Genomic DNA, 44,786 nt, shown 5'->3' with positions numbered 1-44,786 from the left:
TTACGCTTTCCTCTTTCAGAGTCAACCCTGAATTTCAGAAGTTTTCTCTTTCAACCCGGCGGCTTGTTTGCCGTTGTTCCGTGTCGATGGAGGCGCATTATAGGGAGCCGAACGGGAATGACAAGCGGAAAAATGCATTTTTATTTCAACCGCTCATCTTTTGTACTTAACGCCTATTTTTGCTGCTTTTTGATGGCTTCCGGCAGGTCTGCCAGGCTATTCAGCACCCAGTCTGCGGCATTTTCCGCTTCCGGCGTGACCGGCTTGCCGGTACGAACCAGGACTTTAGTCCCAATAGATGCGGCGGCGGCGGCCTGCATATCTTCCACTTTATCGCCAACCATATAAGAAGCAGCCATATCGATATGAAGATAGTCGCGTGCCGAGATCAGCATTCCCGGATGCGGCTTACGGCAATCACAGGTTTGACGAAACTCTTCAACCGTCCCCTGCGGGTGGTGCGGACAGTAATAGATACCGTCCAGATCGATACCGCGATCGGCCAGAGACCAGTCCATCCATTCGGTCAGCGTTTCAAACTGCGCTTCCGTGAACTTACCGCGCGCGATACCGGATTGATTGGTGACCACCACCAGGGCGAATCCCATCTCCTTTAGCTGACGCATCGCGTCAATGACGCCATCGATAAATTCAAAGTTGTCGATTTCGTGGACATAGCCATGATCGACATTAATCGTGCCGTCACGGTCGAGAAAAATTGCGGGTACTGACTTTGCCACCGGTTTGCTCCTGATAAAGGCTAGTCTGATTAGTATCGCATGTTTCTGGAGGCAAGAAAGTGCTCATTATACAGAGGCAGATTGATTTAGACGTCTGGATGCCTTAACATCCATTTCATTGACAGGCATCGCCTGGACACGGCAGAAGAAAATGCCACGGCAAACGGCTAAACGATAATAAATAACTGATGATTAAACTTTCGAATATCACCAAAGTGTTCCTGCAGGGGAATCGCACCATACAGGCTCTGAACAACGTCAGCCTGCATGTCCCTGCCGGACAAATTTATGGCGTGATCGGCGCATCCGGCGCCGGTAAAAGTACGCTGATTCGCTGCGTTAACCTACTGGAACGTCCGACCGAAGGCAGTGTCCAGGTTGACGGTCAGGAGCTGACCGCGCTGTCTGAAAAAGCGCTGACCCGCGCACGTCGCCAGATTGGCATGATTTTCCAGCACTTTAACCTGCTGGCCTCGCGCACCGTCTTCGGCAACGTGGCGCTCCCTCTGGAGCTGGATAATACCCCGCAGGCGGAAATTAAGCGCCGCGTGACCGAACTGCTGGATCTGGTCGGTCTTGCCGATAAGCATGATAGCTACCCGGCAAACCTTTCCGGCGGTCAGAAACAGCGTGTGGCTATTGCTCGCGCGCTGGCAAGCAACCCGAAGGTGCTGCTGTGTGACGAAGCCACCAGCGCCCTGGACCCGGCAACCACGCGCTCCATTCTGGAACTGCTGAAAGATATCAACCGTCGCCTGGGGCTGACTATTCTGCTGATTACCCACGAGATGGATGTCGTCAAACGTATCTGCGATTGCGTCGCGGTAATCAGCAATGGTCAGTTGATCGAGCAGGATACGGTGAGTGAAGTCTTCTCTCACCCGAAAACTCCGCTGGCCCAACAGTTTATTCAATCCACACTGCATCTGGATATTCCGGACGACTACCAGGCTCGCCTGAAGCCGACCGCGCTACCCGATAGCGTCCCTATGCTGCGCATGGAGTTCACCGGTCATTCCGTCGACGCTCCGCTGCTCTCTGAAACCGCCCGCCGCTTTAATGTGAATAACAACATTATTAGCGCGCAGATGGATTACGCCGGCGGCGTGAAGTTCGGCATTATGCTGACCGAGATGCACGGCACGCAGGAAGATACCCAGGCGGCCATCGCCTGGTTGCAGGAACACCATGTAAAAGTAGAGGTACTGGGATATGTCTGAGGCAATGATTTGGCTGCTGTTGCGCGGCGTATGGGAAACGCTGGCCATGACCTTCGTCTCCGGCTTTTTCGGTTTTGTCATCGGCCTGCCGGTGGGTGTGCTGCTGTACGTCACCCGCCCGGGACAGATTATTGCCAACGCCAAACTGTACCGGACGCTGTCCGCGCTGGTTAACATTTTCCGTTCCATCCCTTTCATTATCCTGCTGGTGTGGATGATTCCTTTCACCCGCGTGATTGTCGGTACGTCCATCGGGCTGCAGGCCGCCATTGTGCCGCTGACGGTTGGCGCGGCGCCGTTTATCGCCCGTATGGTGGAGAACGCGCTGCTGGAAATTCCGACCGGGCTTATCGAGGCATCCCGCGCGATGGGCGCCACGCCGATGCAGATCGTGCGTAAGGTACTACTGCCAGAAGCGCTGCCGGGTCTGGTAAATGCCGCAACCATCACCCTCATTACGCTGGTCGGCTATTCCGCGATGGGCGGAGCGGTGGGTGCCGGCGGTCTGGGGCAGATTGGCTATCAGTACGGCTATATCGGCTACAACGCTACGGTAATGAATACCGTGCTGGTATTACTGGTTATTCTGGTTTATTTAATCCAATTCTCTGGCGATCGTATCGTCCGGGCTGTAACTCACAAATAACATTATCTACACCCCCTCATTCGGGTCGTCTCCGCGCGGCCCAATGACTCGTGTACACACAGACTCTTACAGAAAGGAAATAACATGGCCTTTAATTTCAAAACCTTTGCGGCAGTCGGCGCATTAATCGGTTCTCTGGCTCTGGTGGGTTGTGGTCAGGATGAAAAAGATCCGAACCATATTAAAGTCGGCGTCATCGTTGGTGCCGAGCAGCAGGTTGCCGAAGTGGCACAAAAAGTGGCGAAAGAGAAATACGGTCTCGACGTTGAGCTGGTGACTTTCAACGATTATGTTCTGCCGAACGAAGCGTTGAGCAAAGGCGATATCGACGTTAACGCCTTCCAGCACAAACCGTACCTCGATCAGCAAATTAAAGACCGTGGCTACAAACTGGTGGCCGTGGGTAACTCCTTTGTCTATCCGATTGCCGGTTATTCCAAAAAAATCAAATCACTGGATGAGCTGCAGCCGGGCTCGCAGATTGCCATTCCTAACGATCCGACCAACCTCGGTCGTTCCCTGCTGCTGCTGCAACAGGTGGGCCTGATCAAACTGAAAGAAGGCGTTGGTCTGCTGCCAACCTCGCTGGATATCATTGAGAACCCGAAAAACCTGAAGATTGTTGAGCTGGAAGCACCGCAGCTGCCGCGTTCCCTCGACGATGCACAGATTGCGCTGGCGGTCATCAACACTACCTACGCCAGCCAGATCGGCCTGACCCCGGCCAAAGATGGTATTTTCGTAGAAGGTAAGGACTCTCCGTACGTGAACCTGATTGTTGCTCGCGAAGACAATAAAGATGCGGAGAATGTTAAGAAATTTGTTCAGGCTTACCAGAGCGATGAAGTTTACGAAGCCGCTAACAAAATCTTTAACGGCGGCGCAGTGAAAGGCTGGTAATCTCTTTTCACCGTAATATCATGCAGGACGGGCTTTATGCCCGTCTTGTCATTTATGCAAGCACCTGATTCAATAGCGCCCTGTTTGATCATTTATTGAGGAAATACTATGCGTGCTTTACCGGTCTGTTTGTTAGCACTCATGTTAAGCGGCTGTTCTATGCTAAGCAGATCTCCCGTCGAACCTGTACAAAGCACCGCAACCGCACCGGCCAAAACGGAGCCTGCCAAACCGAAAGCAGTACGTCCGGCGCCGGTAAGAATTTATACCGATGCCTCCGCACTGGTCGGGAAGCCATTCCGCGATCTCGGTGAAGTGACCGGCGAATCATGCCAGGCCAGCAATCAGGACTCGCCGCCCAATATCCCGACCGCCCGCAAGCGTCTGCAAATCAACGCAGCTAAAATGAAAGCTAACGCGGTCCTTCTGCACAGCTGTGAAGTCACCAGCGGCACACCAGGATGCTATCGCCAGGCCGTTTGCCTGGGTTCAGCGCTTAACGTCTCGGCGCAATGAGTGCTTTTCAGTTTGCGCAGATAGGCGTTATCCGCTCGCCATATAAAGAAAAATTTGCCGTCCCGCGCCAGCCAGGCCTGGTCAAACATGGCGGCGGCGAATTGCATCTGCTGCCGCCTTATAACCAGGCTGATGCCGTCCGCGGCCTGGAAGCATTCAGTCATCTGTGGGTGCTGTTTGTTTTCCATCAGACGATGGAAGGCGGCTGGCGCCCCACCGTGCGCCCTCCCCGCCTCGGCGGCAATGCGCGTATGGGCGTGTTCGCCACGCGTTCAACGTTTCGCCCGAATCCCATCGGGATGTCGCTGGTTGAACTGAAAGGCGTTCGCTGTCATCAAGATCAGGTCATCCTTCAACTTGGCAGTCTGGATTTGGTAGACGGTACGCCGGTCGTCGATATCAAACCTTACCTGCCGTTTGCCGAAGCGCTGCCGGATGCCAACGCCAGCTACGCCCAGCAGGCGCCGCAGGCGGAGATGGCGGTCAGCTTTACCCCTGAAACGCAGGCGCAGCTCCTCGCCCTGGAACAGCGCTATCCGCACCTTACAGCGTTCATCTGCGAGGTGCTGGCGCAGGATCCGCGGCCGGCCTATCGTAAAGAGGAAGAAGCGGGAAAAACTTATGCCGTCTGGCTGCTCGATTTTAACGTACGCTGGCGCGTGATTCCGTCCGGTTTTGAAGTCTTTTCCCTTGAACCGCGCTAATTTTATTTTCCTCTCTTTTGGCATCTTTGCCACACTGGTAAACTAAACCACTTTTTTTGTTTCAGGCTGGTCCCCCAGCCTGTTCCGATCGTCCAAATGGAACCGTAACAACATGCGTACTAGCCAATACCTGCTCTCCACTCAAAAGGAGACACCTGCCGACGCCGAAGTCATCAGCCATCAGTTGATGCTGCGCGCCGGGATGATCCGCAAGCTGGCCTCCGGGTTGTATACCTGGCTGCCGACCGGCCTGCGCGTCCTGAAAAAAGTCGAAAACATCGTGCGTGAAGAGATGAACAACGCCGGTGCCATCGAGGTGTCCATGCCGGTAGTTCAGCCAGCGGACCTGTGGCAGGAGAGCGGTCGCTGGGAGCAGTACGGTCCGGAACTGCTGCGTTTCGTTGACCGCGGCGAGCGTCCGTTTGTTCTCGGTCCAACGCATGAAGAGGTCATTACCGACCTGATCCGTAACGAGCTGAACTCTTACAAGCAGCTGCCGCTGAACTTCTTCCAGATTCAGACCAAGTTCCGTGACGAAGTTCGCCCGCGCTTTGGCGTAATGCGCTCTCGCGAGTTCCTGATGAAAGATGCCTACTCTTTCCATACCTCTCAGGAATCGCTGCAAGAGACCTACGATGCGATGTATGCTGCCTACAGCAAAATCTTCACTCGCATGGGTCTTGATTTCCGCGCGGTACAGGCTGACACCGGCTCAATCGGCGGTAGCGCGTCTCATGAGTTCCAGGTTCTGGCGCAGAGCGGCGAAGATGACGTGATCTTCTCTGACAGCTCTGACTTCGCGGCCAACATTGAGTTTGCTGAAGCAGTTGCGCCGAAAGCACCGCGCGCGGCGGCAACTCAGGAGATGACGCTGGTCGATACGCCGAATGCGAAAACTATCGCCGAGCTGGTCGAGCAGTTCAACCTGCCGGTTGAGAAGACCGTCAAAACCCTGCTGGTTAAAGCAGTTGAAGGCAGCAGCTACCCGCTGGTTGCCCTGCTGGTGCGCGGCGACCACGAGCTGAACGAAGTGAAAGCAGAAAAACTGGCGCAGGTTGCCAGCCCGCTGACCTTTGCTACTGAAGCAGAAATTCGCGCCATCGTTAACGCAGGTCCAGGTTCTCTGGGGCCGGTGAATATGCCGATTCCGGTGGTTATCGACCGTACCGTGGCGGCAATGAGCGATTTCGCTGCCGGCGCCAACATCGATGGTAAACACTACTTCGGCATTAACTGGGATCGCGATGTGGCGACCCCGGAAGTTGCCGATATCCGTAACGTTGTCGCCGGCGATCCGAGCCCGGATGGCCAGGGTACGCTGCTGATTAAACGTGGCATCGAAGTGGGTCACATCTTCCAGCTGGGGACCAAGTACTCACAGGCAATGAACGCCTCGGTGCAGGGTGAAGACGGCCGTAACCAGGTGCTGACTATGGGCTGCTACGGTATCGGGGTAACCCGCGTGGTGGCTGCAGCCATTGAGCAGAACCATGACGACCGCGGTATTATCTGGCCAGATGCGATCGCCCCTTTCCAGGTCGCTATCCTGCCGATGAACATGCACAAATCCTACCGCGTGCAGGAGCTGGCTGAGAAGCTGTATAGCGAGCTGCGCGCACAGGGTATCGAAGTGCTGATGGACGACCGTAAAGAGCGTCCGGGCGTGATGTTTGCCGACATGGAGCTGATTGGTATTCCGCATACCATCGTGCTCGGCGATCGCAACCTCGACAATGACGATATCGAATATAAATATCGTCGCAACGGCGAGAAGCAGCTGATCAAAACCGGCGATATTGTGAATTACCTGGTTAACGCTATTAAAGGCTGAGCCCACCGCTAAACGTAAAAAGGCCCCGCAGATGCGGGGCCTTTTTTATGTTGGCAACGAGGTTTTCCGCAGCGTTTGTTTGCCGCGTTCGCGAGAAAACGACTTACTGGTTACACTCTTTGCCCGGCACGAATTTACTATTTTTATCCGCCATCAGCGTTTTCACCATCTCCCCGCTATCGGGGTTGGCTTCCAGCGTAAAGTGCCCTTCTACCACCAGCAGCACCGGGCGCGTTTGCGTCCCGCGAGCGGCGGCATAATCGCGCTCAAGCTGGGCATTGTTAGCCACCGCGATCCGCTTACCGGTCGCGCAGTCGGTGAAGGTGGCCGCATCCGCCATATAGAAATACATCCCGCGCATGGTCATCGGCGTAGTCGGCAGACTGGCTTTGACCGATTTCAGGGTGTAGTTGAGCGTTGACTCAATGGGGTTACCTTCCCGGTCGAGCATTTCCAGGGTTTCCCCCTTCGCGCGATAGTAGGACTTCTCCCCTTTGCTGTCGGTCAGGACCAGCTTATCGGCGGTCCGCGCCCAGGTCCCGTACGAGGCGAACGATGACGGTTCACGGCTGACGCCCTGGTAACGTTCGTTCATAACCCAGCTGCCATCCTTTTCGAGGAACAGCGAGGTTTCAATCCCTTCACAATCGGCGCAGGGCAAAATGCCACGCCAGCTTTGCTGCATCGGCTTCAGTTCTTCCATCGGCGCCGGCTGTAACATCTCGACATCCGAACGATGGTTGCAGCCAAATAGCGCAAAGAGCGAACACGCTACGGCAACGGAGAGTACGATTTTCTTCACTGTTAATTCCTTATAATCCATTCCACCCGTTCGCCATGCCGCCTACTGACGAACTTTCCCCCGCAGCGCTTTGACAGAGGACTTTTGCGCCTTCGAGGCAAGACGACGCTCTTTTGACGCCCGGGTCGGCCGGGTCTCACGGCGACTTTTTTGCACTGCGGTTAATTCTTTTATTAACGCAACCAGACGGGAAATGGCCGCTTCGCGATTCATTTCCTGGCTGCGATATTCCTGAGCCTTAATGATAACCACACCCTCGGCAGAAATTAAGTGGTGACTGGCGGCCAGTAATCGTTCTTTATAATAATCAGGCAGACTGGATGCTTTTATGTCAAAGCGCAGATGGATGGCGGTAGACGCTTTATTCACGTGCTGACCGCCCGCGCCCTGCGCGCGTATCCCGGACAAGGTTATCTCTTCATCCGGAATAACCACGCTGCGGCTAATCGTAATCATGCCGACGGCTGCCACGCCGTTAAATGAATTTCCAGATTATTCTTAGCGTCAGATAGCCAGATGCCGCCGTCCTGTAAAGTGGCCTGTAGCACCATTGAACGATCGGCAAAAGCGCTGAGCCTGGCGAGCTGCGCATCATCCAGATACCAGACCGTCAGTTTGCTAAACTGCGCCATTTTGCTCTTGTTCTGCTGCCACCAGATTTCCGCTGCCCGGCTATTGTAGGCAAACAACACCACCTCCTGCGCCCGTGAACACGCTTTTTTAATCCGCCGCTCATCCGGCAAACCAAGCTCAATCCACAGGTCAACACCGAGATGATCGTTGAGTAGCCAGAGTTCTGCCTCATCCTCTGACGAGAGGCCGCGGGTAAACTGCAGACGTTCGTCGGCGTATTTGATCCACGCCAGCAGGCGTAGCATCATGCGCTCCTGGGTTTCCGACGGATGCTGAGCCAGCGTCAGGCTGGCATCCAGAAACTGGTTGCGATCGAGATCGGCAACGTTCACCGTAGCCTTATAAATTGTCGCTTTCAGCGCCATGAATACTCTCCTGAAATAAATGGCGTACATTGTAGCGAAACGGGCGACAAAAGGCTGCCGGCAATCGGCGGCTCTCTTTTCATCCTGCTGATATTGCTTAAATGACTATGGTATAGTCACCTTGCTAAACAGAGTGTATCTTCGTAGGCTTAAACTTGCATCCCACGGTTGAGTCAGAATACTGACAGGAGGGCATGTGGACCAATATTGTGAGTTAATACGCAAGCGGTATGCGGAAATAGCCAGCGGAGACCTAGGGTATATTCCAGATGCGCTGGGTTGCGTGTTGAAAGTATTGAATGAAATTGCGGCGGATGAGGCCCTTTCGGAGTCAGTCAGGGAAAAAGCCGCCTGTGCGGCAGCAAACTTACTGGTGAGCGATTATGTCAATGAATGATACTTATCAACCCATCAACTGTGATGATTATGACAACCTCGAACTTGCCTGCCAGCATCATCTGGTGCTTGTCCTGACGCTCAAAGATGGTGAGCAGCTGCAAGCGAAGGCAAGCGATCTTATCTCGCGCAAAAATATCGAGTATCTGGTGGTGGAACTGAGCGGAAACATTCGCGAACTACGCCTGGATAAAATCGCCAGCTTCAGCCACCCGGAAATCGGTACCGTGGTGGTCAGTGAGTCCTGAATAAAAACGGGTGGCTCAGCCGCCCGTTTTCCTCCATATCATCTCTACCCCTTCGCCTTCCCGCGCTTCCCCTTCGCAGGTTACGAACAGCGAATCCGCCGCCGCAATCAGCGTCTCACCGTAGAACAGTAGCGGTGTGGTATCGCGGCGCCAGGGGGCCACGCCCAGCTCCTGCCAGATTTTCTTCAGCTTGCGGCCACCGTGACGACCGACAATATGCAGATTCCCGCTGGCGCGAAAGCGCACCGTCACCGGCTCTTCACCACGCGGGGCGCGTAGCGGTCCGCCTGGTTGCAGCGCCAGTTCGCCAAGACCTTCAGGCAGCCGTAGCGGTTGTCGGTAGTCCGGCCACGGTAGCAGCGCATTCGTCTGGCCGGGTTGATACCTGACCCACCACAGCCGCTGCTGATAACGGCGCACGGAAAAATCGCCAAGACGCAGACAGGGAAAGGCATCCTCCCGCGCCAGCGCGACTTCGCGCCAGATTCGCTCCGTCATCTCGCGCGAGGGCATCGGCGCAGAATGCCTGGCCAGCCAGCGCCGCAGCAGCGCGGCGCGGCGCGGCGCGCTCATGGACGCCAGCGCGTCGATAGCTAACGAACCGTCATCCGCCACCAGTTTTGCCAAATCTTCCGCCAGCAGTTCATCCAGCAGCTGCTCCTGTTCACCGCACAGGCTGGCGCTACGCGCGACCGCTTCACTAAAGTGGGGCCAGCGCGCGTTAAGCTGCGGGACAACGCGCAGGCGGAGGAAGTTACGATCGTAGGTATCATCCTGATTACTCTCGTCCTCAATCCAGCTGAGCTGATGAGCCAGCGCCCACTGGTGCAGCGTCTCACGACGGGTATTCAGCAGAGGACGCAGCAGCCGGGTAGCGGCAAACCCGGAGGACGCCGCCATCGCCGCCAGCCCGGTTGGGCCGCTGCCGCGTTTGAGCGCCAACAGGAAGGTTTCACACTGATCGTCGAGGTGTTGAGCCGTCACCAGGGCTTCTCCCGGCCGCAGCGCCCCCCGGAAAGCCTGGTAGCGTGCCTGACGCGCATGCGCCTCCACGCCCAGGCCGTCATCCGCCAGGGTGACGCGCTCGACCACCAGCGGAACCTGCCAGTGCTGACAAACCTGCTGGCAGTGCGCAACCCAGCTATCGGCATTCGCGCTCAGGCCATGGTGAATATGGATGGCCCGCAGCTGCAGCGTCGGGTCCCGTTCACGCCAGCAGACCAGTTGATGTAAAAGCACCGTCGAATCCAGACCGCCGCTGAAGGCGACCAAAAACTGACGATAGGGGTGTAGGGTGTGCGCAATATCGGGCGTCATCATCTTGATAGTGTCGCTGGGGAGATAGCCCGGCACGTTACCGGGCCGGGCGCGATCTGGCAAGGGTTACTGCTGATAAATCTCCAGCGGCAGGCCGTCGGGATCGTTAAAAAAGGTGAAGCGTTTGCCGGTAAAAGGATCGATGCGAATTCCCTCACAGGCCACGCCATGCTTTTCCAGATGAGCCACCGCCGCGTCAATATCATCCACGCTAAAGGCCAGATGACGCAGCCCACAGGCTTCCGGACGGCTCGGACGAGCTGGAGGGAACGGGAAAGAGAACAGTTCAATAACATACTCGCCGTTCAATGCCAGATCGCCCTTCCACGAGTCGCGCTCTTCACGATAAAACTCACTCTGCAACGTAAAGCCCAGAATATCGCAGTAAAAGGCTTTGCTCTGCGCATAATTGGTCGCGATGATAGCAATATGGTGAACCCGTTTTAAACCCAGCATGTCTACTCCTCCAGTTAATGCCATCCAGGTTACTCGCGCCGCTTAGCGCGGTGCAAGCAGTGAGTCATTTTTTAAGACTCGTACCCGGTAGACGCCGTCGTCCCCGCGCTTCGCCCCGTGGATATCCGTTTCAAAGCCCGGATAATGGCGGCCAATCGAGCAGAGCATCAGCAGGAAATCGAGCACCGCCCGGCTCTCTTCGGTAATCATCTCTCCGGGCATCAACAGCGGTACGCCCGGCGGGTACGGCAGAATCATATTAGCCGAAATGCGCCCAACCAGATTTTCCAGCTCAATGGTTTCGACTTCACCTTTGATTTGCCGCTGCCAGGCCTGATGCGGCGTCATTTTCATTTCCGGCAGCACGTCAAACGCGCTCAGCATCAGCTGTGAAAGCTGGTGCTGACGGATCAGGCGATGGATCCCCTGCGCCAGATCCTGAATACGCATATTGCGATAAAAATCGGGATCTTCCGCGTAGAGATCCGGCAGCATGTTCTTCACTCGCAGGTTGAGATCGTAGGCGCGCTTAAACTCGGTTAAGCCGCGCAGCAGCCCCATCGCCCGGGTTTTATCGATGCCGATGCTGAACAGAAACAGCAGGTTGTAGGGACCCGTTTTTTCCACGACCACGCCGCGCTCATCGAGGAATTTCGCCACCAGCGCCGCCGGGATCCCCTCACCGTCCATATTGCCCTGTTCATCCATTCCCGGCGTCAGGATCGTCACCTTCACCGGGTCGAGGAACATATGATTATCGTCAGCGTCTTTGAAACCGTGCCAGTTCTCCCCCCCTGCCACCGGCCAGCACTGCACCTGCTCAATATCCTCCGGCTGCCAGATATCAAAGAACCAGCCGTCAGTCTCTTCACGCAGACGCTGGACCTCTTTGCGGAAATCCAGCGCTCGCTCAATGGAGCGTTGGATCAAACGCTTGCCAGAATTGCCGCGCAGCATGGCCGCCGCGGTTTCTATCGAAGCTACGATCGGATAGCTCGGCGACGTCGAGGTGTGCATCATAAACGCTTCATTAAAGGTCTCTTCGTCGTAGCTGCCTTTAATGTGGATCAGCGAGGCCTGCGACAGCGCGGCCAGCATTTTGTGCGTTGATTGTGTTTCGAAGACCACCTTACCCGGAATGCGATCGCCGCTCATCCCGCTTTTCCCCTGGTAGATCGGATGGAAATGAGTGTAAGGCACCCAGGCCGAATCAAAATGGATCGAGGGCACATCGAGCGTCTCTTTGATCCAGGTGGTGTTATACAGCAGCCCGTCGTAGGTGGAGTTGGTAATCACCGCATGTACCGGCCACCCGGCTCCGCTCGTGATATCGACCTTCTGCTGAATGCTGTCGCGGGTGAATTCCCGTTTCGGTATACCGCCCAGAATACCCAGCGCGTTACGCGTCGGTTTCAGCCACAGTGGAACGACATCGCTCATCATCAGCAGGTGCGCCAGTGACTTATGGCAGTTACGGTCAATCAGCAGCGTGCTGCCCGCCGGCGCCGAATACATGCCGACAATTTTGTTCGACGTCGAGGTGCCGTTCGTCACCATGTAGCTCTGCTCGGCACCAAAGGCGCGGGCGATATACTCTTCAGCCTCCAGGTGCGGCCCGGTATGATCGAGCAGCGACCCCAGCTCGGTGACCGAAATCGACACGTCGGCTTTTAGCGTATTGCCCCCGAAAAAGTCATAAAACAGGCAGCCAACCGGGCTTTTCTGGTACGCGCTGCCCCCCATATGCCCCGGCGTACAGAAGGTATATTTTCCCTCCTGCACATAGTTGAACAGGGCTTTGGTAAACGGCGGCGTAATGTTATCCAGGTATTCACGCGTGTACTGGGCGATTCGGGTGGCGATCTCTTCTGCCAGGCCAAGCGCGTATTCAAAGAACCACAGCGTCATACGCAGATCCTGACTGCTGACATCCATCGTCGAATGCGCGTTGATAAAGGCGTATAGCGGGAGATACTCATTCAGCTGATTGATATCGCTGCACAGATCGGCGTTGTACTCATCCCAGTCAAAGATGACCCCGCAGATCCGCGGATTATGTTCGATAAACTGCAGTAGGTCGGCGCTGTTTTGCGGCCAGATAGTCTGAAAGCCTTGCCGTTGCAGGGCCGCTTCCAGCTCTTTGATCGGTTCGTCTTTGTGGTAGACGCCGTGGGGCCCCATGATGGCGATGATATTCACGCTTTCCTCCTGGAATTGACCTGAGTCAGGCATCATAGCAATCGCGCTGGCGTATCGCACATAAAAAAGGGGCCGGAAAATCCGGCCCCAGGCAATATTGACGCGAGAAATAATCAGGCGTAGCCGTAGCTCATCAGACGCTGGTAGCGACGATTTAACAGCTCCTCTTCACTCAGGGTGTCGAGGTCAGCCAGATCCGCCAGCAGCTGCGCCTTCAGGCTTGCCGCAATGGCTTCCGGGTTGCGATGAGCGCCGCCCAGAGGTTCCGGGATAATTGAGTCAATCAGCTTCAGCTCTTTCAGACGTGGAGCAATGATCCCCATCGCTTCGGCCGCCAGCGGGGCTTTATCCGCGCTTTTCCACAGAATGGAGGCGCAGCCTTCCGGTGAAATGACCGAATAGGTGCTGTACTGCAGCATGTTGACCTTATCGCCAACGCCGATCGCCAGCGCGCCGCCGGAACCACCTTCCCCGATAACGGTACAGATGACCGGAACGCTCAGACGCGACATTTCGCGCAGGTTACGGGCAATCGCCTCAGACTGGCCGCGCTCTTCCGCACCCACGCCCGGGTACGCACCCGGGGTGTCGATAAAGGTGATGATCGGCATTTTGAAACGCTCAGCCATCTCCATCAGGCGCAGCGCCTTACGATAGCCTTCCGGCGCCGGCATCCCGAAGTTGCGGCGAATCTTCTCTTTCGTTTCGCGCCCTTTCTGGTGGCCGATAATCATCACCGGACGCCCGTCCAGACGCGCAATACCGCCAACAATGGCTTTATCGTCAGCGTAAGCGCGGTCGCCAGCCAGTTCGTCAAATTCGTCGAATGCCAGGCGAACATAATCCAGGGTGTACGGGCGACGTGGGTGGCGTGCCAGTTGAGCAACCTGCCATGCCCCCAGATCGGCGAAGATTTTACGCGTCAGTTCAACGCTTTTTTCGCGCAGACGATGCACTTCTTCGTCGATGTTAATATCGAGTTTCTCATCCTGACGGCTTACCGCAGTCAGGGAATCGATTTTCGCTTCCAGCTCTGCAATCGGCTGTTCAAAATCAAGGAAATTCAGACTCATAGTATTCCTGTATTAGTCAAACTCCAGTTCCACCTGCTCCGAGCCGATAAGGCCACGCAGATCGTTGAGTAAACGATCGCTCGGAGAGACGCGCCATGTTGCGCCAAAACGCAGCCGCGCGCGCGCATCCGCCCTCTGATAATAGAGGTGTACTGGAATGGTTCCCGAACGGTGGGGTTCCAGAGACTGACGGAGTCGGTTTAAAAGCTGGTCATCAATTTGCCTGTCCGTCAGCGAGATAGCAAGCCCGCGAGCATATTTTTCCCGGGCTTCGTCAATGTCCATGACTTCACGGGCGGTCATTTTAAGCCCCCCGCTGAAGTCATCAAAGCTGACCTGTCCGCTGACGATAAGTATGCGGTCTTTTTCCAGCAATTGCTGATATTTATCCAGCGCGTCGGTAAATAACATCACCTCCAGACGCCCGGAACGGTCATCCAACGTACAGATACCGATACGATTGCCGCGCTTGGTGACCATTACCCGCGCAGCAATAACGAGCCCCGCCGCCGTGGTGACTTTACCACGATCGGTCGGATGCATGTCTTTGAGTCTCACGCCGCCAACATAGCGCTCAATCTCTTTCAAATACTGGTTGATAGGATGACCCGTCAGGTACAGCCCCAGGGTCTCCCTTTCACCATCCAGCACCACCTGCTCCGGCCACGGCTGGCAGTTGGCATAGGATTGCTCGATTTGCTCCGGCTCTTCCGCCAGCACCCCGAACATATCCGCCTGGCCAATCGCCTCGGCTTTCGCATGCTGATCGGCGGCCTTCAGCGCATCGCCCAGCGAATTCATTAATGCCGCGCGATGCGGCCCGAGGCGGTCAAACGCCCCGGACATAATCAGTTTTTCCAGCACCCGACGGTTCAGCTTTTTGGTATCGGTGCGGGCGCAAAGATCGAACAACTCGCGGAAATAACCGCCGTTGTTACGCGCTTCAATAATGGCTTCGATCGGGCCTTCTCCGACCCCTTTAATCGCGCCGATACCGTAGACGATTTCACCGTCGTCATTCACGTGGAAATGGTACAGACCGGAGTTAATATCCGGCGGCAGGATTTTCAGGCCCATCCGCCAGCACTCATCGACCAGCCCCACCACTTTCTCGGTGTTATCCATATCCGCGGTCATCACCGCCGCCATAAACTCGGCCGGATAGTGCGCTTTCAGCCACAGCGTCTGGTAGGAGACCAGCGCATAGGCCGCCGAGTGCGATTTGTTAAATCCGTAACCGGCGAATTTCTCCACCAGGTCAAAGATTTTGATCGCCAGCTCGCCGTCAATGCCGTTTTTCCTCGCCCCTTCTTCAAAGGTGCCGCGCTGCTTGGCCATCTCTTCCGGCTTTTTCTTACCCATCGCACGACGCAGCATATCCGCGCCGCCGAGGGTATAGCCTGAGAGCTCCTGGGCAATCTGCATGACCTGTTCCTGATACAGGATAATGCCATACGTCGGCTCAAGCACCGGTTTCAGACACTCATGCTGCCACTGTACGTCCGGGTAAGAGATCTCTTCGCGGCCGTGCTTACGGTCGATAAAGTTATCTACCATCCCCGATTGCAGCGGCCCCGGACGGAACAGGGCCACCAGCGCGATCATATCTTCGAAGCAGTCGGGCTGAAGGCGTTTAATCAGGTCTTTCATGCCGCGCGATTCAAGCTGGAAAACCGCAGTGGTTTCAGAGCGTTGCAGCATATCGAAGCTTTTCTTATCGTCCAGCGGGATCGCCGCGATATCCAGCGGCGGCTCGCCGTTCTTCGCCCGCCGCTTGTTGATCATCTCCAGCGCCCAGTTGATGATGGTCAGCGTACGCAGGCCAAGGAAGTCGAACTTCACCAGCCCGGCGTATTCGACGTCGTTCTTATCAAACTGGGTGACCGGATGCAAACCTGCTTCATCGCAATATAGCGGGGCGAAGTCGGTAATTTTGGTCGGGGCGATAACCACGCCCCCCGCATGCTTACCGGCGTTACGCGTGACGCCTTCCAGCTTACGCGCCATGTCGATCAGCGCTCTGACCTCTTCGTCAGCTTCGTAGATCTCCGGCAGCTGCGGCTCGGCCTCAAACGCTTTCGCCAGCGTCATCCCCGGGTCGGGCGGCACCAGTTTCGAGATCCGATCCACGAACCCGTACGGATGGCCAAGCACGCGGCCCACGTCGCGAATAACCGCTTTCGCCGCCATCGTACCGAAGGTGATAATCTGCGATACCGCATCGCGACCGTACATCTCCGCCACGTGCTCGATAACCTGATCGCGCTTCTCCATGCAGAAGTCGACGTCAAAGTCGGGCATCGATACACGTTCAGGGTTCAGGAAACGTTCGAACAGCAGATCGAATTCCAGCGGATCCAGGTCGGTGATTTTTAAGGCGTAGGCGACTAACGACCCGGCGCCGGAACCACGTCCCGGCCCTACCGGTACGCCGTTATCCTTGGACCACTGGATAAACTCCATGACGATCAGGAAGTAACCGGGGAAGCCCATCTGGTTAATCACCTGAAGTTCGATATCCAGTCGCTCATCGTATTCAGGTCGGCGTTTAACGCGCTCTTCAGGATCAGGGAACAGGAAAGCCAGACGCTCTTCCAGGCCCTCTTTTGATTTTTTAACCAGATAATCTTCCGTCGTCATATCCCCGGTCGGGAACTGCGGCAGGAAGTATTCGCCAAGACGCACGGTAACGTTGCAGCGCTTGGCGATTTCGACGGTATTTTCCAGCGCTTCCGGAATATCGGAGAACAGCTCGCACATTTCATCTTCGCTGCGCATATATTGCTGCGGCGAGTATTTGCGCGGGCGCTTCGGATCGTCCAGGGTAAAGCCGTCATGAATCGCGACGCGGATCTCATGCGCATCGAAATCACCGGTTTCCAGGAAACGCACATCGTTAGTCGCCACGACCGGTATACCGCGCTCTTCAGCCAGCTGCACGGCGGCGTGTAAATAGGCCTCTTCATCGGCGCGACCGGTGCGGATCAGCTCCAGATAGTAGCGATCCGGGAAATGCTCCTGGTAGAAAGAGAGGCATTGATCGACCAGCGCCATATTGCCACGCGTCAGGCTGACGCCAACATCGCCTTTACGCGCGCCGGAAAGCAGGATCAGTCCTTCCTGATGTTCGGCCAGCCAGTCCCGGTCAATCCACGGCCCCAGCGCGCCATAGCCGCGTTGATAAGCACGTGAAATCAGCAGCGTCAGGTTTTGATAACCCACATTGTTGGCCGCCAGAACCGTGAGTTCGGTGAACTCATCGCCCATCAGTTCGCTCTGGACGTGAAAATCCGCGCCGACGATGGGCTTCAGACCTGCGCCATGTCCCGCTCCGTAGAACTTCACCAGTCCGCACAGGTTAGTAAAATCGGTGATCGCCAGCGCAGGCATGCCAAGCGAGGCCGCCTTTTTCACCAGCGGCCCGGTTTTTGCCAGCCCATCGATCATGGAATAGTCGCTATGCACCCGCAGGTGGACGAAACGTGGTTCAGACATCTTCAGATTCCGGTTTACTTATTTCTCGACACAAGAATCAGGACGCAAGGCCCAGCGCGCGTTTTACCGGGCCAAAACTACGCCGATGATGCTCGGTTGCGCCATGTTCGATCAGTTTTTCCAGATGGAAAGCGGTAGGATAGCCTTTATGCTGCGCAAAGCCGTATTGAGGAAATTCAAGGTCCAGCTCAGCCATTTCCGCATCGCGCGCGACTTTAGCCAGAATAGACGCTGCGCTGATTTCTGCCACCCGGCTATCGCCTTTGACCACCGCCAGTGAAGGCACAGGTAGCGGCGGGCAGCGGTTGCCATCAATCAGCACAAACTCCGGCACAACCGGCAGCGCAGCAACGGCGCGCTGCATCGCCAGCATGGTCGCATGCAGAATATTCAGCTCGTCTATTTCGTGCGGTTCCGCACGGCCGAAACTCCAGGCTAACGCTTTCTCTTTGATTTCATCGAACAGCGCCAGACGACGCTTTTCGCTTAATTTTTTGGAGTCATTCAGACCGACAATTGGCCGTGCCGGGTCAAGGATCACCGCGGCGGTCACGACCGCTCCGACCAGAGGTCCCCGACCGACTTCGTCTACGCCGGCGACCAGGTGAGTATGCGGATACACAAACTCAATCATTTTGCTAACTCCAGTACGGCGTCCGCCGCCTGCTCATCCGCATTGCAGCGAATCTGTAGATGCAGCGCGCGGAAAGTGTCATGCATTTCATGGCTGGTTTTACCATCGGCCAGCAGCTGCCGCAGCGCATCCGCAAGCGACGCAGGCTGGCACTCATCCTGCAGCAGCTCTTTGACCAGCTCGCGGCCGGCCAGCAGGTTCGGCAACGAAACGTAGTCGGTTTTCACCAGACGTTTCGCCAGCCAGAAAGTGAACGGCTTCATACGATAGCCAACCACCATCGGACACTTGGCCAGCATGCACTCCAGCGCCGCGGTTCCGGAAGCCAGCAGGGCCGCATCGCTGGCGATCATGGCATCGCGCGCCTGACCATCCAGCAGATGCACCGTAAGCTCCGGCGCCGTTTCCGCTTTAATACGTTCGAACTGCTCCCGCCTTCTGGCATTCACCAGCGGCACCAGCACCTGCAGGTCGGGATAATCGTTACGCAGAATCTGCGCGGTTTTCAGAAAGTCTGCGCTGAGCATTTCTACTTCAGCGCCGCGACTCCCCGGCAGCAGCGCCAGGCAGTGCGCATCCCGGGCAATGCCCAGGCGATCCCGCGCGGCGTCTTTATCCGGATCCAACGGCATGGCATCCGCCATGGTATGGCCGATAAAGCGGCAGGGAACGTTAAATTTGTCGTAAAACGCTTTTTCGAAAGGCAGAAATGCCAGTACCAGATCGGTGGATCTGCCAATTTTGAAAACGCGTTTTTGCCGCCATGCCCAAACCGACGGGCTGACGTAATGGATAGTTTTGATACCCTGCTTCTTCAGATTACCTTCGAGGGTGATATTGAAGTCAGGCGCATCAATACCGACGAATACGTCTGGTTTAAGCTCGGTAAATCGCCGGGTGAGATCGGCGCGGATATGCAGCAGGCGACGCAGGCGACCAAGCACTTCGACAATGCCCATCACCGCCAGCTCTTCCATCTCATACCAGGCCTCACAGCCTTCGGCCTGCATCAATGGCCCCGCCACGCCGACAAAGCGCGCATCGGGAATACGTGCTTTAAGGGCGCGGATGAGACCTGCACCAAGAATATCGCCGGAGGTTTCTCCGGCGACCAGGGCAATCGTCAGGGGACGCTGTGCAGACATTAACGAATCAGACCGCGTGTGGAGCGGGCGAAGAAATCGACAAATGGCTGAACTTCAGGATACTGAGTCGCCAGTTCGGCGATTTCCGGCTTCGCTTCATCCAGCGTTTTCCCGCTGCGGTACAGCAGTTTGTACGCATTGCGAATCGCGGTGATGGCTTCGCGGCTAAAGCCACGGCGCTTCAGCCCTTCAATATTGACGCCATACGGCGTTGCGTGGTTGCCCTGGGCAATCACGAACGGCGGGACATCCTGCGCGACGCCGGAGCAGCCGCCGACCATGACGTGTGCGCCGATGATGCAGAACTGATGGACTGCCGTCATGCCGCCGATGATAACGAAATCATCCAGCGAGACATGGCCGGCGAGCGTGGCATTGTTGGCCAGAATACAGCGGTTCCCGACCGTACAATCGTGCGCGACGTGAGCGTTGATCATCAGCAAGTTATCGCTGCCCACCTTCGTTAATCCACCACCCTGTACTGTGCCACGATGGATGGTGACGCTTTCGCGGATGCGGTTGCGGTCGCCAATTTCCACACGCGTCGGTTCACCAGCGTATTTCAGGTCCTGGTTAACTTCACCGATGGAAGCGAACTGATAGATCTCGTTATCACGACCAATTTTGGTATGGCCGTTAACAACAACATGAGACTTCAGTACGGTACCTTCGCCAATTTCGACGTTAGCACCAACAATACAAAACGGGCCAATATGGGCGTTAGCACCGATAACGGCGCCTTCTTCCACGATGGCAGTCGGATGAACAAAGGCGGTTTTATCAATCACGTATCAGGCCTCCCGGCTACGCGCACACATCATCGTTGCTTCGCAAACCACTTTACCATCAACCAGCGCGACGCCTTTAAAACGCGTCAGGCCGCGACGGGTTTTCTCGAAAGTGACTTCCATAATCATCTGATCGCCTGGTACTACCGGACGTTTGAAACGCGCTTCATCAATCCCGGCGAAGTAATAGAGTTCACCCGGTTCGAGCTTGCCGACGCTTTTGAATGCCAGAATGCCGGTGGCCTGCGCCATCGCTTCCAGAATCAGTACGCCCGGTAAAATCGGTTTACCAGGGAAGTGCCCCTGGAAAAACGGCTCGTTAACAGAAACATTTTTTACTGCGCGCAGAAAACGACCTTCTTCAAAATCCAGCACACGGTCTACCAGCAGGAACGGGTAGCGGTGAGGGAGAAGTTCCAGAATCTCTTCAATGTGCAGAGTATGAGTTTCAGTAGTCAAAATACTCTTCCTGTCTAAATATACTAAAAGGCAATAATAACACGGCCTGCGGCAATCTTATGAATGCAACAGGCCGAAAATTTTTACACTACATCTCTCAGGCAGTATCCTGGTCAGCGGTGGTTGCCGCCCGGATACTGCTTTGCATGATTTTGTGTGTCAACGGATGCGCTAATCTTGCTGATTAACCTTACGCTCAATCGATTTGAGGCGTTTGTTTATCTCATCAATATTCATCACCAGCGCCGCGGTTTTACGCCACACCTTATTCGGTTGCAGCGGAATCCCTGAAGAATAGACGCCAGGCTCGGTGATAGGACGCATGACCATCCCCATCCCGGTGACGGTGACTTTGTCGCAGATTTCCATATGTCCGTTAATCACGCTGGCTCCGCCAATCATGCAGTAACGGCCAATTTTCAGGCTGCCGGCCATGATAACGCCACCTGCAACGGCAGTATTGTCACCAATCACAACGTTATGCGCAATCTGACACTGGTTATCAATGATAACGCCATTGCCGATCACGGTATCATCCAGCGCACCACGGTCAATGGTCGTACAGGCGCCGATCTCCACGCGATCGCCAATGATGACGCGACCCAGCTGCGGGATCTTCACCCAGTTGCCGCGATCGTTGGCATAGCCGAAACCATCGGCACCGATAACGGTGCTGGACTGAATCAGGCAATTCTCACCGATCTCAATCTCGTGGTAAACGGTCACGTTGGCCCACAAACGGGAGCCAGCACCAATTTTCGTCTTTTTCCCAACGAAGCACCCGGCGCCAATCACCACATTGTCACCAAGCACAACATCAGATTCGATCACGGCGTTAGGGCCAATCGAGACGTTTTTACCCAGCGTCGCCGTGGCATCAATCACCGCACTCGGGGCGATATCCTGCGCCGGCTGCGGCGTGGTATCCAGAATTTGAGCCATGCGCGCATAGGTCAGGTAGGGATTACGCACTACCAGCGCGGCGCTTTGGGCAAAAGGTAAATCATCCTGCGTCATGACAACGGCAGAAGCCTGGCAAGCGGCCAGGTGTTCACGGTACTTAGGGTTGACCATGAACGTAATATGACCTGCTTTTGCAGTCTGCATGGACGCAACGCCGGTGATGACGATATCGCCATCACCGTGTAATTCTGCATCCAACTGCTGTGCTAGATCAGCCAGTCGAATAGAAGGCATTACTTATTTAACCTGTTTCAGCACATCAGCGGTGATGTCTTTTACATCGCTGCTGTTGTATGCAACGGCATTAGAATCAACAACCAGGTCGATGCTCTGGCTGCTCGCTACGCTTTTCACAGCAGTCTGGATACGGTTAACCAGTTTGCCGCGCTCTTCGTTGGAGCGACGTGCACGATCCTGCTCAAAAGACTGCGCCTTCTGAGAGAAGGTCTGGCGCTGAGCCATGACGTCTTTTTCCAGCTTGGTACGATCGGCACCCGGTTTCATGGACTGCAGACGCTGCATTTTGGACTGCAGATCGCCTTCCATACGCTGCAGCTCGCTCGCGCGGCCTTTGAACTCGTTTTCCAGCGTGTTAGAAACGCCTGTTTTCTGGGCAACCTGTTGGAACAGGCTGTTCATGTTAACCATTGCAATTTTATCTGCCGCCTGAGCGGAAGTTACCATTGCTAAACCCAGACCTGCAGCTAATAACCACTTTTTCACAATTAACTCCTTACCATCCCATGAGTACCCAGGGGTACCGTTATTTGCGTGGCCAGGCGATAACCGTGATTATCACCTAAAGTCAGCGCTATACTGCACTTACATTCCATTGCTGCCCGCAATTACCAGGTTTTACCAATGTTAAACTGGAACTGCTCGGCCTTGTCTCCCTCGTACTTTTTAAACGGTTGGGCGTAGGAGAATACCAACGGCCCCAACGGCGACATCCACTGCACCGCAATACCAGCGGACATACGGATGTTGCTCGGATCACCGTAATCCGGATAACCCGCATAAGCGCTCGAATCCCAGTGAGTATCCCACACGGTACCCATATCCCAGAAGAAGGAGGTACGGACCGAGTTAGCATATTTATCGCTGATAAACGGCGTCGGTGTAATCAGCTCCAGGCTGGCAACGGCCATGGCGTTACCGCCGACTGCATCATCCGATTTACACGGCGCAGACTCAGTGCTCTTACAGTTACTGTCATAGTTATCATCGCCATCGTGGCGATTGCTGGCCGGGAAATAAACCGCTTTCGGACCAATGGTGTTCGACTGGAACCCGCGCACGGTGCTTGAACCACCGGCGTAGAAGTTCTCGTAGAACGGCATCTCTTTGCTGCCAATACCGTCGCCATAGCCGAAGCGAGTACGTCCGAGAACCACCCATTTATGATCGTTGTCGATCGGTACATAGGTCGCCGTATCCAGCGTAGCTTTGTAGTATTCGTTATCCGAACCTGGAATGGTCACTTTACCATTCAGGTTGACACGCGAACCTTCCGTCGGGAAGAAGCCGCGGTCGAGCTTGTTATAGGTCCAACCGTAGTTGAAGGTGAAGTCGTTGGCGCTGAATGAGTTTTTATCATCGGTGTTTTCCGGATATTGACCCATCGAGTTCAGATAACGCCACATCGACACCTGCGGCTGCATATTGGACAGGGAGTTATGGACATACCCTAAGCCCGCGCGCAGCGTATTGTATTCGTTGATCGGGAAGCCCAGCGTAACGTCCGTACCATAGCTTTTGTTGGTATAGTCAGACAGATCCGCGTCGTTCGCGTCGAAGTCGTTATAGAAAATACGACCACCGAGACTCACGCCATCAACGGTGAAATACGGGTTAGTGACCGACAGTTCAGTATAGGTCTGGTAATCGTTTTTGGTGCCGTTAATTCCGACGGAATAGCCGGTACCCAGCCAGTTGTCCTGCTGAACGCCGGCCTGGAAGCTCACACCGCTTTCCGTACCGTAGCCGATACCAAAGTTGAAGCTACCGGTGTTACGTTCTTTGACCTTATAGACCACGTCGACCTGATCCGGGCTGCCCGGTACGCGCTGCGTATCGGTATCAACCGTTTCGAAATAGCCGAGACGATTCAGACGATCCTTACCCTGATCGACCAGGTCGCTACCCAGCCATGCCCCTTCCATCTGACGCATTTCGCGACGCAGAACGGAGTCTTTGGAGGTATCGTTGCCCTCGAAGCGAATTTTACGTACGTAGTAACGGTTGCCCGCATCGACGTTGACGTGCAGCTTCACGGTCTTATCGCTATCGTTAATTTCCGGCTGAGACTGGACGCGCGGATAAGCGTAGCCATAGCGACCGAGGAGTTTCTTAATATCATTCTCCATTTTGGTCACTTTGGCGCCGTTATACAACTCGCCCGGCTCCACTTTGGTCAACGCTTCGATTTCTGCCGAATGCCCCGCCAGATCGCCCGTCACCTGCACACCGGACAGCTTGTACTGATCGCCTTCGGTGATGTTTACGGTGATGTAGATGCCTTTTTTATCCGGCGTCAGGCTCACCTGGGTGGAGTCGATGTTGAAACGTGCGTAACCGCGATCCAGATAGTAACTGCGCAGGGTTTCGAGATCCCCGGCCAGCTTCTGCTTCTGGTATTTACGATCGCCGACCACGTTCCACCACGGCACTTCATCGCGCAGCTGGAATGTTGAGATCAGTTCATCGGTACTGAACGCATGGTTACCGACAATGTTAATCTGCTGGATTTTCGCCGAGACGCCTTCCTGGAATACCAGTTTCAGGTCGACGCGGTTACGCGGCAGCGGGGTCACGACAGCTTTTACGCTGGCGCTGTACTTACCGACGCTATAGTAGAAATCTTCCAGCCCTTTCTCGATATCAGCGAGGGTCGTGCGGTCAAGGGACTCCCCAACGCGAACGCCGGATGCCTCAAGGTTTTGCTTGAGCATGTCATCCTTCACCGATTTGTTACCGGAGAAAGTGATGCTGGCAATCGTTGGGCGCTCTTTCACCTGCACCAACAGGGTATCACCATCGCGCAGGACGCGGACGTCCTCAAAGTTGCCAGTGGCAAACAAAGCACGAATGGTGTTACTGATATCATCATCGGTCACCGTATCGCCAGGACGCACGGGCATACTGAGGAGGGCCGCACCAACAGCGACACGCTGCAAGCCTTCGAAATGAATGTCCTTCACCACGAACCCTTCAGCACCGTATACGGTTGCGCTGCTAAACAGCAGCGACGCTATGAGCAACTTTTTCATCGCCATCGTTATTATGCGTTCTTCCTAACAAACTCTCTTATAACCGAGAGAAATCATTGAAAAGTGCAAGCCCCATTAACAACACCAGCAGTATTGAGCCAATGCGATAACTAAAGTCTTGAACTCGCTCGGATACCGGCCCGCCCTTCAGCTTTTCAATCGCCAAAAATAGCAGGTGCCCCCCGTCCAGGACGGGAAGCGGGAACAGATTGATTATTCCGAGGTTCACGCTAATCAACGCAAGGAACATCAGATAGTAAATCAATCCAAACTCCGCTGACATTCCAGCCCCCTGGGCGATAGAAATCGGCCCGCTGAGGTTGTTCAGTTTGACATCACCGGTTATCAATTTACCCAGCATCCTGACGGTTAATGACATCAGTTGCCAGGTTTTATCCGTGGCTTCAGCAATGGCGGCAAACGGCCCGTACTGACGCACTGTCTTATATTCATCAGGCAGCGGGATGACCTTAGGCACTACCCCTGCAAACCCTTCGGCTTTACCTTTTGCGGCTCGGCTATCTGGCGTCAGCGTAACAGACAAGGGACTCCCCTGTCGCTCGATGTCCAGAATCAGCGCCTTACCCGGATTATCACGCACCAGATTTACAAACGTCATCCACTGCGTTAACGGTTGACCATCGACTTTAACGATCCTGTCGCCCGCTTGCAAACCGGCCTTCTGCGCCGCCGAGCCAGATTGTACTTCAGCCAGCACCGTATCAATCTGCGCGCTGCGAGGCTGAATACCCAGCGAGGTCACCGGATCTTGTTTATCCGGCTCAAACGCCCAGTGCCGCAGATCGAGGATTTTATCCTGGCGCTGACTGCTCCCGAAAGGGGCGACCGTAACTATTGTTTGCTCGTCGCCAATCTTCGAGACCAGCGCCATACGCACTGCATCCCAATCAGGCGTTTCGATGCCATCTATCGCTTTAAGTTCCGTTCCTTTTGCAATTTGTGCGTGTGCGGCAATCGAGTCGGGTACTATTTCACCAACAACCGGACGGACGCCAGGAACACCGATGATAAACACCAGCCAGTAGGCAAAGATGGCAAAAATGAAGTTGGCGACAGGGCCTGCGGCAATGACGGCCGCACGCTGGCCAACGGTTTTGTTATTGAAAGCGTAGTGGCGCATCTCTGGCGCCACCGGCTCGACGCGTTCGTCGAGCATTTTGACATAGCCGCCGAGTGGAATAAGAGCGATGACGAATTCCGTTCCCTGCTTGTCAAAACGTCGCCATAACGCTTTACCAAAGCCGATGGAAAAGCGTTCAACGCGAACGCCGCAGCGACGAGCCACCCAGAAATGGCCAAACTCATGCACGGTGATCAATACGCCCAGCGCAATGATAAAGGCAGCCAAATTCCAGAGAACGCTTAGCATAAAACCTTCCGTCAAATCGTCCTGAAGACCAACAATAGCAGACAAGCAAACACCGGTACCGCCGCCGTCAGGCTATCGATACGATCCAGTATTCCACCGTGTCCGGGAATCAGATGACCGCTATCCTTAATGCCGGCCTCTCGCTTAAACATACTCTCTGTCAGATCGCCCAGCACCGATGCCAGTGCCGCAACAACGGAGCACACCAGCAATACCGTTGGGGTAACATCCAGATTTGCCCACTGGCCGTAGGCCCAGGAGATGACCGCCGCCGTCACCAGACCGCCGAAGAACCCCTGCCAGGTTTTACCCGGAGACACTTTCGGTGCCAGCTTATGCTTGCCGAACATCTTGCCAAACATATAGGCGCCAGAATCCGCGCCCCAGACCAGAATCATCACGTACAGCAGCCACAGCGCGCCGCTGTAATGGTTATCCGCATAATGCCAGGCACGCAGCGCCAGCATGCCCCAGAAGAACGGGACGATAGTCAGAATACCAAAGATCAGCCGCAGCACCTTCGAGTTGCGCCAGAAAGCCGCGGACGCCGGGTAAGAAAGCACCAGCAGCAGCGCCACAATCCACCAACCAAACGACGCCCAGAGCGATCCTTCAACCAACGGTTGATGAACGTCGTAGTGATATTCCGGCATCAGGAAAAGCATCAACGCCAGTAACAGGCCACACAGCAGCGCCAGCCAGATGCGTTGTGAAGTTGAAGTGAAACCGCTAAATTGCCCCCACTCCCACGCAGCGAGCATACACACCACGAGCGTGACGATGGCAAAACCCGCAGGCGGCAACAGAAAAAGCGCCGCAATGACTACGGGGATTAAAACGAAAGCCGATATCAGGCGATACTTCAGCAAAAGTGACCCCCATCAGGCATGATTGCCACCCGGCTCAGTGCCGCCGAAACGACGCTCTCGATTAACAAAGGCATGGAGTGCACCTTCAAAGTCCTGTTCTGCAAAATCGGGCCAAAGAACATCGGTAAAGTAAAGTTCGGCATACGCAATTTGCCAAATCAAAAAATTACTGATGCGATGCTCTCCCCCGGTCCTAATAACTAAATCTACAGGTGCCAGTTCATGCATACAGACCTGCTGACTCAGCATGTCTTCCGTGATCTGTTCGGGCCGAAGTAACCCGTTCTGAACCTGTTCGGCCAGATTGCGGACACCCTGAATAATATCCCAGCGCCCACCGTAGTTCGCCGCAATATTCAGCGTTAAGCCGGTGTTGTTCTCCGTCAGCGCTTCCGCTTTGCGGATACGCTCCTGCAGGCGCGCATTAAAACGCGTCGTCTCGCCGATGATCCGCAGGCGGACGTTATGCCGATGCAAGCTTTTCACTTCGCTATCCAGCGCCCAAACGAACAGCTCCATCAGAGCACTGACTTCCTGCTCCGGGCGGTTCCAGTTCTCGCTGCTGAATGCATATAGCGTCAACGCTTCAATACCATTGTTCGCCGCGAAGGAGACCGCGCGACGAACCGACTTCGCCCCGGCTTTATGGCCGAATGCGCGAATTTTTCCTTGCTGTTTCGCCCAACGACCGTTGCCGTCCATGATAATGGCGACATGACGACAGCCATGCGCAGGCGATATTTCGCTGACAGTGTGATTAGCAGACAACATAACGCGTTTTAAGTCCATAATAAGGATTAGCCAAGCCACTAAACGCGAGCAACCGGTCAGCGCTGTATACGCATTTTTATCCAGTGCCGAAGCTACAGCTAATCGCAGAGAACAACCCAAAGCTTTACGCAAAAAAGCCGTGTTTTTCCACGGCCACCACAATCTTTTACAACAAAATGCAACGATTGGGTGGCGCAGACTATATCACCGAAGCCCAGCGCCCACAAATATCACAACGTGTCGTGAGGTTCAGCCCCGCGTTGTCAGATGTTTTATCTGCTTCTGCGCAACGACCCTGGCCTGAGCGTCAATAACCAGCACTTCATCAATGCTTTGCGGCTCATCCAGCGTCAGTTGATCCAGCACCGCCAGGTTGACTCCCGCAATATCGGTAAAGCGAATCTCTCCGGCCAGGAAGGCTGCCACTGAGATTTCGTTTGCCGCATTCAATGCCGTTGTAGCCGCCTGACCTTGGTCAAATGCGTCCATCGCCAGCTTGAGGCACGGATAGCGTCCGTAGTCCGGCGCGGAAAAGCTCAGCTGGCTCAACTGGCAGAAGTCTAATGCCGGCACGCCAGAATTCAGGCGGTCTGGCCAGCCCATCGTATGGGCGATAGGCGTGCGCATATCCGGTTCACCGAGCTGTGCAATGACGCTGCCGTCAAGATAACGCACCATCGAGTGAATGACGGACTGCGGATGGATCAGCACTTCCATCTGCCGGGCTGAAGCGTTGAACAGCCAGCGGGCTTCGATATATTCCAGCCCTTTGTTCATCATCGTGGCGGAATCGACAGAGATTTTGCGTCCCATTGACCAGTTGGGGTGACGGCAGGCCTGATCCGGCGTCATCGCCGCCAGCTCCGCTATCGCCGTTTCCCGGAAAGGACCACCGGAACCGGTCAGCAGAATCGACGATACGCCGTTCTGCGTTAAGTCAGCGTATCCAAGATTATGCTGTACGGTTACAGGCATACTCTGAAAAATCGCGTTATGTTCGCTGTCCACGGGCAGCAGGTGCGCACCATACTGCTGTACCGCATCCATAAACAGGCGTCCGCAGGTGACCAGCGACTCTTTATTCGCCAGCAGAACCGTTTTGCCGGCACGGATGGCGGCCAGCGTAGGTACCAGTCCCGCAGCACCCACAATCGCCGCCATCACCTGGTCAACGTCGTCCAGCGCAGCCACTTCAGCGGCAGCCTGCTGGCCGCTTAATACCTCAGTGCGGCTACCGCTTTCACGCAGGCGGATGCGCAGCGCGTCGGCGCTTTGTACATCGTCCATAACCGCGTAGCGGGGAGAAAATTCCAGACATTGTTCAACCATGCGGTCGACATTTTTCCCTGCGACCAGCGCAGCGATGGAAAAGCGATCGGGGTTATGGCGCACCACATCCAGCGTGCTGCAGCCAATTGAACCGGTCGAACCGAGAACGGTTAATTGCTTCATGAGATGTCCAGAAGAATTGAGACAGGATAAAAAGAAAAACGCCGCCAGTAAGCCCTTACGCCACAATTACCCGGGAGCAGGTCGGCGGTCTATCACCTTCAGCAAGCGTGCCAAAGGCTACAGGGCCGACCGTTTTAACACAATCCCAGGAATTGAGCGTTCGGTCTTCTGTACGGCGTTTCAGACTTAACGCCCGCAGCCCATCAATAATAGTGGGCGGCGAGCGTATCGGCAGAGAATCAGAACTGCATCAGTTCCGCTTCTTTATCGGCCAGCGCCGCATCCACTTTCTTAATGGCGGCGTCAGTCATTTTCTGCACGTCGTCCTGAGAACGGCGATCGTCATCTTCGCTGATCTCTTTGTCTTTCAGCAGCGCTTTAACTTTGTCGTTAGCATCACGACGCACGTTACGGACAGACACGCGAGCCTGTTCGGCTTCGGCACGCACGATCTTAGTCAGATCTTTACGACGTTCTTCGGTCAGCGGCGGCAGCGGAACGCGGATGTCGGTACCCGCAGAGCTTGGGTTCAGACCGAGATCGGAAGCCATGATCGCTTTCTCAACGGCCGGGCTCATCGAGCGATCGAATACGTTGATTTTCAGAGTACGGGAGTCTTCTACCGTGACGCTTGCCAGCTGACGCAGAGGCGTCGGCGTGCCGTAATATTCCACGACAATGCCATCCAGCAGGCTGGGAGAAGCACGACCCGTGCGTATTTTGCTGATTTGGGTTTTGAACGCTTCGACGCATTTTTCCATGCGTACTTCAGCATCTTTTCTGATATCGCTAATCACGTTACGAATCCTTGAAAACTTGTCTCAGACAGACCAGACGGTCGCTCACCGTAAAAGTGAGCTAAGTATAGTCAGGTTTAATGCAAATCACCGGGCAATAAGCCCGCGAAAGTAAGGCGGAATATTACCCGGATTTGGCGCTGACGGGAATTATTCCGTAATCAATGTGCCTTCTTTTTCGCCCATCACCACGCGACGCAGTGCGCCTGGTTTATTCATGTTGAAGACGCGAATCGGCAATTTATGGTCACGCGCCAGGGTAAAGGCGGCTAAATCCATGACTTTCAGTTCTTTATCGAGCACTTCGCTGTAAGTCAGCTGATCGTACATGGTGGCAGACGGGTCTTTGGCCGGGTCAGCGGTAAACACGCCGTCGACTTTGGTGGCTTTCAGTACCACATCGGCTTCGATTTCAATACCACGCAGGCAGGCAGCGGAGTCGGTGGTGAAGAACGGGTTACCGGTACCTGCAGAAAGAATCACTACGCGATTGTTACGCAGCAGGCTGATGGCTTCCGCCCAGCTGTAGTTATCACACACGCCATTCAGCGGAATCGCTGACATCAGGCGAGCGTTCACATAGGCGCGATGCAGTGAGTCACGCATTGCAAGGCCGTTCATCACCGTTGCCAGCATGCCCATGTGGTCGCCCACAACGCGGTTCATCCCCGCTTTCGCCAGCCCAGCACCACGGAACAGGTTACCGCCACCAATCACTACGCCAACCTGAATACCCAGTTCAACCAGTTCTTTGATTTCCTGAGCCATACGGTCAAGTATGCTTGCATCAATACCGAAGCCTTCCGAACCCTGCAGAGCTTCGCCACTTAACTTAAGCAGAATACGTTTGTAGACGGGTTTTGCATTGGTAGCCATGTTTCTTTCCTGAGACTGTCAACGAGTGAGATGAGTTAATTCTGGCGACATTGTATGCCGCTTTTCAGCACAGCCACTATAAGCGATGCGCTGAATTTACAAAACGGGCACAAAAAGAAGCCGCCCTCAGGCGGCTCCTTTTGAAAATTAAGACTGCTTGGACATCGCAGCAACTTCTGCTGCAAAGTCAGTCTCAACTTTCTCGATGCCTTCGCCCACTTCAAAGCGGATGAAGCCAGTAACGTCGGCATTGTGCTCTTTCAGCAGCTGAGCAACAGATTTGCTCGGATCCATAACGAAAGGCTGGCCGGTCAGAGAAACTTCGCCGGTGAATTTCTTCATGCGGCCTTCAACCATTTTCTCTGCGATTTCTTTCGGCTTACCAGACTGCATCGCGATGTCCAGCTGAACCTGGTACTCTTTCTCAACCACTTCAGCAGAAACGTCTTCCGGCTTAACGAATTCCGGCTTGCTTGCTGCGATGTGCATTGCCAGCTGTTTAACCAGCTCCTGGTCAGCGCCTTTAGCCGCAACCAGAACACCGATACGTGCGCCGTGCTGGTATGAACCCAGAACGTCGCCTTCCAGGGAAGCCACGCGACGGATATTGATGTTCTCACCGATTTTAGCAACCAGCGCAACACGCTCTTCTTCGAACTGTGCTTTCAGAACTTCAACGTCAGTGATTTTGCCAGCGACTGCAGCGTCCAGTACTTTATTAGCAAATGCCTGGAAACCACCATCTTTAGCAACGAAGTCAGTCTGGCAGTTAACTTCCAGAATGATGCCGTAGGTACCGTCGATCTTAGTGATGATCACGCCGTCAGCAGCAACGTTACCTGCTTTTTTCGCCGCTTTGATTGCGCCAGATTTACGCATGTTTTCGATTGCCAGCTCGATGTCGCCGTTTGCTTCGGTCAGCGCTTTTTTGCAATCCATCATGCCTGCGCCAGTACGCTCACGCAGCTCTTTTACCAGGGATGCGGTAATTTCAGCCATTCTTAAATCCTCGGGAGATGTGAACTGCCCGGCCGGGGGCCAAACAGTATAAATTGAAAAAAGGGGCCGAAAATGGGCCCCTATTCATACACGGTACTAATAAGGGGTGAAACCTTATTATTCAGCTTCTACGAAGCTTTCTTCCGCCTGAGAAGCCAGATCCTGAGAACGACCTTCACGCACGGTTGCAGCTACAGCGCCCAGGTACAGGCTAACAGCGCGGATTGCGTCGTCGTTACCCGGGATAACGAAGTCTACGCCGTCCGGATCGGAGTTAGTATCAACGATAGCAAATACCGGGATACCCAGGTTGTTTGCTTCTTTGATAGCGATGTGCTCGTGGTCAGCGTCGATAACAAACAGTGCGTCCGGCAGGCCGCCCATGTCTTTGATACCGCCCAGGCTGTTTTCCAGCTTGTCCAGCTCACGAGTGCGCATCAGCGCTTCTTTCTTGGTCAGCTTCTCGAAAGTACCGTCCTGGGACTGAGTTTCCAGGTCTTTCAGACGTTTGATGGACTGACGAACGGTTTTCCAGTTAGTCAGCATGCCGCCCAACCAGCGATGGTTCACGAAGAACTGGTCGCAGCTGTTAGCAGCTTCTTTTACCGCTTCGCTTGCAGCGCGTTTAGTACCAACGATCAGAATCTTGCCTTTACGAGCAGAGATCTTGTTCAGTTCAGCCAGAGCTTCGTTGAACATCGGTACAGTTTTCTCAAGGTTGATGATGTGAACTTTGTTACGCGCGCCGAAGATGAAAGGCTTCATTTTCGGGTTCCAGTAACGGGTCTGGTGACCAAAGTGAACACCAGCCTTGAGCATGTCGCGCATGGAAACAGTTGCCATGTTTAAAACCTCTATAGATAAAGTTGGGGTTATGCCTCCACGTATCCCATATTACCGACCCTAAAGGGCACCCCGGAATATGTGTCGATACGTGTGTGTTATTTACACAAAGTGAGATTTGTCGCTTCAGTCCATCCTGTGTAGTACGAAATGGAACGGAAGTCCGGCGCGCTTTATACCACAAAACCCGATCGGAAACCAACTGTTGTTGACGCTGAGTGCTGTTAATGATTCTCAATTTGGCACCAGGACACCCGGACTGTTAACATTGACAGGAATAACTCTATTATTGTCGAAAAAACCGACACAGCTGGACACAATCCATGGCTATATCTATCAAAACATCTGAAGACATCGAAAAAATGCGCGTCGCCGGCCGCCTGGCCGCTGAAGTGCTGGAAATGATCGAACCCTACGTTAAACCGGGCGTCAGCACCGGCGAACTGGACCGCATCTGTAACGATTATATTGTTAACGAACAGAAAGCGATCTCCGCCTGCCTCGGCTACCACGGTTACCCAAAATCCGTGTGCATCTCTATTAACGAAGTCGTCTGTCACGGGATTCCTGACGACGAAAAACTGTTGAAAGACGGCGACATCGTCAACATTGATGTCACGGTAATTAAGGATGATTTCCACGGCGACACCTCTAAGATGTTCATCGTCGGCAAACCGACGATTCTCGGCGAGCGCCTGTGCCGCATCACCCAGGAAAGCCTGTATCTGGCGCTGAAGATGGTTAAGCCAGGAATCAACCTGCGCGCGATCGGCGCAGCCATCCAGAAATTCGTCGAAGCGGAAGGTTTCTCGGTGGTGCGTGAATATTGCGGTCACGGTATCGGCCGCGGTTTCCATGAAGAACCGCAGGTGCTGCATTACGACTCTCCTGAGACCAATGTGGTGCTCAAGCCGGGCATGACCTTTACCATCGAACCGATGGTTAATGCCGGCAAGAAAGAGATCCGCAGTATGAAAGACGGCTGGACGGTGAAAACCAAAGACCGGAGCTTGTCTGCGCAGTACGAGCATACTATTGTGGTGACAGAGAACGGCTGTGAGATTCTGACATTACGCAAGGATGACACCATCCCGGCGATAATCTCGCACGACGCATAACGAAAAGCCGGCGCCCGCCGGCTTTTTTATGGGCGATAGTTTTTTCTTATGGTGACGCGATGAGCAACTCTTTACCTGACACTGTCTCCCCTACCCTCTCCGGTCAGCCTGAGAATCCGGGTAGCTGGCCGCAAGGTGATTTGAACTGTGCCGCCATCAAGGCACATCTCGATATTTTCCAGCGCTGGCTGGGCGAAGCGTTTGATAGCGGTATCGCCGCCGGGCAGCTAATCGAAGCGCGAACCGAATTTATCGACCAGCTGCTCCAGCGTCTGTGGATTGATTACGGCTTTGGTCCGGTCAGCGACCTGGCGCTGGTCGCGGTCGGCGGATATGGCCGCGGCGAGCTGCACCCGCTCTCCGACGTCGACCTGCTGATTCTCAGCCGCAAGAAGCTCTCCGACGAGCAGGCGCAGAAAGTCGGCGAACTGCTGACCCTGCTGTGGGACATCAAGCTCGAGGTTGGCCACAGCGTGCGCACGCTGGAAGAGTGCCTGCTGGAAGGACTGTCCGATCTTAGCGTCGCGACCAACCTGATTGAATCTCGCCTGCTGATTGGCGATGTGGCCCTGTTTCTTGAACTGCAGAAACATATCTTCAGCGATGGTTTCTGGCCCTCAGAGAAGTTTTTTGCCGCCAAGGTCGAAGAGCAGAACATCCGCCACCAGCGCTACCACGGCACCAGCTATAACCTCGAGCCGGACGTGAAAAGCAGCCCCGGCGGCCTGCGCGATATCCACACCCTACAGTGGGTCGCCCGCCGTCACTTCGGCGCCACCTCGCTGGATGAAATGGTTGGCTTCGGCTTTCTTACCGAAGCCGAACGTAACGAGCTTAACGAATGTCTGCACCAGCTGTGGCGGATTCGCTTTGCGCTGCACCTCGAGTTAAACCGTTACGACAACCGCCTGTTATTCGACCGCCAGCTCAGCGTCGCCCGCCGGCTGCGCTACGAAGGCGAAGGTAATCAGCCTATCGAATACATGATGAAGGATTTCTTCCGCGTCACCCGGCGGGTCAGCGAACTGAATCACATGCTGCTCCAGCTGTTTGATGAAGCAATCCTCGCTCTCACCGAAGATGAAAAGCCGCGGCCCATCGATGATGATTTTCAGCTGCGCGGCACGCTGATTGACCTGCGCGACGACACGCTGTTTATCCGCGAGCCGCAGGCAATCCTGCGCATGTTCTATATTATGGTGCGTAACAGCAACATCACCGGCATCTACTCGACGACCCTTCGCCACCTGCGCCACGCGCGGCGCCACCTGACGCAGCCGCTGTGCTATATCCCGGAAGCGCGCGCGATTTTCCTCAGCATGTTGCGCCACCAGGGGGCGGTCAGCCGGGGGCTGTTGCCGATGCACCGTCACAGCGTACTGTGGGCCTATATGCCGCAGTGGTCGCATATTGTGGGCCAGATGCAGTTTGACCTCTTTCATGCCTATACGGTCGATGAACATACGATCCGCGTGCTGCTGAAGCTGGAAAGCTTCGCCAAAGAAGAGACCCGCAGCCGCCACCCGCTGTGCGTGGAACTGTGGCCTCGCCTGACCCACCCGGAGCTGATTCTGATTGCCGCCCTGTTCCATGATATTGCCAAAGGTCGCGGCGGCGATCATTCGGTCCTCGGCGCCCAGGATGTGCTGAAATTCGCCGAGCTGCACGGACTTAACTCACGGGAAACCCAGCTGGTGGCCTGGCTGGTGCGCCATCATCTGTTGATGTCAGTCACCGCTCAGCGCCGTGATATCCAGGATCCGGAAGTCATCAAGCAGTTTGCCGAAGAGGTGCAGACCGAAAACCGCCTGCGCTACCTGGTGTGCCTGACCGTCGCCGATATCTGTGCGACCAACGAAACCTTGTGGAACAGCTGGAAGCAGAGCCTGCTGCGCGAGCTCTATTTCGCCACCGAAAAACAGCTGCGTCGCGGGATGCAAAGTACGCCGGATATGCGCGAACGAGTACGCCATCATCAGCTGCAGGCGCTGGCGCTGCTGCGGATGGAAAATATTAATGAAGAGGCGCTGCATCAAATCTGGAACCGCTGCCGCGCCAACTACTTCGTGCGCCATACGCCTAACCAGCTCGCCTGGCACGCCCGCAATTTGCTCAAACATGACCTGAGCAAACCGATGATCCTGCTTAGCTCGCAGGCCACGCGCGGTGGGACCGAAATTTTTATCTGGAGCCCGGACCGCCCGTATCTGTTTGCCGCCGTCTGTGGTGAACTGGATCGCCGCAACCTCAGCGTCCACGATGCCCAGATTTTTACCACCCGCGACGGCATGGCGATGGACACCTTTATTGTGCTGGAGCCGGACGGCAGTCCGCTTTCCGCCGATCGCCATGAAATGATCCGTCACGGTCTGGAACAGACCATCACCCAACGTAGCTGGCAGCCTCCGGCCCCGCGCCGTCAGGCGGCGAAACTTCGCCATTTCTCCGTCGTTACCGAAGTCAATTTCCTGCCGACGCACACCGACAGAAAATCGTTTCTTGAGCTGATTGCACTCGATCAGCCGGGTCTGCTGGCTCGCGTGGGTCAGGTGTTCGCCGACCTCAATATTTCGCTTCACGGGGCGAGAATTACGACAATTGGTGAGCGAGTAGAAGATTTATTTATAATCGCGACGGCGGACCGGCGTGGGCTTAATAATGCGCTACAACAAGAAGTACAACAACGGTTGACAGAGGCCCTCAATCCAAACGATAAAGGGTGACGAACTTTTAATGTGTAAAGAGAAAGAGTAAAACAATGCAGCAATTACAGAATGTTATTGAGTCCGCTTTTGAGCGTCGCGCCGACATCACGCCGGCAAATGTGGATACCGTAACCCGCGAAGCGGTTAACCAGGTGATTTCTCTGCTTGATTCCGGCGCGCTGCGTGTCGCTGAAAAGATCGATGGCCGGTGGGTCACCCATCAATGGCTGAAGAAGGCGGTTCTGCTCTCTTTCCGTATTAACGATAACCAGGTTATCGACGGTGCGGAAAGCCGCTACTTCGATAAAGTGCCGATGAAATTCGCTGACTATGATGAAGCGCGTTTCCAGAAAGAAGGCTTCCGCGTGGTTCCGCCGGCGGCGGTTCGTCAGGGCGCATTTATTGCCCGCAACACCGTGCTGATGCCGTCCTACGTCAACATTGGCGCCTACGTTGATGAAGGCTCCATGGTCGATACCTGGGCCACCGTGGGTTCCTGCGCGCAGATCGGTAAAAACGTGCATCTGTCCGGCGGCGTCGGCATCGGTGGCGTCCTGGAGCCGCTGCAGGCTAACCCAACCATCATCGAAGACAACTGCTTCATCGGCGCACGCTCTGAAGTGGTTGAAGGCGTGATCGTTGAAGAAGGTTCCGTGATCTCCATGGGCGTGTACCTGGGTCAGAGCACCAAAATTTACGATCGCGAAACCGGCGAAGTCCATTACGGCCGCGTTCCGGCGGGCTCAGTGGTGGTTTCCGGCAACCTGCCGTCAAAAGATGGCAAGTACAGCCTGTACTGCGCCGTTATCGTGAAGAAAGTGGATGCGAAAACTCGCGGCAAGGTCGGCATTAACGAACTGCTGCGTACCATCGACTAAGCAGAATAAAAAGCGGGAGATATCCCGCTTTTTTTATATTTGAAGCTGGCGGAGATGGATCTTTTCGTTAATTATTCAAAGGTTATGATGATATCAAAGGTACCGTTATGTACGATAATCTGAAAAGTCTTGGCATTACCAATCCTGATGAGATCGATCGCTATAGCCTGCGGCAGGAAGCCAACAACGACATTCTGAAAATCTATTTTCAGAAAGACAAAGGCGAGTTCTTCGCCAAAAGCGTCAAGTTTAAATACCCGCGTCAGCGTAAGACCGTTGTCGCAGATGGCGTAGGCCAGGGGTATAAAGAGGTTCAGGAAATTAGCCCGAATCTGCGCTACGTTATCGATGAGCTGGATCAGATCTGCCAGCGCGATCGTACCGAAGTCGACCTCAAACGTAAGATCCTTGACGATCTGCGTCATCTGGAAAGCGTCGTCACTCATAAGATCAGTGAAATTGAAGCCGATCTGGAAAAACTGACGCGCAATAAATAAGTGGGTTTTCGCTCCCTGGCCGGCGATGCTTTCCGGGGAGAGACCAACAACAACCCGGATAAGGCATTGTGTCGCTATCCGGGCTCTCTTCTAGCGCTGTTCATCCAGCTGCAGCGCAATATAAAGCAGCAGACGATCGTCAAAATTCCCCAGGTCCAGCCCCGTCAGTTCTGCGATACGATTCAGGCGATACTCCAGCGTATTACGATGAATAAACAGCGCCTTTGACGTCGCCAGCGGCTGCACGTTATGGCGAAACCAGGCTTGTAGAGTACGTCGCAGCAGACCGTTATTATCCATCGCCTTCAGCCGGACCAGCGGACGGGCGAGCTCATTGGCCTGCCAGCCGCCGCGCAGGCTATCGAGCAGCACCGGCAGCATCAAATCCTGATAAAAAAAGCTGCGGCTCTCGGGCATCCGCTGCTTACCGACCATCATCGTGGTGCGCGCGGTGCGGTACGAACGGGCGATGCTGCCGGGGCCGGTAAAAAAGTTACCCAGCGCCACACGAAAGCGCAGCTGGCCGTTTTCTTTCATTCGGGCGATCAGCTGATCGATTCGTTTGCAGTGATCCTCCGCGTCCCAGCGGCCAAACGCATTCAGCGCGGGCTTGAGGACCACCATCTCGGTCAGGGAGACAATCGCCACCAGATTATTGCGATCCGGCGTGGTCAGGGCGGTCTGCAGCTGCTGTAGCTCGGCCATGGCGCTGTCCACGCCAAGCTGGCCGCTATCCACTTCAATCATAGCAACCACGCGGGGCTGGTTCAGATCGATACCCAGCCGTTGCGCCCATTCGGTTAACGCGGGCGTATTCTCTTCTGCCTGAATCAGGTTCATCACCAGCTCTTCACGCAGGCGGCTATCCTGGGCCAGAAGATGCATCAACCGCGACTGCTCCAGCATCATCTCGGCGGTCATGCACACCAGCTCGCCATATTTGCGCAGCGTTTCGGGTTCGCCGGTGAGGCCAATCACACCGACGATCTCCCCCTCCAGACGCAAAGGCAGGTTAATCCCCTGACGCACGCCGTGTAGATGACGAGCAACCGCATCGTCAATATCCACGACCCGCCCCTGAGAAAGCACCAGCAGCGCCCCTTCGTGCAATTCCCCAATTCGCTCGCGATCGCCGCTACCGATAATGCGCCCACGGGCGTCCATTACATTGATATTGGTATCAATGATGCGCATCGTACGCGCCACGATATCCTGCGCCATGTTGGTATCAAGATGCCAGCCAGCCATGTAACCCTCCCGTCAACAGGGGGTCAGCATAAAAGAGTTAACCGAACGTCGCATTGTGCATATGCATAAAGCAAAGCACAGAAGTATGGAGTTGCGGGTGGAGTCACAGAAAGGAGAGCGGGGCAAAAAAAAAGCCCCTTCCCTCGGCGAGGAGAAGGGGCGGGTTTAGCCGTTAGCGATTACTGCATCAGCAGATAGATAGTGCTATCGCCACGCTGGATGTTCAACGCCAGCACCGAAGGTTTGGCATCAAAGATTTTGCGCAGATCGGCGATATTTTTCACCGGCTGCTGGTTAGCGCCGACGATGATGTCGCCTTTCTTGAGGCCAATTTGTGCCGCCGGAGTCCCCGCTTTCACATTATTGACCACCACACCTTTGTCCTGACCTTTGTTGCTCATTTCCGCACCTTCAATACCATTGAAGATGGTGCTGGAGTCAACCTGAGTCTGGTTGCTCTGCTGCAGTTCGACGGTCGCATTGACCGCTTTGCCGTCGCGTACCAGTCCCAGCTGGACTTTGCTACCGATAGGCATCGTACCCACCTGCGCACGCAGCGCGGCGAAGCTGCTGATAGGCTTACCGTTCAGCGAGGTAATCACGTCACCGGCTTTGATCCCTGCTTTCGCCGCCGCAGAACCCGGCATCACCTGGCTGACGAAGGCACCGCGCTGCGCATCGACCTTCATGGCTTTCGCCAGTTCAGAGTTCAGCTCGGTCCCCATAATACCCAGCTCGCCGCGTTTCACCTGGCCATACTTGACCATCTGCTCGGTCAGGTTTTTGACCATGTTGCTCGGGATGGCAAAACCGATACCGATATTGCCGCCGTCCGGCGCCAGGATCGCGGTATTAATCCCGATCAGTTCGCCGTTCAGGTTAACCAGCGCACCGCCGGAGTTACCGCGGTTGATCGCCGCATCGGTCTGGATAAAGTTTTCGTAGTTTTCTACGTTCAGGCCGCTACGGCCAAGCGCGGAGACAATACCCGAAGTGACGGTTTCACCCAGACCAAACGGGTTACCGATCGCCACGGTATAGTCGCCGACGCGCAGCGCATCGGAATCTGCCAGCTTAATCGCCGTCAGGTTTTTCGGATCCTGAATCTGGATTAGCGCAATGTCGGAACGCGGATCTTTGCCAACAACTTTGGCATCAAACTTACGTCCGTCGCTCAGCTGTACTTTAATCGTGGTCGCATTATCCACAACGTGGTTATTGGTCACGACATAGCCTTTAGCCGCATCGATAATGACCCCGGAGCCCAGCGCCATAAATTTCTGCTGCTGGCCGCCATCACCCGGCGCCCCGCCGCCCTGTCCACCGCCCTGACAGAACGGAGAACTCTGGAACGGCGAACCATCCTGGCAGAACGGCGAATTATCACCAAAGAACTGCTGGAAGTTACGCGGCATCCGCGGCGTGTTGACCGTCGTGCTACCCTCAACATTAATGCTGACAACCGACGGCATCACTTTTTCCAGCATTGGAGCCAGGCTTGGCATTTGCTGTGTACTTGAGGCCGAAGAGGACGTTTCTGCCGCGCTCGCAGAGAGCGGGGATAACGCCAGACCTAAACTCAGAGCCAGTGCACTCATTGCTAACGTGGTTTTTTTCATATGTCTCATATCTCGATTTTAGATAACGCAAATTGCTATGTATGTGACTATCAGAGTCATTTTATCGCGCTAAGTTCCGGAATTAAGCATCTGGAAAAAGTAAAAATTTATTGTCCGTCTTTACAAAACCTGTACTTATTCCACCGCCATCAAGCGCCGATATTCATCCCATGCATACAAATCCGTCATCCCACTGATATAGTCCTGTATCAGACGGCAGCGATAATAATATTCCATCACAGGAAATTCTTCATCATCGCGCGAAATCTTATTTACCGCTTCAACATAGGCCAGCCGATGACGCGTCGAAAGTTTCTGGAACAAGCGTGAGGCGATAGGTAAGCTCCTCACCCGCTCTTTCTCCACTAATAAGCTGAACTCCTCCAGCGATAATTTTAACAGCGGCTCATAGATATCCAGAAGACCGCTAATCACCCGATAGCCCTGCAATTCCAGCTGTTCCACGTCCGGATGACTAAACACATGTTTTATCGCGACGTTTTTATATAGCTCCAGCAGCTGACTGCAGTCGCTATCATCCTCAAGCAGCGCATGATTAAAATCACCGGCAAAGATCTTCGGCAAATTATCGATAAACCGGCGTGCTGCATACGGCACCAGTTTATTCAGCGTATTGACTCGTAAATACATAAAGAACTGATCTTCCGTACTTCGACTCAGAGAATTCGCGCGCGATTTATCCCAGGCATTTTCTACCACCTGCGAAAATAAAGATCCTTTTTCATGCTGCCCCCACGCCTCGTGAAGCAGCTGATAAAGTTGCTCTACGCTGAAAATACGTTTTTCTACCGCATCCTCAAGATCGGCCACACAATATGAGATATCGTCCGCCGCCTCCATAATCCAGGTCAAAGGAAAACGATTGTAAGGAGCCAGATCCAGTTCTTTACGCAACCTCGCAATATAGCCCTCTTCGGCTAAATAATAACCAGGCTTCTTCATCAAATAACTGTGGCTGGAGGGAAGTTCTCCCCGCCACCACGCCGGGCGCGTATATTTTAGAATGCAGCCAACCTGCGCCCAGGTCAGGTTCATCCGCATCAGGGTATGCACTAAGCGAATACCCTGCGCGTTGCCTTCAAACCAGCACAGATCCTGACGAACTTTGCTCCGCAGCCCATTAAGTTCGTCAGCGCCCTCCTGCAAACGGAGCGCCGCCACCGTGCAGCTATCCTGCGCTAACGGCGCACCGGCCGCATCGTCAGGCGCGAGCCGCTGACGGAACCAGTCATTAATCGCCGCCTCGCCAAAATGGCCGAACGGCGGATTGCCGATGTCATGCATCAGACAGGCCATCTCCACCACGCTCTCAAACGGCCCGCTGAGCTCATCCAGCCCGTAGGCTTCCAGCAGACGCTGCTCTTTCAGGCGGCTGAGGATCTCTTTGGCGATATAGCGCCCCACCTGCTGAACTTCAAGGGAGTGGGTTAAACGCGTACGCACCGCGGCATTACGTTCCAGCGGGAAGACCTGGGTTTTTTGCTGTAAACGGCGGATTGCCGGCGAGTTGATAATTCGCCCGCGGTCGCTTTCAAAAATACGCAGGATCTCACGTTCCGTTTCGACCCCCTGCGGCGAGCGGTAGCGCCGACGCCAGTTAATCTTGTTGCGAAAATCAATCTTTGCCATGGCCTCTCCCGCGCGAGCAATAACGTTTCCCTTTGAGTGCATGATAGACTATGCAACTAAACCTGACACATCGCGAGTAAATCTATGAAAATCGGCATTATTGGCGCTATGGAAGAAGAAGTTACCCTTCTGCGCGACAAAATCGAAAACCGTAAGACGTTGACCCTTGGCGGAAGCGAAATTTATACCGGCCAGCTGAACGGCACCGAGGTCGCTCTGCTGAAATCGGGTATTGGCAAAGTGGCGGCCGCGATGGGCGCAACCCTGCTGCTGGAGATTTGCAAGCCGGACGTGATTATCAACACCGGCTCCGCAGGTGGACTGGCGTCGACGCTGAAAGTCGGCGACATCGTCATCTCCGACGAGACACGCTACCACGATGCCGATGTCACCGCCTTTGGTTATGAGTATGGCCAGCTGCCAGGCTGCCCGGCAGGCTTCAAAGCCGACGATAAGCTGATTGCCGCTGCGCAAAGCTGTATCGAAGCGCTGAATCTGCACGCGGTGCGCGGCCTGATCGTCAGCGGTGACGCCTTCATCAACGGGTCGGTCGGGCTGGCGAAAATCCGCCACAACTTCCCGCAGGCCGTAGCGGTTGAAATGGAAGCAACGGCGATTGCCCATGTTTGCCATAACTTCGGCGTGCCGTTCGTGGTCGTACGCGCGATTTCCGACGTTGCGGATCAGCAGTCTCATCTGAGCTTTGATGAGTTCCTCGCCGTTGCTGCCAAACAGTCCACGCTGATGGTGGAAAAGCTGGTGCAGACGCTGGCGCGTGGCTAAGTTGCTAAAACGGGCGCTTGCCGCCCTGCTGCTGCTCACCCCGGCGTGGCTCTTCGCCGCGCCACGGGTTATCACGCTGTCACCATCCAATACCGAACTGGCCTTTGCCGCCGGCATTACGCCGGTTGGCGTCAGCAGCCATTCCGATTATCCACCGGAAGCGGCCGGTATCGAACAGGTCGCCAGCTGGCAAGGGATGAACCTGGAACGCATCGTCGCGCTGAAGCCGGATCTGATTCTGGCATGGCGCGGCGGCAATGCCGAACGGCAGGTTAATCAACTGAGCGCGCTGGGGATCAAGGTACTCTGGGTCAATACCGCGACGATTGAAGAGATCATTTCGACGCTGCGACAGCTGGCGCAGTGGAGTCCGCAGCCGGAAAAGGCTCGCGCATCCGCGCAGCGAATGCAGGACGACTATGATGCCCTCAAAGCCCGCTACGCACATACGCCGAAAAAACGCGTCTTTCTGCAGTTTGGCGCCAATCCTCTTTTTACCAGCAGTCGGGGATCGATTCAGGACCAGGTACTGACGTTGTGCGGCGGCGACAACATTTTTGCCTCCAGCCCGGTTCCCTGGCCCCAGGTGAGTCGTGAACAGGTCCTGGCGAGGCAGCCTCAGGCGATTGTTATCCCTGGCGATGTCAGCAGACTCCCTGCAGTTGAACGCTACTGGCATCAGCAGTTAAAAATTTCCCTGATTGCAGTAGATGGCGACTGGTTTGAACGCGCAAGCCCGCGTATTATCCTCGCCGCAAAACAGCTCTGCGAGGCGCTCGGGCAGGTCAAATAGCACCGCTTGCGCAGGGCAATAACGACATCCGCTACAGAGAACGCCAGTGTAACCGATATACGTCCGGTTGGCGGAGGCTGTGCGGATGCAATTTGGTGAGTAAAAATAGCCTGAGGAACCGGGCGCTTAACGAGAACTGACGATGCTTGTCTATTGGCTGGATATTATTGGCACCGCCGTATTTGCTATCTCGGGCGTATTGCTGGCCGGTAAACTCCGGATGGACCCCTTTGGCGTGCTGGTGCTCGGCGTTGTCACCGCCGTGGGCGGTGGGACCATTCGCGATATGGCGCTCGCCAACGGCCCGGTGTTCTGGGTAAAAGACCCCACCGACCTGGTGGTGGCGATGGTCACCAGCATGATGACCATTCTGCTGGTGCGCCAGCCACGCCGGCTGCCGAAATGGATATTGCCGGTGCTTGATGCCGTTGGTCTGGCGGTATTTGTCGGCATCGGGGTGAATAAAGCGTTTCTGGCCCACAGCGGCCCGCTGGTCGCTATCTGTATGGGTGTCGTCACCGGCGTCGGCGGCGGGATCATTCGCGACGTACTGGCGCGCGAAATTCCGATGATTTTGCGCACGGAAATCTATGCCACGGCCTGTATTGTCGGCGGTATCGTGCACGCCACGGCCTATGACACTTTTCATGTTTCGCTGCAAAATTCGGCGATGATGGGGATGGTCGTCACGCTGATGAT

At 55.0% G+C, this 44,786-nt stretch carries 42 protein-coding genes (1 of these 42 cut by a window edge); 15 read left to right on the top strand and 27 right to left on the bottom strand.

All coding sequences use genetic code 11. The annotated features are described in order from the left end of the window. Positions 1-173 precede the first annotated feature (173 nt). Entirely contained in the window at positions 174-740 is a 567-nt protein-coding gene (gmhB, locus tag BV390_RS15575; protein ID WP_004858176.1) for a D-glycero-beta-D-manno-heptose 1,7-bisphosphate 7-phosphatase, read from the bottom strand. A gap of 188 nt (positions 741-928) precedes the next feature. Between gmhB and metN the strand changes: the two genes are divergently transcribed. From metN to proS, 6 genes are all read left to right on the top strand, one after another. Beyond that, positions 929-1,960, top strand: a complete 1,032-nt coding sequence (gene metN, locus BV390_RS15570; RefSeq protein WP_032689395.1) for a methionine ABC transporter ATP-binding protein MetN — start codon at positions 929-931, stop codon at positions 1,958-1,960. Continuing rightward, on the top strand, positions 1,953-2,606 hold the full coding sequence (locus BV390_RS15565; RefSeq protein WP_032689396.1) for a methionine ABC transporter permease MetI: 654 nt from the start codon (positions 1,953-1,955) through the stop codon (positions 2,604-2,606). The genes metN and BV390_RS15565 overlap by 8 nt, the downstream gene beginning before the upstream one ends. A gap of 84 nt (positions 2,607-2,690) precedes the next feature. Beyond that, positions 2,691-3,506, top strand: a complete 816-nt coding sequence (locus BV390_RS15560) for a MetQ/NlpA family lipoprotein (RefSeq protein ID WP_004858169.1) — start codon at positions 2,691-2,693, stop codon at positions 3,504-3,506. Positions 3,507-3,614: 108 nt separating this feature from the next. Next, on the top strand, positions 3,615-4,022 hold the full coding sequence (rcsF, locus tag BV390_RS15555) for an Rcs stress response system protein RcsF (RefSeq protein ID WP_004858168.1): 408 nt from the start codon (positions 3,615-3,617) through the stop codon (positions 4,020-4,022). Then, positions 4,019-4,726, top strand: a complete 708-nt coding sequence (gene tsaA, locus BV390_RS15550; RefSeq protein WP_032689397.1) for a tRNA (N6-threonylcarbamoyladenosine(37)-N6)-methyltransferase TrmO — start codon at positions 4,019-4,021, stop codon at positions 4,724-4,726. Before rcsF ends, tsaA begins: the two co-directional genes overlap by 4 nt. Before the next feature lie 112 nt (positions 4,727-4,838). Then, positions 4,839-6,557: a proline--tRNA ligase gene (proS, locus tag BV390_RS15545; RefSeq protein ID WP_004858164.1), complete on the top strand. Its 1,719-nt coding sequence runs from the start codon at positions 4,839-4,841 to the stop codon at positions 6,555-6,557. 103 nt (positions 6,558-6,660) lie between these two features. Here the strand turns inward: proS and nlpE are convergent, their stop codons facing one another. The 3 genes from nlpE to BV390_RS15530 are packed head-to-tail and all read right to left on the bottom strand — an operon-like array spanning position 6,661 to position 8,357. Further along, positions 6,661-7,359 carry an envelope stress response activation lipoprotein NlpE gene (nlpE, locus tag BV390_RS15540; protein ID WP_085397085.1) on the bottom strand — a complete coding sequence of 233 codons (699 nt, stop codon included), beginning with the start codon at positions 7,357-7,359 and terminating at the stop codon, positions 6,661-6,663. A gap of 42 nt (positions 7,360-7,401) precedes the next feature. Next, on the bottom strand, positions 7,402-7,815 hold the full coding sequence (arfB, locus tag BV390_RS15535; protein ID WP_032689400.1) for an alternative ribosome rescue aminoacyl-tRNA hydrolase ArfB: 414 nt from the start codon (positions 7,813-7,815) through the stop codon (positions 7,402-7,404). Further along, positions 7,812-8,357 (bottom strand): YaeQ family protein, encoded by a 546-nt coding sequence (locus BV390_RS15530; protein ID WP_032689401.1) that lies wholly within the window; start codon positions 8,355-8,357, stop codon positions 7,812-7,814. The genes arfB and BV390_RS15530 overlap by 4 nt, the downstream gene beginning before the upstream one ends. Positions 8,358-8,553: 196 nt before the next feature. Here BV390_RS15530 and BV390_RS15525 point away from each other — a divergent pair, with 196 nt between their 5' ends. Together BV390_RS15525 and rof are read left to right on the top strand one after the other, a co-directional pair. Further along, complete coding sequence (locus tag BV390_RS15525; RefSeq protein ID WP_004858155.1) at positions 8,554-8,754, top strand: YaeP family protein; 201 nt, start codon at positions 8,554-8,556, stop codon at positions 8,752-8,754. Beyond that, complete coding sequence (gene rof / locus BV390_RS15520) at positions 8,741-9,001, top strand: Rho-binding antiterminator (RefSeq protein ID WP_004858152.1); 261 nt, start codon at positions 8,741-8,743, stop codon at positions 8,999-9,001. The genes BV390_RS15525 and rof overlap by 14 nt, the downstream gene beginning before the upstream one ends. Positions 9,002-9,016: 15 nt before the next feature. On the opposite strand, the gene tilS is transcribed toward rof, so the two are convergent. From tilS to rpsB, 20 genes are all read right to left on the bottom strand, one after another. Then, positions 9,017-10,318, bottom strand: coding sequence for a tRNA lysidine(34) synthetase TilS (tilS, locus tag BV390_RS15515; RefSeq protein ID WP_032697304.1), 1,302 nt, complete (start codon positions 10,316-10,318; stop codon positions 9,017-9,019). Between the two features lie 66 nt (positions 10,319-10,384). Beyond that, positions 10,385-10,774 (bottom strand): VOC family protein, encoded by a 390-nt coding sequence (locus BV390_RS15510; RefSeq protein ID WP_032697300.1) that lies wholly within the window; start codon positions 10,772-10,774, stop codon positions 10,385-10,387. A gap of 42 nt (positions 10,775-10,816) precedes the next feature. Further along, complete coding sequence (locus BV390_RS15505; RefSeq protein WP_046853074.1) at positions 10,817-12,973, bottom strand: lysine decarboxylase LdcC; 2,157 nt, start codon at positions 12,971-12,973, stop codon at positions 10,817-10,819. A 113-nt stretch (positions 12,974-13,086) separates the two neighbouring features. Beyond that, positions 13,087-14,046, bottom strand: coding sequence for an acetyl-CoA carboxylase carboxyl transferase subunit alpha (accA, locus tag BV390_RS15500; RefSeq protein WP_015585101.1), 960 nt, complete (start codon positions 14,044-14,046; stop codon positions 13,087-13,089). A 12-nt stretch (positions 14,047-14,058) separates the two neighbouring features. Then, positions 14,059-17,541, bottom strand: a complete 3,483-nt coding sequence (dnaE, locus tag BV390_RS15495) for a DNA polymerase III subunit alpha (protein WP_032697298.1) — start codon at positions 17,539-17,541, stop codon at positions 14,059-14,061. A gap of 37 nt (positions 17,542-17,578) precedes the next feature. Continuing rightward, a complete protein-coding gene (rnhB, locus tag BV390_RS15490) occupies positions 17,579-18,175 on the bottom strand; it encodes a ribonuclease HII (RefSeq protein WP_032689404.1) in 597 nt (198 codons plus the stop codon). Next, positions 18,172-19,320: a lipid-A-disaccharide synthase gene (lpxB, locus tag BV390_RS15485; RefSeq protein WP_085397084.1), complete on the bottom strand. Its 1,149-nt coding sequence runs from the start codon at positions 19,318-19,320 to the stop codon at positions 18,172-18,174. The genes rnhB and lpxB overlap by 4 nt, the downstream gene beginning before the upstream one ends. After that, positions 19,320-20,108 carry an acyl-ACP--UDP-N-acetylglucosamine O-acyltransferase gene (gene lpxA / locus BV390_RS15480; protein WP_032689406.1) on the bottom strand — a complete coding sequence of 263 codons (789 nt, stop codon included), beginning with the start codon at positions 20,106-20,108 and terminating at the stop codon, positions 19,320-19,322. Before lpxA ends, lpxB begins: the two co-directional genes overlap by 1 nt. Positions 20,109-20,111: 3 nt before the next feature. After that, positions 20,112-20,567 (bottom strand): 3-hydroxyacyl-ACP dehydratase FabZ, encoded by a 456-nt coding sequence (gene fabZ / locus BV390_RS15475; RefSeq protein WP_004858132.1) that lies wholly within the window; start codon positions 20,565-20,567, stop codon positions 20,112-20,114. A 171-nt stretch (positions 20,568-20,738) separates the two neighbouring features. After that, a complete protein-coding gene (gene lpxD, locus BV390_RS15470; RefSeq protein ID WP_004858130.1) occupies positions 20,739-21,764 on the bottom strand; it encodes a UDP-3-O-(3-hydroxymyristoyl)glucosamine N-acyltransferase in 1,026 nt (341 codons plus the stop codon). Between the two features lie 3 nt (positions 21,765-21,767). Further along, positions 21,768-22,253 carry a molecular chaperone Skp gene (gene skp / locus BV390_RS15465; protein ID WP_004858127.1) on the bottom strand — a complete coding sequence of 162 codons (486 nt, stop codon included), beginning with the start codon at positions 22,251-22,253 and terminating at the stop codon, positions 21,768-21,770. 122 nt (positions 22,254-22,375) lie between these two features. Then, on the bottom strand, positions 22,376-24,805 hold the full coding sequence (bamA, locus tag BV390_RS15460; protein ID WP_032689407.1) for an outer membrane protein assembly factor BamA: 2,430 nt from the start codon (positions 24,803-24,805) through the stop codon (positions 22,376-22,378). Between the two features lie 31 nt (positions 24,806-24,836). Continuing rightward, positions 24,837-26,189: a sigma E protease regulator RseP gene (gene rseP / locus BV390_RS15455; protein ID WP_032689408.1), complete on the bottom strand. Its 1,353-nt coding sequence runs from the start codon at positions 26,187-26,189 to the stop codon at positions 24,837-24,839. A gap of 11 nt (positions 26,190-26,200) precedes the next feature. Next, positions 26,201-27,058, bottom strand: a complete 858-nt coding sequence (gene cdsA, locus BV390_RS15450; protein WP_032697297.1) for a phosphatidate cytidylyltransferase — start codon at positions 27,056-27,058, stop codon at positions 26,201-26,203. A 12-nt stretch (positions 27,059-27,070) separates the two neighbouring features. After that, on the bottom strand, positions 27,071-27,829 hold the full coding sequence (gene ispU / locus BV390_RS15445) for a (2E,6E)-farnesyl-diphosphate-specific ditrans,polycis-undecaprenyl-diphosphate synthase (RefSeq protein WP_004858119.1): 759 nt from the start codon (positions 27,827-27,829) through the stop codon (positions 27,071-27,073). 249 nt (positions 27,830-28,078) lie between these two features. Further along, positions 28,079-29,281, bottom strand: a complete 1,203-nt coding sequence (gene ispC, locus BV390_RS15435) for a 1-deoxy-D-xylulose-5-phosphate reductoisomerase (protein ID WP_032697296.1) — start codon at positions 29,279-29,281, stop codon at positions 28,079-28,081. A 239-nt stretch (positions 29,282-29,520) separates the two neighbouring features. Continuing rightward, positions 29,521-30,078 carry a ribosome recycling factor gene (frr, locus tag BV390_RS15430; RefSeq protein ID WP_004858114.1) on the bottom strand — a complete coding sequence of 186 codons (558 nt, stop codon included), beginning with the start codon at positions 30,076-30,078 and terminating at the stop codon, positions 29,521-29,523. A 150-nt stretch (positions 30,079-30,228) separates the two neighbouring features. Beyond that, positions 30,229-30,954 carry a UMP kinase gene (pyrH, locus tag BV390_RS15425; protein ID WP_004858112.1) on the bottom strand — a complete coding sequence of 242 codons (726 nt, stop codon included), beginning with the start codon at positions 30,952-30,954 and terminating at the stop codon, positions 30,229-30,231. A 147-nt stretch (positions 30,955-31,101) separates the two neighbouring features. Next, positions 31,102-31,953, bottom strand: a complete 852-nt coding sequence (gene tsf / locus BV390_RS15420; RefSeq protein ID WP_015585106.1) for a translation elongation factor Ts — start codon at positions 31,951-31,953, stop codon at positions 31,102-31,104. A 117-nt stretch (positions 31,954-32,070) separates the two neighbouring features. Continuing rightward, positions 32,071-32,796 carry a 30S ribosomal protein S2 gene (gene rpsB / locus BV390_RS15415; protein ID WP_032689411.1) on the bottom strand — a complete coding sequence of 242 codons (726 nt, stop codon included), beginning with the start codon at positions 32,794-32,796 and terminating at the stop codon, positions 32,071-32,073. Positions 32,797-33,119: 323 nt separating this feature from the next. On the opposite strand from rpsB, the gene map reads away from it, so the two are divergent. The 4 genes from map to BV390_RS15390 all read left to right on the top strand — a co-directional run bounded on the left by map (position 33,120) and on the right by BV390_RS15390 (position 37,994). Beyond that, the gene (gene map / locus BV390_RS15405) at positions 33,120-33,914 is read left to right on the top strand and encodes a type I methionyl aminopeptidase (RefSeq protein ID WP_032689412.1); all 795 of its coding nucleotides are present in this window, start codon (positions 33,120-33,122) and stop codon (positions 33,912-33,914) included. A gap of 59 nt (positions 33,915-33,973) precedes the next feature. Beyond that, entirely contained in the window at positions 33,974-36,637 is a 2,664-nt protein-coding gene (gene glnD / locus BV390_RS15400) for a bifunctional uridylyltransferase/uridylyl-removing protein GlnD (RefSeq protein WP_032698105.1), read from the top strand. A 35-nt stretch (positions 36,638-36,672) separates the two neighbouring features. Then, positions 36,673-37,497 carry a 2,3,4,5-tetrahydropyridine-2,6-dicarboxylate N-succinyltransferase gene (gene dapD / locus BV390_RS15395; protein WP_085397083.1) on the top strand — a complete coding sequence of 275 codons (825 nt, stop codon included), beginning with the start codon at positions 36,673-36,675 and terminating at the stop codon, positions 37,495-37,497. Between the two features lie 107 nt (positions 37,498-37,604). Next, positions 37,605-37,994, top strand: a complete 390-nt coding sequence (locus tag BV390_RS15390; RefSeq protein ID WP_004858100.1) for a DUF3461 family protein — start codon at positions 37,605-37,607, stop codon at positions 37,992-37,994. Between the two features lie 90 nt (positions 37,995-38,084). On the opposite strand, the gene BV390_RS15385 is transcribed toward BV390_RS15390, so the two are convergent. From BV390_RS15385 to dgt, 3 genes are all read right to left on the bottom strand, one after another. Next, complete coding sequence (locus BV390_RS15385; protein ID WP_032689414.1) at positions 38,085-39,242, bottom strand: CdaR family transcriptional regulator; 1,158 nt, start codon at positions 39,240-39,242, stop codon at positions 38,085-38,087. A 179-nt stretch (positions 39,243-39,421) separates the two neighbouring features. Beyond that, positions 39,422-40,861, bottom strand: coding sequence for a serine endoprotease DegP (gene degP, locus BV390_RS15380; RefSeq protein ID WP_004858096.1), 1,440 nt, complete (start codon positions 40,859-40,861; stop codon positions 39,422-39,424). Between the two features lie 135 nt (positions 40,862-40,996). After that, positions 40,997-42,511 (bottom strand): dGTPase, encoded by a 1,515-nt coding sequence (gene dgt, locus BV390_RS15375; protein ID WP_032689415.1) that lies wholly within the window; start codon positions 42,509-42,511, stop codon positions 40,997-40,999. An 84-nt stretch (positions 42,512-42,595) separates the two neighbouring features. Here dgt and mtnN point away from each other — a divergent pair, with 84 nt between their 5' ends. The 3 genes from mtnN to BV390_RS15360 all read left to right on the top strand — a co-directional run. Beyond that, positions 42,596-43,294, top strand: a complete 699-nt coding sequence (gene mtnN, locus BV390_RS15370; RefSeq protein ID WP_032697294.1) for a 5'-methylthioadenosine/S-adenosylhomocysteine nucleosidase — start codon at positions 42,596-42,598, stop codon at positions 43,292-43,294. After that, the gene (gene btuF / locus BV390_RS15365) at positions 43,287-44,087 is read left to right on the top strand and encodes a vitamin B12 ABC transporter substrate-binding protein BtuF (protein WP_032697293.1); all 801 of its coding nucleotides are present in this window, start codon (positions 43,287-43,289) and stop codon (positions 44,085-44,087) included. Before mtnN ends, btuF begins: the two co-directional genes overlap by 8 nt. A 142-nt stretch (positions 44,088-44,229) precedes the next feature. Further along, positions 44,230-44,786, top strand: the 5' portion of a protein-coding gene (locus BV390_RS15360; protein WP_032689418.1) for a TRIC cation channel family protein. 67 nt of this gene lie beyond the right edge of the window; only the first 557 of its 624 coding nucleotides appear in the window; it begins with the start codon at positions 44,230-44,232; the stop codon falls past the right edge of the window.

Origin of the sequence: Klebsiella sp. YJ (genome assembly GCF_002108615.1) — a bacterium.
Lineage (GTDB): Bacteria > Pseudomonadota > Gammaproteobacteria > Enterobacterales > Enterobacteriaceae > Klebsiella > Klebsiella planticola.
The sequence above is the reverse complement of the archived record's forward strand: the minus strand, read 5'-3'. Positions and strand labels throughout refer to the sequence as shown.

Coding starts and splice junctions, on each gene's coding strand:
- metN (WP_032689395.1), top strand. CDS start 929: ATGATTAAACTTTCGAATATCACCAAAGTGTTCCTGCAGGGGAATCGC.
- BV390_RS15565 (WP_032689396.1), top strand. CDS start 1,953: ATGTCTGAGGCAATGATTTGGCTGCTGTTGCGCGGCGTATGGGAAACG.
- BV390_RS15560 (WP_004858169.1), top strand. CDS start 2,691: ATGGCCTTTAATTTCAAAACCTTTGCGGCAGTCGGCGCATTAATCGGT.
- rcsF (WP_004858168.1), top strand. CDS start 3,615: ATGCGTGCTTTACCGGTCTGTTTGTTAGCACTCATGTTAAGCGGCTGT.
- tsaA (WP_032689397.1), top strand. CDS start 4,019: ATGAGTGCTTTTCAGTTTGCGCAGATAGGCGTTATCCGCTCGCCATAT.
- proS (WP_004858164.1), top strand. CDS start 4,839: ATGCGTACTAGCCAATACCTGCTCTCCACTCAAAAGGAGACACCTGCC.
- arfB (WP_032689400.1), bottom strand. CDS start 7,815: ATGATTACGATTAGCCGCAGCGTGGTTATTCCGGATGAAGAGATAACC.
- BV390_RS15530 (WP_032689401.1), bottom strand. CDS start 8,357: ATGGCGCTGAAAGCGACAATTTATAAGGCTACGGTGAACGTTGCCGAT.
- rof (WP_004858152.1), top strand. CDS start 8,741: ATGTCAATGAATGATACTTATCAACCCATCAACTGTGATGATTATGAC.
- tilS (WP_032697304.1), bottom strand. CDS start 10,318: ATGACGCCCGATATTGCGCACACCCTACACCCCTATCGTCAGTTTTTG.
- BV390_RS15510 (WP_032697300.1), bottom strand. CDS start 10,774: ATGCTGGGTTTAAAACGGGTTCACCATATTGCTATCATCGCGACCAAT.
- accA (WP_015585101.1), bottom strand. CDS start 14,046: ATGAGTCTGAATTTCCTTGATTTTGAACAGCCGATTGCAGAGCTGGAA.
- dnaE (WP_032697298.1), bottom strand. CDS start 17,541: ATGTCTGAACCACGTTTCGTCCACCTGCGGGTGCATAGCGACTATTCC.
- rnhB (WP_032689404.1), bottom strand. CDS start 18,175: ATGATTGAGTTTGTGTATCCGCATACTCACCTGGTCGCCGGCGTAGAC.
- lpxB (WP_085397084.1), bottom strand. CDS start 19,320: ATGTCTGCACAGCGTCCCCTGACGATTGCCCTGGTCGCCGGAGAAACC.
- lpxD (WP_004858130.1), bottom strand. CDS start 21,764: ATGCCTTCTATTCGACTGGCTGATCTAGCACAGCAGTTGGATGCAGAA.
- bamA (WP_032689407.1), bottom strand. CDS start 24,805: ATGGCGATGAAAAAGTTGCTCATAGCGTCGCTGCTGTTTAGCAGCGCA.
- rseP (WP_032689408.1), bottom strand. CDS start 26,189: ATGCTAAGCGTTCTCTGGAATTTGGCTGCCTTTATCATTGCGCTGGGC.
- ispU (WP_004858119.1), bottom strand. CDS start 27,829: ATGTTGTCTGCTAATCACACTGTCAGCGAAATATCGCCTGCGCATGGC.
- ispC (WP_032697296.1), bottom strand. CDS start 29,281: ATGAAGCAATTAACCGTTCTCGGTTCGACCGGTTCAATTGGCTGCAGC.
- pyrH (WP_004858112.1), bottom strand. CDS start 30,954: ATGGCTACCAATGCAAAACCCGTCTACAAACGTATTCTGCTTAAGTTA.
- tsf (WP_015585106.1), bottom strand. CDS start 31,953: ATGGCTGAAATTACCGCATCCCTGGTAAAAGAGCTGCGTGAGCGTACT.
- rpsB (WP_032689411.1), bottom strand. CDS start 32,796: ATGGCAACTGTTTCCATGCGCGACATGCTCAAGGCTGGTGTTCACTTT.
- map (WP_032689412.1), top strand. CDS start 33,120: ATGGCTATATCTATCAAAACATCTGAAGACATCGAAAAAATGCGCGTC.
- glnD (WP_032698105.1), top strand. CDS start 33,974: ATGAGCAACTCTTTACCTGACACTGTCTCCCCTACCCTCTCCGGTCAG.
- dapD (WP_085397083.1), top strand. CDS start 36,673: ATGCAGCAATTACAGAATGTTATTGAGTCCGCTTTTGAGCGTCGCGCC.
- BV390_RS15390 (WP_004858100.1), top strand. CDS start 37,605: ATGTACGATAATCTGAAAAGTCTTGGCATTACCAATCCTGATGAGATC.
- BV390_RS15385 (WP_032689414.1), bottom strand. CDS start 39,242: ATGGCTGGCTGGCATCTTGATACCAACATGGCGCAGGATATCGTGGCG.
- degP (WP_004858096.1), bottom strand. CDS start 40,861: ATGAAAAAAACCACGTTAGCAATGAGTGCACTGGCTCTGAGTTTAGGT.
- dgt (WP_032689415.1), bottom strand. CDS start 42,511: ATGGCAAAGATTGATTTTCGCAACAAGATTAACTGGCGTCGGCGCTAC.
- mtnN (WP_032697294.1), top strand. CDS start 42,596: ATGAAAATCGGCATTATTGGCGCTATGGAAGAAGAAGTTACCCTTCTG.